Genomic DNA, 57,671 nt, shown 5'->3' with positions numbered 1-57,671 from the left:
GTGACGGCTATAAATTCACCGAAGGTCCGGTTGCTGATGCACATGGAAACGTCTTTTTCACAGATCAGCCTAATAATAAAATTATCCGCTGGGATGCTGAAACCGGCGCATTCAGTACCTTTTCAGATAATTCTGGCCGAGCAAATGGTATGTATTTTGACAAAAAAGGAAACCTTGTCGCCTGTTCCGATGAAGAGAACCAGGTTTGGTCTTTTGATAAAAAAGGAAAAGCTACCGTGCTTGTTAAAGATTATGATGGAAAACTTTTGAATGGTCCAAACGATCTCTGGATCGATCCCAAAGGTGGTATTTATATGACAGATCCGCTCTATCCAAGAGATTACTGGAAACGAGATCCAAAAATGCAGCAGGACGGAGAACATGTTTATTATCTTTCTCCCGACGGGAAAAAACTGGTTCGGGTTGATGATCAGCTTAAAAAGCCCAACGGAATTATTGGAACTGCCGACGGGAAAAAATTATATGTAGCAGATATTGGTGCAGGAAAAACATACTTGTACGATATCAACAAAGATGGATCGTTATCAAACAAAACCTTGTTTGTATCAAAAGGATCCGACGGGATGATTCTTGACAATGAAGGAAATTTATACATTACCGGAAATGGTGTAACTGTTTTTAATAACAAAGGAGAAGAAATCGCTCATTTCCCGGTTCATAAAGGCTGGACAGCCAATTTATGTTTTGGTGGAAAAAATCGCGATTTGCTTTTTATTACAGCAGAGACCGCCGTTTATGGAATTAAAATGAGAGTAAAAGGAATAAAATAGAATTTAAATCAGACGATAACCCACACAACAAATATGATTTTGGAAAATAACAGCACAGATACTTTAACTGAAATAAATCCATTATTATCAGCATATAACACGCCGTTCCAAGTTCCACCATTCGACAAAGTAAGACCTGAGCATTTTATGCCGGCGTTTGAGGAAGGTATGAAACAGAATGAAAAAAGTATTCTTGAAATAACGAATCAGGATAGTGCTCCTACTTTTGAAAATACAATAGAAAGACTGGAAACCGCTGATAAATTGTTAACCAAAATCAGCAGCGTATTTTTCAATCTGGCTTCGGCAAATACTTCGCCTGAAATTGAGAAAATTTCTCAGGTTATCGCTCCAAGATTATCACAACACAGCGATGACATTTTTTTGAATGCGGATTTATTCAAAAGAGTAAAAACTTTGAATGATCAGCAAGACAACCTTGACCTGACGCAGGAGCAAAAGCGTTTATTGGAAAAAACATATAAGGCATTTGTCAGAAGCGGCGCCAATCTGGATGCTGAACAGCAAATCAGAATGCGGGAAATCAATAAGCAGCTTTCCATTTCAACGGTACAGTTTGGACAAAACCTGTTAGCAGAAACCAACAAATTTGAACTTTTGGTGGATAATGAAAACGATCTTGCAGGACTACCTTCATCGCTTATTGCTTCTGCTGCACATTCAGCGCTGGAATCAGGGCATGAAGGAAAATGGAGATTTACACTTCACAATCCGAGCGTGATGCCTTTTTTACAATATGCTGAAAACCGTCAGCTGCGTGAGCAAATGTATAAGGCATATATCAACCGCTGCAATCATAACGATGAGCTCGATAATAAAGAAATTGTCTCCAACATTTCAGCTTTACGCGCCGAACGTGCACAATTGCTTGGTTATAAAACTCATGCGGACTTTGTTCTGGAAGAAAGCATGGCCAAAACACCCGATCAGGTTTATGAATTACTGGACGGATTGTGGAAATCTGCTTTGCCGGTAGCTAAAAATGAAGCCCTTGAAATGCAGAAAGTCATGAACAAGGAAGGCAATGGCGGCGAACTGGAAGCCTGGGACTGGGCATATTACGCAGATAAGGTACGCAAGGAAAAATACAATTATAACGCAGAAGAATTGCGCCCGTACTTCCAGCTGGAAAAGGTTCGGGATGGCATATTTTATGTTTGCCAAAAACTTTACGGTCTGACTTTTAATGAAATTCTGGATATTCCGAAGTATCATCCTGATGTAATCGCTTATGAAGTTAAAGAAGCTGACGGGACACATGTTGGCATTTTTTATATGGATTTTTATTCAAGAAATTCAAAAAGAGGCGGCGCATGGATGACTTCATATCGTAAACAATCAGCATTAATAACGCCAGTCTCCCCTATTGTTGCCAATGTGTGTAATTTTCCAAAACCTACGGGAAGTGAGCCTGTACTGCTAACGCCTGATGAAGTGGAAACATTTTTCCATGAATTTGGTCATGCCTTGCACGGATTATTATCGCAGGTTAAGTATGAAACACTTTCCGGCACATCCGTTCCGCGCGATTTTGTTGAACTTCCTTCCCAGATTATGGAACATTGGGCTTTTGAGCCGGAGGTACTGAATTTCTATGCAAAACATTATCAAACCGAAGAAGTTATCCCGGTGGAATTGATTGAAAAAATGGAAAAAGCATCGAAATTCAATCAGGGATTTGGTACGGTTGAATACCTGGCTGCATCCTTTCTGGATCTGAGTTACCATACACTCTCTGCGGGAGAAAAAGTGGATACTACTTCTTTTGAAAAGGAAAAAATGGAAGATCTTGGTTTGATCAGGCAAATTGCGCCGAGATACCGCAGCACTTATTTCCAGCATATTTTTTCTGGTGGTTATTCTGCCGGTTATTATAGTTACATATGGTCGGAAGTTTTAGATAGCGATGCTTTTGCCGCATTTAAGGAAAAAGGAAACATTTTCGACCAGGAAATGGCCACTTCTTTCCGGAAAAATATTCTTTCCAAAGGCGGTACCGAAGAACCGATGACTTTGTATAAAGCTTTCCGTGGCAGAGAACCGGAAGTTAAATATTTACTGGAAAACCGCGGCCTTAACAAGGCCTCATAAGTTTATCACAAACAATAATTACCAGGGTGCAGACTTAAACTTCTGCACCTTTTTTGTTGTATTTTTTCCCTGATTACAGATTGCTCCGGCATTTAAAATACCATTTTCACTATTTTAAAATTATACTATATTCACCAATAGGACGTTACAAAATGAATCATATCTCTACCTATGCGTATAATTTGTACTTTAATTTTCCTTCTGGTATCATTCATCGTTAACGCACAGGAACGAGTTACAATCAGCGGATTCGTGAGAGAAAAGGGAAGCCAGGAATCGCTGCCAGGTGTGAATGTATACATTCCGGATACACCATTTGGCGCAGTTACGAATACCTATGGGTTTTATTCGCTCACAATTCCTCCAATGGATTCCGCCAGGATTATTTATTCGTTTGTTGGTTATGAAAATGTTGAAAAAAAAGTCCTCCTAAATAAAAACCTGGAAATTAATGTTCTCCTTGAAACGATAAATCAGCTTGAAGAAGTTGTCGTTTCAGCTCGTCGGGAAGAAGATTATATCAGCCATTCGGCTCAGATGAGCCAGATAGAAATTCCTATTTCCCAAATCAAAAAGATTCCTGCTTTTTTTGGAGAAAAGGATGTTTTGAAAGTTCTTCAACTAATGCCTGGTGTTCAGAAAGGTACAGAAGGGCAAACAGGTTTGTATGTTCGCGGCGGCGGGCCTGATCAAAACCTGATCATTCTGGACGATGCGGTTGTTTATAATGCCAATCACCTTTTTGGCTTTTTCTCCATTTTCAATAGTGATGCGCTTAAAAGCGTGGAGCTTACCAAAGGTGGATTTCCTGCACGCTATGGCGGCAGGCTTTCATCGGTTTTGGAAATGAATATGAAAGAAGGGAATAAAGAAGCTTTGCATGGAGAAGGTGGAATCGGCATTATTTCATCACGACTAACGCTGGAAGGACCTATTTCAAAAGGGAAATCATCCTTTTTAATTTCTGGCAGAAGAACTTATATTGATTTTCTGGCAAAACCACTCATCGCCCGCAGTCAGCGCGGAGAAACCGAGCAGGTAAAACCTGGCTATTATTTTTATGATCTTAATGCAAAAATAAATTACGATCTAGGGCAGAAAGATAAAGTGTACCTCAGCGGATATTTCGGTCACGATAAATTTTACGCAAATCAAACTGATCCAAATAATGAGTCCCGCGCAGGGCTTGACTGGGGAAACAGAACGGCGACCTTACGCTGGAATCATTTGCTGAATCAAAAATTGTTTGTAAACACCTCATTTATTTACAGCAACTTTGAATTTGGTGTCAGCAATTATGATAAAGATATTAATACCGACGGCACCGTACGGGATGAGTATAGTTTGAAATATACATCACAAATTCGTGACTGGGGTATAAAAACCGATCTTGATTTTTATCCTTCACCAAAACATGCCGTAAAATTTGGAGCTCAGGCCACTTTTCACAGGTTTGTTCCTTCCGCCCTTGCTATTGCAGGTTCTCTGATTGACGCTTCCCTGGAAAGATCTGTCACGCCGGTTAATACATTGGAAGCCGGAATTTATGTTGAAGATACCTGGCAGGCAACTGATGCTTTAAAAATGAATGCAGGTTTTCGGGTTAGTTCTTTCCAGACAAAATCAAAAACCTACATCAGACCAGAACCACGTTTTTCGGGTGCATTACGCTTAGCTCAGGATTTCTCGCTGAAAGCTTCTTATGCTCAAATGAACCAGTATGTTCATTTACTTTCCAATACCGGGTTAGGTTTACCAACGGATTTATGGGTACCCACAACGGACCGGGTAGCACCACAGCAATCGAAACAAGTTGCGATTGGTTTGGCAAAAGATCTGGAAAAACCTGCTGTGACACTTACGCTGGAAGGTTATTACAAAAAAATGAACCACATTCTGAACTACAAAGAAGGAGCTTCTTTTTTGAGTGTGAGTGGAGAAAATGCCAATGAACTCAGTTGGGAAGATAACGTGACTGCCGGAAAGGGATGGTCATATGGTGCTGAATTTCTGGTTCACAAAAAAGCCGGAAGATTTTCAGGATGGATTGGCTACACATTATCCTGGACCAAATGGCAATTTCCCGAACTGAATTTTGGAAAAACATTTTACCCCCGTTATGACCGTCGACATGATTTATCCGTGGTCGGGATTTATGAATTGAACCCACGAATCACCATGTCTGCAACCTGGGTTTATGGCACGGGAAATGCTTTGACGCTGCCACTCGCCAGTTATACAGGAGTTACCGATAATATTTTCAGTCGCACGGTAGCAAGCGGAAGTAAGCCAACCGTTACGTGGAGTGGCGATCAGGTGAATGAATACGGAGCCAAAAACAGTTTTCGGGCAGAGGCTTTTCACAGGCTGGATCTTGCTATACAATTTCATAAGAAAAAGAAAACGCATGAGCGCACCTGGGAATTTGGGTTGTATAATGCTTACAACAGAAGAAATCCTTTTTTCTATGATATTTCAGAAGAAACGCTGGCAAATGGCAATAAGAAAACGTCGTTAAAACGTTACTCGCTGTTTCCAGTTCTGCCATCCATAAGTTATAATTTTAAGTTTTAAGAAATCATGAAAATCAATTTTTTCCTATTTCTGATTATCATCACAGCACTTTTTTCCTGTGATACCCTTGTGACGGATGTGTCTCCGGATGATGTGCAGGGAATAAGTTCCAAACTTGTAGTCCAATCATTTATTTCACCGCAAGCCAGCAGGATTTATGTTGTTGTTACGGAATCCATTCCGCTATTCGGAGAATCCAACTCAGAAAATTCGGTTATCAAAAATGCCATTGTCAAAATATCAGGCGGGGGAAAAGAAGTCATTTTACCTTATGACTCCGCAAGTCAGCTATATAGTATCGAAAAGGCCGCTTTTCCCATTGTTGCATCTCAAACCTACAAGCTGTCTGTTTCAGATCCTACACGTTCTGTGGACGCCACTTGCGCGGTTCCAGCCAATCAGGTGACGATAAAATCTTATGTTATTGACACAGCCTATATAACCAGACGAAACGGGCGTCCTGATACTGCACTTACCGTAAATGCTGTTTGGCAGGATATAGCTGGAGAAGCTAATTTTTACAGAGTTCGTGCCAATATGGATGTGGAATATTCTATCCTGGAAGGAACCAGTCCGGATAATTTTCAGGAAAAACGTGTCAGAAACAGATTCAGCTTTAATTGGAATGATGACAGCGGCAGAAATGAGTTTCAAAGTGATGTAAATCTGGATGGAACTTCGTTCACATCTCCGCTTGGCAGAAGTTTCCTCCCCACTACTCTTTTGTACACTTCGGCAGACGGCACCAAATATTATGCAAAACAAAAACCACGGTTGATTGCCCTCGTTATAGAAGTTAATAATACAGAAAAGTCATATTACGATTATCACAAATCGCTCAAACTGGCTGATCAGTCGGATAATCCTTTTTCTGAACCTTCCCTGGTTTACAATAATATCAATGGCGGATTAGGCTGTTTTGCGGCTTACAACAACAAGCAAATCATTTATCGGCCCAAATAAATCGTTGATCAATTCGTATACTTTTTTTATATTGATTAGCTTTATCGTATCAAACAGACAACTTTGTTTATTATTCACAACCCGATTATGAAACATCATCCGGTCTTACCAAAGGAACGTATTTTGGAGACAGCACTCAAGCTGTTTCATGAGCAGGGATATAATACCACGGGAATCAACCAGATCATCAGTGAGGCCGGGGTGGCCAAGGCAAGTCTATATCTACATTTCAAATCAAAAGAAGATTTAGGAGTTGAATATTTAAAAGCGCGTCATGCCATCTGGTATGAGCAGCTTTTGTCATTTACTAATGAATCAAAAAAGGAAAAAAAGAAAATACTGGCAACGTTTGATTTTTTGATTGATATCAATGAAAAAGAAAATTTCCGCGGATGCAGTTTTCTGAATATGCTTTCTGAGATTCAGCCGGATGAATCCAAATTATTGGCTGTAATTCAGGATTATAAACAAGAGCTAAGAAATTTTTTTGCGGACACTATGGAAAATCCAAAGGATAATTTAAGTGATACGGTTTATCTATTGTTCGAGGCTGCCATGCAGGAAAGTCAATTATTTAAAAGTCAGTGGCCGGTTGAAAAAGCGAAGAAAATAGTTTCTGATTTATATAAGCTTAAATATTTTAAGTGAAGTTTTTCTCTCCTGTTTTATGTTACACATTCTTCTTTACTGAGGTTAAAGTGCCTCATTTTGTTTTTAACAAAACCGAACACCACATTCTGCATCAGGATCAGTACAAAATATTTTATTTTTTTGAAAAATCTGTATATCAATTCCTTGATAAAACTGACACGACATTTTGTCTTAACCTGCATCGGAAAGCAGACTGATTTTAGAGATACTTCCAGTTTGAAAAAATTTACGGCATAGTTTTTTAGCTTGTTCATTAGAAAAGCGAATATTAATTCTCTTTCAATAGCACGTTGTCAAATTGCAATACTTCATCCTGAAAATAAAAATTATTTAAAGCATAATCTCAACAGATTACACTTCTTCATCAAATTAACGTGGATGTTGTTACTCCAGAAATGGCTAACAACATCCTTTTTTATGAAATGTGGACAACAACGTATATATGTTGGTCAAACATGCATAGTTTTTACATATCCGGTGCTTTAAGCTATCATCGAGTTTATGCTAATGTTATGAAACGAAACTATTTAACCCCTGATGAAATCTCTACCATTCTTAATCCCGTCCATTTTGCTGTCTGTCATATTTTTAACAGGATGCAAAAAGGAAAGTGAAAGTAATTATACCGGTTTGAGCGGAAAATTTGTCAACGAAACTTTCCTTAAACAAGCAGCTGATTCCATTCCTGGTTTGATTCCGGTATATTGTTATGAACTCAATTTCACCAGTAAAGACAGTGTAGATATTTTATATGGTTTTGAGCAATCCAGACTTGCTTATAAAAAAGATGGTAAAAAATATTTACTCGTTCATGCTCTTCAGGAAAAAGATATGTCTTTTACCGTTAATGACGATAAAACGATAACACTTGTAGATAGTGCATGGAATGGAGTAACACGCAACTCTACTTTTAAAGAATCAACACTTTCAACAGAACAGAAATGGGATTTTGAAAATTATCTCAATCAGCAGATGATTGCAGGAGAATATGCTCTCTTCAAAGCAGATAAACAAGCTGAAAAAAAAGTAAACTTTAACGCAGATGGTTCCGTAACAGGACTGGAAAATTTTAAGCGTTATAATCTCTGTTACAGCGGAGATTGCGTAGGCGAAATATATCCCATCTCCAACAGTATCACTTTTAGTAACGAGAAAAAGGAAGTATTCACTTATGCTTTCAAAACCGATAAAACCAGAAAAAAGCTTGGCATTTATCAGATTGAAGGACCCGTTAAGGATATCAAAGGAGAAAGAGCAATCAAAGAATTAGCTTTTGATTTGAGAAGATAAAATATTTGAAAAGAATTTTAAAAGGAAAAAGCCACCTCTTTTGAAGTGGCTTTACCTCATTTGAACCTTATATTTACAAAGAAGAACCTACAAGTTTTAGGATACTTCCAAGAGAACTGCTTGAAGCCGTTGCTGCCAATTTTCCTGCTAATCCTTTTTTATCCAAATTGCCGGCCGCTTTTGTAGCCTCTCCCAATACACCGCTTAACTCGTTTTGAGTACCTGAACCTAATATTGAGGAGCCGGCTTTGATCAAACCAAGGCTGCTGGTTACGCTTGATGCTTTTCCTAACAAACCAGAATCTCCTTTTCCTAAAAGGCTGCTTATTCTGTTTGCGCCAACCAGCATTTTCACTGCGCTAACGGCCTTTCCTAAAACGCCACTTTGTAATTTCCCTGTTGACGCCAGAGGAATCAGGGATTTTAAATCTCCTACTTTGCTCAAAAGTTTGTCTTTCAAATCTCCGCCAGAACTTTTTGCCTCCGTTTCCAATGCCGTTGTTCCGGCTGTTAAAGCTTCTGCTGTTCCGGCTGTATCTCCTTTTGCGGAAAGTGTAACTGCTTTATCAAGCTGTGCTTCTGCCGATAATGCCTGGGCAAATGATGCGGTAACCGAGAAGGCTACTAAAAATAAAGTAACTAATGATAAAATGTAATTCTTCATAACTTGTGTTTATTAATGTGATGAACTTGTGACGGAATACTATTGAAAAAGACACTCAATTCCAGCGAAAAAAAAGATTTAATTTTCAACCAAAACAAAAGAAACCGGACTGCCTACTTTCTTCTGACAATACTGATGATTTCTTTTGGACTTCTGTCAAGAAAAATAGCATACCAGTTACCTGAGTTCATTAATCTGTATCTCGGCGACTCACTTTGGGCATTGATGATTTTCCTGATGACAGGTTTTATTCTCAATAAGGTCTCAACCTTTCAGGCAATGATTATTGCCATTTCTTTTTGTTATCTGATTGAACTAAGCCAGTTATACCATGCCGATTGGATTGATAATATTAGAAGTACCACACTAGGTGGGCTTGTTCTTGGATATGGTTTTTTATGGAGTGATATTCTGGCTTATTCTATTGGCGTTGGATTTGGAGCAATATTTGAAAAACTGGTATTGAAGCCTTAACGATCGAAATTCATTATCCGCGAAATTCTTTCCGCCGTTATCATATGGATTGTGGCGATGGCACTCATTTGACATTATTAAGCTGAGTTACAATAACCGCTTTCTCATTTCTTCAAGATGGGCGTCGGTGAAATCAAGATGTGTTACAAAACGAACCAGGTTTTTGCCAAAAGTCACAGCCAGTATTCCTGATTTTGCAAGTTCCCGAACATAGTCAGGTGCTGAAATATTTGCTGATAAACGGATAATTACAATATTGGTATCAACAGGATAAATTTCTTCAACTTCGGATTTGTTAACAAAAATATCCCGGATAGAACGTGCACGAATATGATCTTCATTCAAGCGATCCACATGATTATCAAGCGCGTGCATTCCGGCTGCTGCTAAAAATCCCGCTTGTCGCCAGCCTCCGCCCATTACTTTTCGGAAGCGTTTTGCTTTGGTAATTACTTCTTTTGTTCCAAGTAAAAGTGAGCCGACCGGACAGCCAAGTCCTTTGGAAAGACAAATGCTGATACTATCAAACACCTGTCCGTACTGCTTCGGACTTTCACCAGTTTCAATTAAAGCATTAAAAAGTCTGGCACCATCAAGATGAAAAGCCAGTCCGTGTTTATCGCAAACCTTCTTGATGGCTGCAATTTCTTTAAAATCATAGTAACTACCACCACCTTTATTCATCGTATTTTCCAAGGAAACCATCCGGCTTACGGTCGCGTGAATATCACCTTCTGGACTTATTGCATCTATTACCTGCGAAGCATTTATTCTACCTCTGTCGCCATCAAGCAACTTTACAGAAGAAAAAGAATTGAGCATAATACCGCCGCCTTCGTAAAGATAAATATGGGAAAGTTTGTCACAAATAACATCGCTTCCCGGCTGCGTGTGTGCACGAATTGCCAGTTGATTTGTCATTGTTCCGGAAGCACAAAACAACGCTGCTTCCATTCCAAATAAATTGGCAGCCTTGTCCTGCAATGCATTTACAGTCGGATCGTCGCCCATAACATCATCTCCGACCGGAGCTGACCACATGGCTTCCTGCATTTCTTTGGTTGGTCGGGTAACGGTATCGCTGCGAAGATCTATTGTCATTTTAAATTCCAAAAACTAAAAGTAATTCAATATAAAGCTTGTAACTGCAAGACTTATTTCAATGATTTCGCTGAATATAGGAAATCAATCTGGTAAAATAATTTCCTTCACGAACAGAATTATTTGTTATTTCGAGTCACTCTATTTTATCTTTTCTTTTGAATATTAATTCTGGAATTCAGCCTATTAATATTAACATAATCGGCTCGATGAATAATCCCTGATTAACTTGACCAAACTATTCCGCTCAACAATGAATCTGTAATTCTAGCCAAATGACATGCCCTTGGGTAGTAAAACAAAGAAAATGACTTTTGATATTGACTTCGAGTAAATTATTCCCGACCAATTCCTTCAAAATCCAAATGAAAAAACTGCTTCTCCTTCTAATATTATTCATTTCCCTTACATCCTTCGCTCAACAAGGCGTGATCAAGGAAAGCCTGAAAGTCAAAAGTAAACTGATGGGCAAGGATATTAAGTATAGCATCTATCTGCCGGCAGACTATGACAAAACAAACCGCAGCTATCCTGTATTGTATCTGCTGCACGGTTATTCTGATGATGAAACAGGATGGACGCAATTTGGCGCAGCGCAGGAAATTGCTGACAAAACAATAAATAGCGGCGATGCACCGGCCATGATCATCGTAATGCCGGATGCACAGGTAACCTGGTATATGAATACTTTTGACGGAAAAGGCAGATATGAAGATTTCTTTACGGAAGAATTTATCCCATACATTGATGCCAATTACCATACAAGACCAAAAAAAGAATTCAGAACAATAGCCGGACTTTCGATGGGTGGTTTTGGAACATTACTGCTGGCTACCAAACATCCCGAATTATTTTCCTCCGCTTCTGCCCTAAGTGCCGCCGTCAGAACTGATGAAGATATGATTGCAATGCCGGATGAAAGATGGGAAAGCAGATATGCCACTATTTACGGTCTAAATCTGAAAGGCAAGGCAAGATTGACTGACTTTTACTATAAAAATTCTGTCCTGAAAATCTTTGAAACTGAAAGTCTGGAAAAATTAAAAACAGTACGTTATTACATCGATTGCGGTGATGACGATGCGTTGGTAAAAGGCAACATGATTTTGCATGCCCAATTGATGGAAAAGGGAATTCCTCATGAATTTCGGGTACGTGATGGTGCACATACATGGACTTACTGGCGAACGGCATTACCGGAAGTTTTGAAATTTACCGGACAAAGTTTTCGACGTTGAAATTTAAAGACAGGCGCAGAACGGCTTGATATTTGTAGAAAGAGGCAGAATATCGCATTCCGCTTAAAGGTTTAGCATACCGAAATAAACTGATTTTACATGAAGGATAATTTCTCAAACCATTCGAAACAATATTCAGTTTTTCGTCCCACATATCCGGACGAAGCGATTGAATTTATTATAGATCTGGTAGCTGATAAGGCAAATGCCTGGGATTGCGGCACTGGAAATGGTCAATTGGCCGCTAAACTTTCACCCTATTTCCAACATATTTACGCAACCGATATCAGTGAAAACCAGATTGCAAATGCTGTTAAAAAAGACAATATTACCTATGAAGTTGTAAGTGCTGAAAATGTAAATTTTGAGGAGAATCTCTTTGATCTTATCACTGTTGCTCAGGCAATTCACTGGTTTGATTTTTATAAATTTTATGAAAAAGTTTACAAGACTTTAAAGCCTGATGGTTTAATTGCAGTCATTGGTTATAATTTGATGACGATCGATGAAGAATCCGACAAGATTATTCGTCATTTTTATTCTGATATTTTAGGTGACAAATATTGGGACAAAGAGCGAAAGTATCTTGACGAACAATATCAGACGATCCCCTTCCCGTTTCAGGAAATCCAGACTCCTTCATTTTCTCAAAAAGTAAAATGGAATCTGGATGAATTGATCGGTTATTTAAATACCTGGTCGGCTGTTCAGCATTTTATCAAGGCAAACGGAACAAATCCGGTAGATGATGTCAGAAAGGAATTTGAAAAAATTTGGGGCAAAGAGAAACAAAAGGAGGTAACATTTCCAACACTTTTGAGAATCGGACAACTAAAATAGGAGAAAAGCAATAAGAATCTTTTCAGATTACAATTTTGAACCTATTTTTTATACTTTTCCAGGTTGGCATGATTTTAGGGGTTGCTATACGTATCAACGATAAACCTAAAATCGAAGTTATGAAAACGATCCTATCAATAGTATTTTGCGCCGTTATCTTATCGGCTTGCAATAGCAGTTCGAATAACGATGCCGCATTAAGAGAAAAACAAAGAACAGTAGATTCCATGCAGGCTGTAATAACAAAACAGGCTGTTATTGATTCTATGCGAAATGTAGCTGCCGAAAAAGAAGAAAAAAATAAAATTGAGGAGGAGAATAGACAGGCAGTTGCCAACAGCAATGTAGTTCAGCAAGCTCCACAGGCTACTCCGAAAAAGAAAAAGTGGAATAATGCTGCAAAAGGTGCAGCCATTGGTGCAGGAACAGGTGCCATTGCAGGTGCTATCATTGGTAAACATGACCGTGCAAAAGGTGCGCTGGTTGGAAGTTTAGTTGGTGGTGGTGTCGGAGTTGGAACAGGACTTGTTGCTGACGGTGTTAAAAAGAAGAAAAATAAAGGGAATTAAGAGTTTATTGAATTTCGATTCAATGTATATATATTTAGAATTGAACGGCTTCCTGACTTTTTGTTGGGAGGCCGTTTTATTTTAAACTTCTTCACGTAAATACCGTTAATTCCACATAATCCCACGTAATCCCGACGTAAACCCACGTAAACCCAGGGCGATGCCCCGGGCTAAAATATGACGCCTTTTCAGGGCTGGGTTTGTTTTAACCGCGCATTTCTTCCATTAATTTTTGGAGGATGCCTACGGTTTTTTCGGTTTGTTCTCTGCTAGGTGTGGTATCCCAATTGCCTACGATTCCGTTGCCGCCAATATAAATTCCGTCTTTGCGGGAAATAAAACTCGCACCCTGTGTGTAAAGTTTGTAATTGGCTTCGCTTTGCGGAATCAGACAGGAAAGTTGCCCGGATATTGGTGTTAATTCCTGATCGTTAAAAACCGGTTTTGCTCCCAATCCCATGCAGTTCACAACAACGCGTTCAGGTAACGCATCAATATCTTCCAGTTTTTTTATTTCCTGAATTTTTACTTTCCCGCCAAAAATCAGAAAATCATTTAGATGATGCCGCAGGTAGGACGGAATATTAAACATTAAATTAGATCTTCTGGAAACGAAATTTGCTTTGAACGGATGTTCTTTTGATGTTAATCTCACCCTTTCTGGTAGCAGACCATGTATTTCAAACTCTTCTCCTCCAGCGCCAGGCGCATAGACCGGCTCTTTGTCAAAAACGCTATATTCCTCTGCCCAGCAGGCAATGTCATCCATCCCTAAAAGAAACTGAAAACGACGGAATGAAAATCGGGTTGCATCTTCCCAGATTGTTTTAAATTCAGGTTTCGCAACATTTACATCACAAACTCTGGAAGCCGGCGACCAGGTTCCAGTAGCCAGATTGCTTGTAATATTGGGCGGGACATCTTTTGTGTAAATCGTTACCTCACAACCACTTTCCTGCAACAAACGTGCTGTTGCAATACCAACCGCTCCACAGCCAAGCAACGCAACTTTTTTCTCGTTCGTCGCCAAAACCAATTTTCTGGCAATATTTCCAGTGCCCCAGGAAAGTGACCAGCCACTTCCACCATGTCCGTAATTGTGAACAATCGTTTTGTTTCCCAATTGTTCTGTCTCAATACGCGGACCTGATGCACGGAAAGGTCTTAAACCTACCGTTTCTTTTACAATCCGGTCCATTGACAAACGGAGCTTGGGAATCTGGTGATAACCTTTACTGATGTGATAATGTTTATCCGGATATTGAATTTGTGGTTTTGGTGCACAGGAAGCCGCAACAGCGCCCAAAGCTAAACTAGCCGGAACTGCTTTTTGAAAAAAATTTCTACGATTCATTTGAAAGGGAGTAATGGACGTATTCAAACGAAAATTAACGAACGCATTACTCGATTACAAATTTAATATTGCATTAAACTATTTAATCAAAATTATATTCCTGTAATAAATAAATCGATGCAATTTTAAATAAGCATTATACAAAATTATCATTTTCCGTATTGCCTAATCTTTTGATAAGGAAGGCGGCGCATCCGAAGCTGAATTACCCCAGTTCTCATTTGGCTTAACACCCATTTCCAAGACAAGATCACCGCCCTTTGTTAAATCGTCATGTGACAAATAAGTTTTAGTGTATGGTTTCCCGTTTAGTTTTGCCGACTGAATATAAATGGCTTGATCCGACACACCATTTGCCTTGATCTTAAATTTCTTACCATGTGAAAATTCCAGAGAAGTTTCTTCAAAAACAGGTGTTCCCAAAACATAAAAAGGTGTTCCGGGTGTAACAGGATACAATCCGGCCATACTAAAAACCAGCCAAGCCGACATTTGTCCGCCATCTTCATTTCCACTTAATCCGCCAGGAGTTATATCATATTCTTCCCGGATAATATTTCTTACCCATTTCTGTGTTTTCCATGGTTGTCGTGCATAAGCATACAGGTATGAAATCTGGTGATTAGGCTCATTTCCGTGCCAGTAATATCCCTTTTCAAATAATGTGTCCAGCTTATCTACAAACGATTTTTCTCCGCCAACTGCTTTTTTCAACCCCGCAATATCCTGTGGAACAAACCAGGTATACTGCGCCGGCGAACCTTCGGTAATAAAACTGGATCGTTTTGAAAACGGATCAAAATTCTTGATCCAGCTTCCGTCCGCGTAGCGTCCACGGGCATAACCTGTCACAGGATCGATCACATTCTGATAGTTAAAAGCGCGCTTTCGAAGCAAAGCCGCATCTTCCGAATGACCCAATTCTTCTGCCAGAATAAAAAGACAAAAATCATCATAAGCATATTCCAGGGTTCTGGAAACCTGTTCGCGTTTGTGAAAAGCCTGCCATACACTATCTTCCAATGGGACATAATTGTATTTCAGATACGATGTTAGTGCTCTCCGGCCCTTTCCGGCTTCATAACTTTTCGGATCCGAATTTGTATCAAATGCATTTTTCCTCAACAATTTATAACCTGATTCAACATCGAAATTCCTGACATTTTTCACATAAGCATCGGCCATGACAGACATAACATGATCACCGATCATGGCTGCGGTATAGCTGTTCCAGATAGGAAAAATCGGCATCCAGCCCCCCTGTTCACCTTTTTTCACCAATGATTGCATCATGTCTCCCGATTTTTTTGGTTCCAAAAGTGCAAGCAAAGGCATGGAGCCTCGAAATGTATCCCACATACTGTAATCACAGTAATAATCAAATCCGTCCGCTTTTTGCAAAGGTGTTCCGCCTGCAAAAGATGGATATTGTCCGTCAACATCCGAATACAATCTGGGAGAGAGTTTTGTTCTGTAAAGTGCGCTGTAAAAAAGTATTTTATCTTTTTCACTTCCTTTCACCTTCATTTTTCCCAAAGCAGTACTCCATTCATTTTCCGTTGACCGGCGTATGGCGTCAAAACTTTTACCCAACTGCTCTTTTTTCAAATTATTCCGGGCACCTTCAAGACTTGTGAAAGAAGTCCCGATCTGAACGATTACTGATTTTTGATTTGTTCCAAAACCGACATAAGCTCCCAACTTTTCACGCTTCCCTTTTCCCATTTTTGTTCTACCCATCGGGGAAATCAGATCATCTTCCCAAACACCGTATTGTGTAAAAGGTGTATCAAATTTCAAAACAAAATAACCGCTGAATCCGGCCGACTGACCGGCCCCCTGATAAATTTTATGAACCGGATTATAACCTACAACTTCGCCTCGTTCAGGGAAAATTTCAACAAAACCTTCTCCTTCATCGCTATTAGGCTCAATGACGATGAAGTTATCTTTTCCTTCTCCATATGAAAAACGAAGCATTGCGGTTCGGGAGAGGGAAGTAACCTCAGCGGTGATGTTATAATCATCCAGCTTGACACTATAATAAGCCGGTGTTGCAATTTCTGTTTCATGACGAAAACCAGAAGCCCGTTTTTCCGGATTCACAATAAGCTCTCCTGAAATGGGCATCACGGTTAGCGTTCCGTAATCCTGCACACAGGAACCATTCAGCCAATGCGTACCACGGAAACCCTGAAAATGTGTATCTGCATAATAATAAGGCGCAATACATTTTGTTTCCGTTGATTTTGTCTGCGGCGTCCACTGCGTCATTCCGTGTGGCGTTCCAACCGCCGGCATCGTTTGTCCTTTTAATTCACTCCCGGCCTCACTGTGTTTTGCAGCACTTTCCGTGGCTGCCGGAGCCGTACCGATGCGTGTTTCAACATATTGAACAGGTAACTTTTGCGCATAGGAATTTTGAAAGATTAGTAAAAATCCCAAACAGATACATGCCGACAATTTGCGCAAACAAGAATTAAAAAACATAAAAAAGGTGAGTGTTGAAAATTGAATGATGCTTTGAGCAATCAAGTCGAAAGTTGGATTACTAACTTCTCTATTAATAACTAACTTTACAGCCAAAGCTACTGCTAAGACGATTAAATATATTTCTGCCCTTATGAATTTACATGTTATAGATACTGGTTATTTCAAGCTTGATGGCGGTGCCATGTTTGGCGTGGTTCCCAAAACGTTGTGGAACCGGCACAATCCGGCAGATGAGAAAAATCTTTGCAACTGGGCTATGCGGTGTTTATTGATTGAAGACGGCAATAAATTAATCCTGGTTGATACCGGCCTTGGAGATAAACAAGACGAAAAATTTTTCGGATTTTATGATCTAAACGGAGATGCTACTTTAATAGATTCTATAAAAAAAGCAGGTTTTTCAACCGAAGATGTTACGGACGTTGTACTAACTCACTTACATTTTGACCACGTCGGCGGTGCTGTTAAATACAGTGCGGATAAATCGCTTTTGATACCCACTTTTCCCAAAGCCACTTACTGGTCAAACGAAGCACACTGGCAATGGGCAACGAACCCAAACCCGAGAGAAAAAGCGTCGTTTTTGAAGGAAAATATTTTACCCATTAAAGAATCCGGACAATTAAAATATATCGAAAAAGGGAATTCACCTTTCTCAAATATAGACTTCATTCACGTTGACGGGCATACTGAACAAATGATGCTGCCTTTTATTACATACAAAGATCAAAAGATCATTTACGCAGCAGATTTAATCCCGTCATCCTACCATTTACCGTTACCATGGGTTATGAGTTATGACGTCAGACCGTTAATCACAATGGTTGAAAAAGAAACAATACTTCAAAAAGCAGCAGACGAAAAGTGTATTCTTCTCTTTGAACACGATCCAACTTACGAAGCAGCGATAGTTGAGCAAACAGAAAAGGGAATCAAAATTTTGGAACGAGGGGATTTGAGGAATTTTCTTTAGAACAAAAAAATAACTCCCCTAACTCCGCGCAAAACGTCTTTCACTCTGCGTTTAAACAAAAAATGAAAAAGATTGCATTAGTTTTATCAGGCGGCGGAGCCCGTGGAATATCTCATATTGGAGCGATTAAGGCACTGGAAGAACGTGGCTTAAAACCGGATATCATCAGTGGAACAAGCGCCGGTTCTTTCATTGGTGCGTTGATTGCTTACGGATATACCGCTGACGAAATTTTTGACATTATCCTTAAAACCCGGTTCAGTTCTTACTTGCGGTTCGGATTCAGTTTTGGCGGATTACTAAAAATTGACAGGGTTGAAGAAATAATCAAAAAATATATCCCTGAAAATACCTTTGAAGCTCTAAAAATTCCTCTTGTCGTGACGGCAACAGATCTTCATGCGGGACAGGAAGTTACCTTCAGAAGCGGAAATCTGGGAAAAGTAATTTTGGCTTCATGCTGTCTGCCAGGTGTTTTTAAACCTTACAATCTGGATGGAAGGGAATTGATTGACGGTGCCATTTTCAATAATTTACCGGTAGCTCCAATCGAAAAAGAAGCCGATTACATCATAGGAATTCACTGTAACCCGCTTCTTTTTGACAAGCCATTTTCACATATGCATCAAATCGCAGTGCGAAGTATCAGAATGGCCATGCGTCATAAAGCCAAAGCAAGTCTGGATCGTTGCGATCTTCTTATTGAAGCACCTGAACTTGGTACTTTTAATACTTTTGATTTTACAAAAGCACGGAAGTTGTATGATATCGGATATAGATATACAAAAGCGCTGCTGACTGAAAAGGAAATTGACTTTAACCGATTAGATGTCAGGGATTAGCTTTTAGCCAGTCCGAAAATACTTATCGGCTTACCACTTTCTTATCGGTTATGACCAAATTTTGATTGACAGCCGACAGCTTTCCAACCACCCAATTTCCAACTTTTCCGCCCTGGATCCAGCCATTTTCAACGGCGTCCATAAAATGAATTCCGCCGTAAAATCTGGATAATCCGGATTCTTTTGCAGCATCATTAAATGATTTGAATTTTCTTGCTTTCAATCCGAAACGTTCTTCTACGGTATCGGTATAAGCAAAATTATCGCCCAAATAATGTGTTAAGATAACAGCAGCGGCAGAAGAAACTACCGAGTGACCACTCAGATATTCCGGAAATGGCGGGGTTTGTAAAAACGGTTTCCAGTTTGGATCAATATATTTGCGGATCACAGTTTCCGGACGAATCCGGTTGCTTCTATACTTTTCGTCCCAACATGCCATAAATGCATCCATCAGTCCAACGGCTACGGAAGTGGTAATCAAAAGTGTTTTGGGGAAATCTGTTTTGGCTTGTTTACATGCAATATCCGTAATACCAATCCAATGAGCGCCGGGAGAAATTTTCTTCATTCCAACCAATAAATGCCCTTTATTTTCCAAAGCAAAAGGATTGCAATCCCAGAAGGCCGCGGTAACTTTTGCATCACCTTCCTGTTTTACATTATAATTGGCAAGCATCAGTTTAAAGAAATCAGAATTCTTGTCTTCTGAAAAAGGAGTTGGCGGAGCAGGACGAAATTGCGATGAAGTATCCAGCGTAAACGGACGAACAGTCTTGAAATACGGCTCAACCGGTGGAAAATATCCGGGAGGCGTTGGATACCAATTCCCCTTTCCTTCCATGGGCGCATAACGTGGAAAATTGCTGATACGATTATATCTGTCCGCTTTCGCATACTTCAAGATCTGTTTGCTGATTCCCAATCCATATTCTTTTGAACCCGCAATTATTTCCTCACTAAAACCCAATGTTTTACATGAATCCAATAAATGATCCTGAAATTTTTGAAGCATCAAACCACCTGATGGCTGCATCTTCTTTGCCGTTTCCAACATCGCCATCACGGCACTCAGCTGGTAAGAATACTTTGTTACGCCTTCCGGTTTTTTAATCTCTGGAAAGCCATTCAAAACGCCGTGCATTGTTTTATATGATGAATCATTTTGAGCCACAACTTCATAACCGGCCAGACAAGCGTAAGAATAAAAACGTGCTCCAAGGGGCGGATTGGTAACATCATGCACCATAACGTCGGTCATTTGACTGGTAACCTGGCCAATGATGGAGCCATTCAATTCTGGTAATTTTTCATCTATTTTATTACACCCTGTCAAAAAACCAATCAACAAGAGTGGAAGGAGGAACTGAATTTTCATTTCTTAACAAATTTGTATGCCTTTATTTCCTGCTGATTGATTCCGAACAACAATGTATTTCCAATAGGAAGCACACTTCGCACATCGCCCTTCAATGCAAAACCAGATTTACTTTGTGGTATATATTGGAAATTTCCATTATCATCACCTTTTAATAAAATCCCGTAATTGGCATCATATTTTCCAAAGCGCAAACGGGCCCGACTGCTATTGCCGCATAACAATAAATCCTTTTTACCATCCTGATCAAAATCCACCGCAGTAATGGTATAAACTGGTGAAGACTGCACTTCCAATGGCAATGATTTTTCCTTCAATTTCCCTGATCCATTACTTTCAAAATATGCCGTTTTTAAAAAGTTGGAAGTCAAATGTGATGCATCTTTCAATTCTTCCGGCGTGAAAATGTCAGTAACCGTTGCGTCTGCATAAGTTTTATAATCCTGGAAACGCGTCCGCATAATACTCATCTGATCCAGCATTTCATCACGCGTTACATATGGATAACTTTTCCCCTGGATATAAAATGACATGATCGGATCCATCGAACCGTTGTCGTCAAAATCTTTGTAAACCATTTCCACAGGCTCTGCATCACTGGCTTTACATTGTGTATTTAAACCGATATTACCGACTACAAAATCAGGTTTCCCGTCACCATTTATATCGTCAACCAGGATTTTGTTCCACCAGCCGCTGTATGTTTTTTCAAAATAATCAGTTGTTTTATTGTTCAGTTTCCCGACATTATTAACCAGAACAGTTATCGGCATCCACTCTCCAACCAAAACAAGATCCGGCTTTTTATCCCCATTCATATCCGTCCAGGCTGCATCCGTAACCATACCGATTCTTTCCAGTTCGGGAGCGATTTTCGTAGTCTGATCCGTAAACTGACCTTTACCATTATTGATCAGAATATAACTTCTCGGCGCTTCCGGATATCTGCCCGGAATAACTCTTCCACCTACAAAAAGATCCTGTTTCCCATCACCATTAAAATCAGCCACTCTGACACAACTTTTACTGAAAAGCATTTGCGGCAAGGCGTCTGTTTTCTTTGTGAAATTCCCCTTTCCGTCATTGATATAAAGTCTGTCTTGAAGCAAAACGTCCTCCGGCATGAAGTTGGCATAACCACCGCTCGTTACATACAAATCAAGAAATCCGTCGCCATTTGCATCAAAAAATGCAGCATCAGTATCTTCACTTTGTTTATCCGTTTCAAAAGCAGCCACTGGTTTGGATACAAAAGCCCCGCTTTTTTGTTGAAGAAATAATTTACCTGCTTCACCATATCCACCTCCTATGTATACGTCTTCCAGCTTATCACCATTTACATCTCCTTTTGTCAGACTTGGATTGGAAAACGACATGGCATTCACCATAAGCGGCTGGCGTTTGAAATCGTTGATCTTGTTAACCGGATTTTTGTAGGCAATAGGCGAAGAAACGGCATTGAAAATCGGAGTTTCGGACTTTGGAATTACGGTTTTACCTTTGGCATTTTTCTCAGATAAAGTAAGTAACTGATCCGCTTTTGGATTGATCAGTTTTTCCTGTTTTCCACTTAGCCAAGTAATTTTTAAAGAATCAATCGCAGCTGAATTTCCAAGTCCAAAATGCAAAACCGGCGACACGCTTGACTGGTATCCACGCGTTGGCATTTGTTCCAGATATTGCTGTTGTCCTTTTTGGTAAATGGTAACTTTTGCACCAGTGCCCAGCGTGTTTTTTTCTTCACCAGCCAGTTTTAGTTTCAGGTAGTGATTTTTCAATTGTTTGCTGCCTTCATTCTGATAAATAAAAGCGGGAAGATTGATATTGTTTACCACCAGATCCAGATCTCCGTCATTATCCAAATCTGCATAAGCTGCTCCTCCGCTGTTTGAAACCTGACCTAGCCCCCAGTTGGTTGCTACATTTCTGAATGTTAAATCTTTATTATTTTGAAATAAATAATTGGTCATGTTGGACGACGGCATCTTGTAAACCAATTCCAGAATATCTTCACGGCGCACCTGACCTTCTTTTCTCTTCAAATGGTCTCCCATGAATTTTACAAAATCCATGTTCGTAAAATCACGCAGGTTTCCGTTTGTGATGAAAAGATCTTTCCAGCCATCATTATCATAATCTGCAAAAAGCGGCGCCCAGCTCCAATCTGTGTTGGAAACACCAGACAATTGTCCGATTTCCGAAAACATTGGGGTTACAGATTTTCCGGCAGAAGAACCAGTTATTCCCTCATTCAGTTGCAGCATATTCCGCATATACTGATGATGAAAACCCATTTTTACGTTGAAATCAAACAATTCATAATTGTCAAGACCAACAAGAAGTTTTTGTCTGCGGTTATCTTCCGGCAACATATCCAGTGTGAAAATATCCGGAAAACCGTCATTATTAAAATCCGCAATTTCATTTCCCATGGAAGAATGGGAAGTATGCCCAATGCCTGATTCGATGACATCTGTAAATGTTCCGTTTTTGTTATTGATATATAAAAAATCAGGAACAGAATAATCATTGGAAACATACATATCAAGCCAGCCATCCATGTTTACGTCAGAAATACCAATTCCTAATCCATAACTGAGTGCAGAACTTTGAATACCGGCTTTTATAGTGACATCTTCAAATACAGGTTCTTGTCCTGTTTTCATATTATTCCGATACAATCTGGCACCTGCGGAAGGATCTTCTTTTTTTAGAATTTGTGCCGTTGAAGATTCATCTAAAATTGGTAGCGCTTTGGGATTATGATTTAACAAAAACATGTCGAGATCACCGTCCCGGTCATAATCAAAAAATGCGGCTTGTGTGCTAGTGCTTGAATTTGCCAATCCGTACTGTTCCGCTTTTTCTTCAAATTGCGGAATACCTGAAGCATTTGGCCCTTTATTAATAAATAACTGATTTTTCAATTTGTCAGGAGAAACCGTTCCGGAGTAACAAACGTAAATATCCAGTAAACCATCGCCATTTACATCGGCCATCGTAACGCCGGTTTTCCATGGGCTTTCACGTCCGGCTACATTTGCCGCTGCTGTAATATCTTCAAACTGCATGTTCCCTTTATTAAGGTACAATTTGTTTGAAACCATATTTCCGGTAAAATAAATATCATCCAGCCCGTCGCCGTTCACATCGCCAACGGCTACTCCGCCACCATTGTAAAAATATTCATACATCAGCACGTTGGTATTCAAACCTTCGGTTAATGTATTTTGAAAATCAACTTTTGTTTTTTCGGCAGGCAGTAAGGTAAAAAGAGGAGTTCCGGAAACTTCGGCTTTATTCTCTGATGATTTTTCTGATTTATTACATCCAATCAGAATGAAAATAACGAAAAGGAAGGCGGCCGGTAGAAAGCCAATTTTTAGTTTCATGATAGAAACAGAAAATAGATGATGTTATAGAAAAAAGAAACTATGCCTGCATGAAGCAGACATAGTTTCCAGTAAAATTAAACAGTATGATAAATTAAATTATACTGATTCATTATTTAATATCAAGTCCTTTGATTATTTATCGTAACCAGGATTTTGAACTAACAATTTGTTACGGTTACTTTCATCACGGCCAAACGGACGGAAGTACATTTTATCCAGCCACTGACGGTTCTCATGCTGCGTATCTTCAACTGGTGAATATGTATAATTATATACTGATTCATCATGTTTGTAAGGTTCAGTCATTGTTTTACCCGCTTTAAATTTACCGAGTACGTTTATGAAAGTAAGTTTTCTTCCCAATGTTGAAGGTGCGATCATCCAACGTCTGGCATCATAGTAACGCTGCTCTTCGTAAGCCATCTCGATTCTTTTTTCCAAACGGTAAGCCGCAGTAAGGTCAGCCCCGCTTGCTTTGACTGCCGGCATACCCGCACGGAAGCGGATTCTGTTCAGCCATAATAAAGCATCTGCTTCATTACCTGTTTCGATTGAAGCTTCAATAAAGTTGAAAACAGCCTCAGTGTAACGGAAGAATGGCCATGGTATGTTCTGACGATCTGTATTATCTACTAAATTTGGATTCGGGTCAATGAATTTACGCATGTAATAACCTGTACGGCTACCATTCCAGTCTTCGATAGAACTACTGCGGGTATCCAATCCTTTTCTGTTAAATACAGCACCTTTGCTATCCGCAAGATCATAAGTACCAGTCTGAATCTGGTTTGCAGGGTCAACGTTACCAGAAATTTTATCACGAGGTTTCCAGGGGGCACCGTCATACATAATACTTGCATAGAAACGTGGATCACGGTTTACATAAGGATTAGCCGCTTGTACCGGGTTAGTCCAGTGAAAAGTAGTACCATCCATCATTTGGTAATCATCTACTAACAAACCGATTGGTGTATTTCCCGCCCAGTTGTGGTATCCGTTAGGACCGTTGTTCAAACCTGTCTGACGTGCACCTTCACTTTTTCCAGGAGTAAACTGACGTGCAAGTATCAAATCAACTGCCGCCGAAGCATCCAGTGTTTTATCTGCACTTCCACCACCCATAGCAAGTGAAATGTAGTTCAATCTTCCTTCTTCTGCTGAAACCGGCGCTGTAAGGTTTAATTTATAACCAGTACCAGCGTCAACTACTGCTTTTGCAGCAGCAAGGGCAGCCGCCCAACGTGCTTTACGATCACCGCTAACATAACCTAAAAACTCAGGGTTTGAGTAACCGGCAATTACTGTTGATTTTGCTTTTGCCGTAGGAATATCATGCAAATCGCTCGCCGCATTAAGAAGAACGCGGGATTTCAAAGCTAATGCAGCCAATTTGGTCGCACGTCCGGATTGCAATGTTTTTCCATCCAGATAAACAGCTGCGCTGTCAGCATCTTTCACGATAAATTTAACGCACTCATCATAAGTATTTCTTGCCACCGTGTAGTCCTCACCAAGACCATAAACTTTTGTGACTAGCGGAACAGCACCGTAAACGCGCAAAAGCTGGTTATAGTAATATGCACGTAAGAAATGTGTTTCTCCTTTTAGGCGATCCTTCAATGTCTGGTCACTAAAAGATGTACTCGAATAAAGGTTTTGAAGAGCAATGTTACAGGCGCGGATACGTGTATACATTGGGCTCCATCTGTAAGTATCATCTTCCCATCCAAGGTTAGAAGGGCTTAAACTACCTTCATTAATTGTATTGATGTTTCTTCCTGTATGCGTAAATACAGCTTCATCAGTCAGGGATGCCAGCATTTGTTCTGAGAAACCACCTTGCTGTAAACCGTTGTATATTTCGGTAACAAATGCTTCAGACAATGCACCATCTTTCCAGACAAGATCCGCACTGATTTCAGTTAACGGAGTTGTGTCGAGGAAATCTGTATCACAAGATACCAGACCAGCGGTACCCAGTAAGCCAAAAAGTAAAATATTCTTGTAATTGAATTTCATAATTTAATATTCGTTAGAATGATACGCGAACACCCATGTTAATAATTTTGGACTGAGGATAGTACTGTCCATTGCCGCTGGTAGATTCCGGATCCCAGATCTTGATCTTGTCCCAAGTAAGCAGGTTCAAGGCATTAGCATACACGCGGAACGTACCTACACCTATTTTTTTACCAATTTCAGTTGGAAGATTCCAGCCGATTTCAATGTTTTTCAAACGCAGGTAGTTATTGCTTTTCAGGAAATATGTGTTTGCACCTGCATTGTCTGTGTTTGTGTAGTAAGTATTGTTACGGTTAGCCAAACGAGGATCAGTTTCACTTGGGTGATCGATTGTCCAACGATGGTCGTAAGCATATTTCAGGTAGTTACCAATATCACCTGATTCTGTTTGTCCGATATACTGAAGACCACCTGTTGCTCCCTGAAATAAGATAGCAAGGTCAAACGCTTTGTAACCCAGGTTAATAGTAGCACCACCAGTGAAAGTAGGACGCTGAGTTTTATTCTGACGCACTTTATCATCTGCACTGATCTTACCATCGCCGTTAACATCCTTGAACTTCATATCACCAGGGCGAATAGATCCTGTAATAGGGCTGTAATCAAGTTTGTTTGCATCGATAGCGGCCTGATCTTTGAAAACGCCGTCATACTGGTAAGCAAGGAATGCCTGATATTGTCTTCCGGTAGTTGTCTGGTATGAAGGGATACCAGGAGTTTCATCCCAGAATGTAATTTTGTTTTTAGCATATCCACCATTTACTCCGAAAGCATAAGTGAAGTTACCAACATTTCCATCGTAGTTCACTTTAAATTCCCATCCTCTGTTTTTCATTTTACCCAGGTTCACAGGAGGAAGTTTTCCATCGATACCGGCAGATGACGGTGTAGAACCTGTTTGCTGAATAAGGATTTTAGAACGAACATTATAGAAGTAGTCAAATTCAAAGCTAACCTTTCCTTTCAACAAGGAACCTTCCAAACCAATGTTTGAGTTGTTTGCAACCTCCCAGGTAAAGTTGTTGTTTGCTACACGTGCTTCATACAATGATTTAACTACGTTGTTGTCCAGAATGTAAGAGTTGAAAGACATGGTCGACAAATACTGATATTCAGCCAATGTAGAACTGTTTGGCAAATAGGCTTCTGCTCCCATTTGTCCCCATGAACCTCTAAGTTTTACGTTATCAAGGAATTTGATATTGTTTTTCCAGAAATCTTCTTCTGACATTCTCCAACCGGCAGAAACCCCTGGGAAGAACCCGAAACGTCCGCTTTTTGGGAAGATGTAAGAACCATCCACACGCCACAGGAATTCAGCAAGATATTTTTCTTTATAGTTGTATCCTGCACGTCCGAAATAACTCAAACGAGCACGCTGATAGAGATCCGTATTGTTGTAAGTTGTTCCGTTTACGGTTACCGATCCTGAGTTACCAATATTTTGTTCAAGGTTACCACCCGCATAAAGCTGATCAGCCACCGGAGAAATAAAGTAACGACGGTAAGCAAAGAAACCATCTGCATCCACTTTCTCATGTTGTACACCAGCCATGATGTTGAATGCGTGTGCTCCAAACGTTTTGTCATAATTAACCTGACCTGTCAAAAGCACTGACAATTCCTGAGAGGAAGTTTCTGTCAAACGAGGATCGTTGAAAGTAGAACGAATAGAACCTGTCAACAAAGGAGAAACTCCGTCTGCTTCGTAAGATTTCTTATCCCAATAGTAAAGTGTCCAAGGTTTCTGGAATGATTTCTGACGACCGAATTTCTTATCAATCGCAGCAGAACCTGTCACTTTTAAACCTGTAACACCAGGAATAAGTACTTCAACCGATCCGTTTGTTTGTACGTAATCTCTTTTATCACGGTTATAACCTGTCTGGTTTGTTGTGATAATAGCAGGGTTCTGACCGTTTTCTATATCAGGACCTGGCAAGCCATTAGGCCATAGAGCAATTTCGGTTGGTTTTCCACGCATCAACATACGGAAGATATCACCAGCACCACCGCCATTCGGGAAGAAACGATATTCTTCACGTGCAGCAATACCTAATGTAGCCGACACATATTTGTTGATTTTTGCGTCAAGATTTAAACGAAGGTTATATTGCTTATAACCAGTCGCAGAGTGTTTGTAAATACCATCCTGGTTGATATAACCCAAAGAAGCAAGATATTTAACGTTTTCACTACCACCAATCAGCTGTAAGTTATGACGTTGCTGAGGAGACCATGGTTTGATAACATCCTTATACCAGTCTGTATTCGGATGAATCAAAGGGTCAGATCCGTCTTTAAATTTCTGAATATCAGTTGGTGTAAAAACAGCATTAACTACATCGCCTTTTACAGTTTTGTAACTTCCGTTGGTATTGAAACCTGTAAGTGCGCTATTCCATTCAGCTGTTGGAACGTTGTCATAAATCTGCAATTCGTTACGAATAGTAGCGTACTCACCTGCATCCGACATTTTCGGTGTACGCGTAGGACGTGCTAGACCGAAATTGTAATCGTATGAAAGCTGTGGTTTACCAGATTTTCCACGTTTCGTTGTAATCAGGATAACCCCGTTACCCGCACGTGATCCATAAATCGCTGCCGCAGCATCTTTAAGTACAGAAATACTCTCAATATCAGCAGGGTTGATACGATCCAAACCACCACTACGGTTAGGAACACCATCCACTACGATAAGGGCATCACTGTTACCCAATGAGTTAGTACCACGGATACGGATGGCAGAACCATCATAACCAGGTTCACCACTCGACTGAACTGCCGATACACCAGGAAGACGTCCGCCTAGTGTATTGGAAAGGTTTGCCGAAGGTGCTTTTTCAAGTTCTGTACCTTTAACAGCTGTAACAGAACCAGTTAAAGTAGCCTTTTTAGCCGTACCATAACCAACGACCACAACTTCGTTAAGAGATTTAACGTCTGTTACCAGCGTAACATCCAGAGAAGATTTGTTGTTAAGGGCAATTTCTTGTGTCAGGTAACCAATAAAAGAAAAAACAAGCGTAGCATTTCCTCCCGGAACACTCACAGTGTAATTACCCTCAATATCGGTAACAGATCCTGCCGTGGTTCCTTTCACCACAACACTTACACCCGGCAATCCCTGGCCTAGATCATCTTTTACTTTACCTTTTACAGTGGACTGAGCAAAGGCTCCAAGTGCCACACCAAAGGCAAGAAAGAGAGAAAGAATATATCGTCCCTTGAAACGACATCTACTTTGAGTATTAATTCCCATAGATTAATTGATAAAATAATAATTAGTTGGTAAAATCTTAAGACTTGTATCCTTTAACGGACGCGCCAATGCGAAGAATCATCGCGGAAACCTAGTGTCGAAAACACACAATTCGTAGTAAAAAAAAAGTAAATTTTTAGCATTCAGTAAGGGTTAAATGTGACAAAAAAAATAATTTCATAATGTTAAAAATAGCAGCTTGTGATAACAATGAATTACAAAACTCTTTATCTACATTAATATATCAAATAAGTCCACGAATCTTCATTTTACTCATTTGGATGTACAAAAAGATATTAAATTTATCACAAAAAAAAGCACTCTTTATTTATGAATATGTATTCTTTGAAAATAACAATAATAATGACCCTAAATTGTTAAAATTATTAAAAAATGGAAGCGGAGGATAAAGACTTTTAAACTCATTTTTTCCCTGAGTCATGAAGCATTATTCTTAATACTGTTCTTAAAAATCAATTAATGAAAAATAGATAATTTCCGCTTTTAATATTGATTTTCGTATTAAAAATAATTTCCAGGCTATTGACTTTTCTTGATTATCTTCGTGAATTCCTCCGGTATTTTTGTTACCAGATCATTCGTAATTTTTATTGTACAATGAAATTTCCAAGCATCAGCATACTGGTTTTAGTTACCATCTTTACCTACTCCTGCAAAAAATCTTCTCCCCCCGAAGAATACAATGCAAAAGCATCTGACCCGAAAATTTTCCACGCAACCACTACACAGCTGACGGATGTAATCATCCACGATATTTTCAAACCGCCTGTGGCAAGCAGGATTTATAGTTATTCATTTCTGGCAGCTTACGAAGCGCTTGTTCCCGGATATCCGGAATTTCAGTCACTGGCGGGACAGATCAATAAATTCACTGCATCGCCAAAACCTGAGCCAGGAGCTGCCTATTGTTTTCCGCTTGCAAGTATTAAAGCCTTTACGGTTGTTGGCCGCACGCTCACATTTTCCGGCAATTTGTGGGATGATTACGAAAAGGGCCTTTTTCAAAAATATGAAGAAATGGGCATCCCGGAAGATGTCTACAAACGGTCCATCGCATATGGTGATACGGTTGCCAAACACGTTCTGGCTCATGCATCAAAAGATCATTACAAGGAGATACGTGGATTTCGCTATACTGTAACCAATGAGCCTGGCACCTGGGTACCGACTCCCCCTGCCTATGCCGATGCATGTGAACCTATGTGGAATACCGTGAGAACTTTTGCGCTGGATTCGGTGACACAATTTCGCTGCCCACCACCAGCTAAATATGACCTTAACAAGAACAGCCCCTTCATGAAGCTGGCGATGGAGGTTTATAATATAGGAAAAAACCTTACCGAAGAACAAAAAGCGACAGCCTATTTTTGGGATGACAATGCCTTTGTAACCAATGTGGTTGGGCATGCCATGTTTGCCAATAAAAAAATGACTCCCGCAGGACACTGGCTTGCAATTATCAAAAACGTTACGTCAGAAAAAAAATTAAATCTGATGCAGGTTAATGAAGCATATACTTTGGGAGCACTGTCTCTTTTTGACGCTTTTGTTTCGTGTTGGGATGAAAAATACCGGAGCGTACGTATACGTCCGGAAACTGTTATTAACAACAACTGGGACCCTAACTGGCGTCCGTTTTTGGAAACGCCTGCTTTCCCTGAATATGTAAGCGGACATAGTACCATTTCTGCGGCTTGCGGGACAGTTCTAACCAAATTAATTGGAGATAATGTTGCGTTTACAGATACAACGGAGAAGAAATACGGTCACGGCGTAAAGTCTTTCAAATCTTTTAAAGATGCTTATGTGGACGCTTCAATCAGCCGTGTTTATGGTGGGATTCATTACCGTGATGGTGTGGAAGAAGGGACGAATTTGGGAGAGAAAATTGGCCAGAATGTTCTGAACCGGGTGATTACGAGGAAGTCGGGGAAAGTTGTTGCGGCGGCTAAGTAAGAAATCGGATCTAAATAAAATGGCATTGATTGAATAGTATGGCTTTCTTTAGACTTTGGCCACAGAGAGTCGCTTCTTAACCAAAAATATATTGAGTAGCTAGGCTAAAGCCGGAGACATTTTGGCATTGAAAAACCCAAGGTTAAAACCTTGGGTTAATTTTTGCCTTATATAAAATTGAGTCCAAGTCAAACACCCTTTTTCTTGAGAGAAAATTTCCGAAATCAACCTTTCACATGATCCGCATTAAAGTGCAAACCAATATTTTCCCGTCTTGCCATCGCCATTTTTATAATCAGGTAAGAAACAGAAATCATATTTCTTAACTCACAAATCGCAACGGAAACTTTGGATTGGCGATATAATTCTTCATGTTCGTGGTGCAATAATTCCAGACGGTCATAGGCACGTTTCATACGGCGATCGGTGCGGACAATACCCACGTAATTTGACATGATACTATTCAATTCCCGGGTCATTTCTGTTACCAAAACATTTTCTTCCGGGTGTGTTGTACCAGAATCATCCCATTCAGGAATATTATCAGGAACAACGGCTTTGTCAAAACTTTCCAGCGTGCTTTCATAAGCGCGGTGACCGAAAACTACTGCTTCCAATAATGAATTTGAAGCCAGACGATTTGCGCCATGCAATCCTGTGCAAGAGCACTCTCCTACTGCATACAGGAAATTAATATTTGTTTTACCCCACTCATTAACCCGGACTCCACCACACATATAGTGCTGAGCCGGAACCACCGGAATCATTTCAGTTCTTACATCAATACCTGCATCCAGACAATACTGCGTAATATTTGGGAAATGTTCGAGGAATTTTTCATAATCACAATGACGGACATCCAGGTATACATGATCAACCCCGTTTTTCTTCATTTCTGAGTCAATAGCGCGGGCTACGATATCACGGGGAGCGAGTGAAAGACGGTCATCATACAATTCCATGAAAGTACTTCCGTCCGCACGTTTCAAAATTCCTCCAAAACCACGTACGGCCTCTGAAATAAGGAACGACGGTTTTTTACCGGGAAGATAAAAACTGGTCGGGTGAAACTGGATAAACTCCATATTATCACAAATCCCTTTGGCACGATAAGCCATTGCGATACCATCACCGGTGGCGATAGTTGGATTTGTTGTACTTTGATAAATATTGCCAATTCCACCGGTGGCCAACATTGTTGTTTTCGCCAAAAACTTTTCAACCTGTCCGGAGCGGCGGTTTAAAACATAAGCGCCGAAACATTTAATATCTTCACGGTAACGGTAAACAGTTTCTCCCAAATGATGCTGCGTGATCAATTCCACGGCATAATAATGGGTGAAAACTTCAATATTCTTATGACGTTTTACTTCTTCTAAAAGTGCACGCTCAATTTCTGCTCCGGTAATGTCTTTAAAATGCAAAATCCGATGGTCAGAATGTCCGCCTTCCTTGGCAAGATCATAATTCCCTTCCGGTTCTTTGTCAAAACGGGTTCCGTAATCAATCAATTCCTGAATACGTTCCGGCGCTTCTTTTACAACAATTTCAACAACATCAGGCTTGTTAATTCCATCACCCGCATCCATGGTATCATGGATATGCTTTTCAAACGAATCCGATTTATCCCAAACGACCGCAATACCACCCTGGGCATATTTTGTATTCGTTTCATCCGCCTGAACCTTGGTAATGACGGCAATAGAAACGTGCTCCTGCGTATTTTCAAAGTGTCGTGCCAGTTTTGCAGCATAACTAAGTCCGGCAATACCGGAACCGATGATCAGGAAATCGAACTGGGGCATAGGATAATGGTAAACGTGTTTCAATAATTTGACTGACAAGATATGAGATTTCTGATAAAGACTGTGCCATAACAAAAAATCTCAACTCATCATCTATAAGTCCGGAATTAAATCCCTTTACTCAGTTCAAGCATCCGGTTAACCGATTCAAACGCTTTCACGCGAATATCTTCCGGCACAAAAATCTCCGGCTGCTCATAATAAAGTGCGTTATAAACTTTTTCCAGCGTGTTCATTTTCATATATGGACACTCTGAACATGCGCAGGTATTATTGTCAGATCCTGGCGCCGGAATCAGCTTTTTATTCGGAACTGCCTGCTTCATTTTATGAAGAATACCAGCTTCTGTCGCTACAATGAATTTGTCATGATTTGATTCCTGGACGAATTTCAAAAGTCCGGTCGTTGAACTTACAAAATCAGCCTGCAACAGAATATCTTCCTTACATTCCGGATGTGCGATCAACAAGGCATCAGGATTTTCTTTACGAAGTTCAGCCAGTTTTTCACGGGAAATATCAATATGAACTATACACGCACCATCCCACAAAACCATTTCACGACCTGTTTTCTGCGCCACATATCTTCCCAGATTTGCATCCGGAGCAAAGATAATTTTCTGGTCTTTTGGTAAACTGTTTACAATTTGTAAAGCATTGGAAGACGTACAAACGATATCCGTAAGTGCTTTAATTTCAGCAGAACAGTTGATGTAACTGATCACGATATGATCAGGATATTGCGCTTTAAATTCCGCAAATTTATCAGCCGGAGCAGAATCTGCAAGAGAACAACCAGCATTTAAATCAGGAATGACTACTTTTTTATTCGGACTTAAAACTTTCGCTGTTTCGCCCATAAAATGTACGCCACAGAATACGATCATGTCTGCTTCCGTAGCCGCAGCCTGTTGTGATAATCCTAAACTATCGCCTATATAATCTGCCAGATCCTGAATTTCCGCACTTACATAATAGTGTGCTAAAATGACTGCATTTTTTTCCTTTTTCAATCGGGTAATTTCGGCAATCAAATCAATATCTTCTGCAATCGTTTCGGTAACATATCCGTAACGCGCTACTTGTTCTTCAATGGTTGTCATTATGGTGAATAATTGGCTTTTTGTTGATTGTTAAAAATCCAGACCGAATTACGAGAATATACTTTTCAAAACCAAAGAAAGCAGGTGGTCCTACTATGCTGAAAAAAATCTTCAAACGGCTTTTTCTTATCAAAATAGTAACACGTTTTTATCTGTTCTGGTTTAGTAAAAAACAAAAAACTTCTTCCCGGAGCAAAGGAAGAAGTTTTCATTTATTGCTGTAACAAATTATTTGCTGATCTTTTCAAGCAAAGCAGAAAGTTCATCAGGAACTGTGATCATCGCATCATGTCCTGTATTCAATGAATAATGTTTCCAGTTTTTATCATTTTTCACACGATCAGAAAAGGTTTTGAGTACTGGCATTTGTGGATTTGTACAAGCGATATAAACCAGCGGCAAATGGTTTCCGTATGGATTTTTCAAAACCAGACGTTGTGTAAATGTTTTATAAGGCTGAGGAGTTAACCGCTCTTTTACCCATTTGATATCCGCCGGATTTGTTACGCCAAAAGCTTCAACAGGAAAAGAAGGGACGCTAAGACCATTACTGCTTTTAGAAGCATTTTCAGAATATTCCTGCGCTTCTTTCGGATGAACAGAAAGAGCACTTTCGCCATTTTCAACAATCATGGCATCCAGAAATATCAGTTTATTAAGTCGATCAGGAATTCGATCCGCAACACCTGCGATCACCGTTCCTGCATAACTATGACCAACCAGAATCACATTGTGAAGATCTTCCATGACAATTAAATTGACAATATCTTCAATATGCGTATCCAGATTGATGTCTTTGTTTAATGTATTCTGATGTTCCCCAAGTCCGCTTAATGTGGGTGTATAAACAATAGCTCCAACTGCCCGAAGATTTTTACTTACTTTCTGCCAACACCAACCTCCATGCCATGCGCCATGAACTAAAATATATACAGGATTTTTTTGAGCCGATTGAGCGTTAGAGGTAACGGAACTCAGTATCAGTACCGACAGGAATAAATGAGCAATTACAGATTTAATTTTTATTGATTTCATAAGAGTTAGATTTTTCTGCAAAGTTCGCTCATCAGTATTCAGTCGTCAATAACTCACCCGAAAGTGAGTTTAAAACAAAAGCATATTATGTCAAGTGAAATAAAAGAAAGCTCCACCAACGCCCAGAACCTGAAGGTTCTGGCTTCTTCCTGTGAGGTCAATGAAATCCTGACGAACATCAGTCCGCGATGGAAAATGCAGATTTTGTACAGTGTGTCAAAAGGCGTACAACAATTCAGCCGATTGAAAGAAGCATTTCCTTCTTTATCAGATCAGGTTTTAGGAAAAAGATTGGGAGAATTGACGGAAGAAAATATGGTCAGCAAAATGGTTTTAACTAATAAAGCGCCAACTCAGGTTATTTATGAAGTTACTGAAAAAGGAAAAGAATTATTAGCCATCATTCTTGATTTGCATATATGGGGACAAAAATACCGGGAAATTGAAAACAAGAATATATGCTCACTGGTTAACCCTGAATTACAATTAAACGAAGAAACCGCCTCGTGAATAAACACAAGACGGTTTCAGTATATCTTTTGGCCAGATCACTTAAATCCTGACCAACTAAACTAATCACCAAAGCTATTAAAGTATCCAACGGAAGAAAGTATACAAACTTCCTGACAAGATCATGGTTACAGGCAGAGTCAAAACCCAGGCGATAACAATGTTACGAATCGTACTGGCTTGTAAGTTTTTAACACCTTTACTCGCAACCATTGATCCTGCAATACCGGAAGAAAGTACGTGTGTGGTACTAACCGGAAGTCCTAGATAAGAGGAAACTCCGATTGTACTCGCTGCAACTAATTCCGCAGATGCACCCTGTGCATAAGTCAAATGCTGCTTACCGATTTTCTCACCGATCGTTACAACAATTCTTTTCCAGCCCACCATCGTTCCCAAACCAAGAGAAAGCGAAATCATTAAAATAACCCAATCAGGAGCGTAATCGATAAATCTTCTAACTCCTTTTTCACTGCTCGCTTGTCCTTTCAAAAATGCTGTGTCAGCAGAATTAAGGTTAGCATCGCCATGATCAAGAATCGTTTTTGTATTTCTGCTGATCAAAAGAAGTGACTTACGGGCATTCATACGAACTTCTTTTGGAAGTTTTCCGTCTACCAGAGGTTTGTTCACTTGAATGGTTAGTGTGGATATTTCGTTTTTAATGGTGTGCCAGCTTACGCGATCCGAAGCGGATAATCCAAGGGTATCAATTCTGTTTACTGTCTTTTCAATTTTGGCAAGATCACCTTTCATTTCAAGCGGATTAATGCTATTGTCCAGTGCAAAATGTGCAGGCACAATTCCGATCAGAATAAGCATGACAAGCCCAACTCCTTTTTGTCCGTCATTTGATCCGTGAAAAAAGCTGACAAGCGTACAGGTTGTAATCAAAATTGCTCTAATCCACAATGGCGGCGCAGTATTTTTCTTAGGCTCGCTGAAAACGATATCACGTAAAGGTTTTGATAATGCACGGCGAATTACAAACATAATAATGATTGCCAATGCAAAACCGAAAATCGGAGAAGTAAGCAAAGAAGTAAATAGTTCTTCCGCTTTTGACCAGTTTACACCGGCACCATGCGTATTTTCCGGCATGAAAGTGAATGCCAGACCAACACCAAGAATAGAACCAATCAATGTATGCGAACTTGAACTTGGCAGACCAAACCACCAGGTACCTAAATTCCAGATAATCGCGCTGAAAAGCAGCGAAAATACCATCGCGACACTGTGATATACATTCTGATCAATTAACAATTCGACGGGAAGAAGATTTACAATTCCCATCGCAACGGCGATTCCACCAAAAAATACACCCAAAAAGTTACAGAAACCAGACCACATTACGGCGATATTTGGTTTCAGAGAGTTGGTGTAAATTACGGTTGCTACGGCATTAGCCGTATCGTGGAAACCGTTTACAAATTCAAAGGCACATGCCGCTAAGAGACTGAAAGCGAGAAGGAGGAAAATGTCGGTTTCAAGACCAAACATAAGAAGTGTATAAGTTTACTTTTATAAAACTCACTTTAATGATAGTTGCAGAATAAATAGTTCGGCAGGTCCACCAGTAGGTAAGAACATGATTTCGAGGCAAAACTACTGATTCTTTACAAGTGCAATGTTAAGAAATTGTTAAGTAAATTCATATAAACATTAACAAAGCACTTTTCTTTCGGAAAGTCGGATCAATAAAAGTTATAACCCTTCCAAAGAGCAGTAAAGTCAGTAAAAAACAGAAAAAGGCTTTTTAGTTTTCCTTATTGGCAAGTTGTCCGCAGGCTGCATCAATATCTTTTCCACGGCTGCGACGCACATGTACAGAAACACCTCTGTCTTCCAGAAAAGCTGCAAATTTATCCAGACGATCCGCTTCCGTATTTTTGAAATCAGCTTCTGCAATCGGGTTATACTCGATGATATTCACCCTTGCCGGAACACGTTTTGTGAATTCCCAAAGCTCTTTTGCATCCTGTAAGGTATCATTGAAATTGTTGAAAACAATGTATTCAAAAGTGATACGGTTACCGGTTTTTTTGTAGAAATAATTTAAAGCCTCGGCAAGATTATCCAGAGAATTGGATTCGTTGATAGGCATAATGCGGTTACGTTTTTCATCGTTGGCCGCGTGTAGGGAAAGTGCTAACCGGAAACGAACCTCATCGTCACCGAGTTTTTTAATCATTTTGGCAATACCCGCAGTAGAAACCGTGATCCGCTTCGGCGACATATTCAGTCCTTCCGGCGAAGTAATATGTTCAATGGATTTCAAAACCGCCGCGTAATTAAGCAAAGGCTCACCCATTCCCATATAAACAATGTTGGTCAGCGGTGCTTTAAAACTGGCTTCAGCCTGGCGCGCAATGGCAACAACCTGATCATAAATTTCAGCCGCATCCAGATTTCTCTTACGCTCCATATAACCCGTCGCGCAGAATTTGCAGGTAAGCGAACATCCAACCTGGCTGCTCACACAGGCTGTCATACGGTCGGCGGCAGGAATTAACACACCTTCCACCAAATGTCCGTCAAATAATTTGAAAGCAGATTTTACAGTACCGTCATTGCTTTGCTGTTGTTTGGCAACAGTCATGGAATTGATTACGAAATGTTCATCGATCAATTGTCTGGTAGCTAACGAAAGGTTGGTCATTTCGGCAAAAGATGATGCCGATTTTTTCCAGATCCATTCATAAATTTGTTTTGCACGGAAAGCTTTTTCTCCATGTTCAGCCATCCAGTTTTTCAACTGATCAACACTTAATTTCCTTATATCCTGCTTTTCTTGTACTTCAACCATTATTTCTATAACTATTTGTCACCGGTTTTGTTGATGGCAACCTTAATTTTTGCAAAGGTACTGAATATCAATTACTAAAAGAATTTTAAGAAAACGGATTCAATACTTCTGCATGAAAAAACTTAACACCGTTTCCTGAAAAATCATTCGTTTTCCCTATACGATTTCTTTTTCCGGATTTCGGGTTCTTCTTCTGCCTCGTCCTCATCTTTATCATCCCTTTTATCTTTATCAAGATATTCAGATTTCCAGTCCTTGATAAGCTCGCTGCCTTCGGGCATTAAGCCTAGTGCTTTGGTGATCACATTTGGAGCAACGGGAATAATCAGCGGATAAATAAATGTATCAGCTGTGCGATGTTCGGGTATTTTCACACCGATCATATTAACCAGCCAGAAAAATACGCTGATCCCGAAAACCCAGGTAAAAATACCGACCATCGCACCGGCAAAACTATCGAAGGTCCCTAATATCGAATAGCGTAAGGAACGTCGAATCCGGTAACCAAATTGATTCAACAAAAATATTGTTGGAAAAAAGACGGCAGAGAAACCTATATATGGTAAAATCTTTTTTGCTGTGCCGTCGCCAAAATAAGGAGTGAGAACTTCCATTCCCAGTCCAAGAAATTTAAATCCGAGGATCATGGCTACCACAAGTCCTGCAATCCCGATAATCTCGATCAGCAGTCCCTTCCGGTAACCATGTATTGCACCCCAAAGTAATGGAATCAGGATAAGAATATCCAATAACTTCATGCGAGCAAACTCTTTACTAATGTAGAAACAACACGGCCATCCGCTTGTCCGGCCAGTTCTTTCGTTGCGGCGCCCATTACCTTACCCATATCCGACGGGCCAGTTGCGCCAACACGGGCGATAATTTCTTTCAATTTAACCGTAACTTCTTCTTCCGTCAATTGTTTTGGCAAAAACTGCTCAATGATCGCAAGTTCAGCTTCTTCTTTTTCCAAAAGGTCAGGACGGTTTTGTGCTTTGTAGATATCCGCTGATTCTCTGCGTTGTTTCGCCGCTTTTGTAAGTAATTTTAATTCGTCGTCAGCAGACAATTCGTCAGCTGCTCCGCCTTTGGTTTCTTCCAACAGGATCAACGATTTAATTGCACGCAAAGCACGCAATGTATCCTGATCTTTTGCTCTCATGGCATCTTTTATACCGGATTCAACCTGAGTTTTTAGTGACATATGTTTAATGAATGAATTTTGAATGAATTTGATAATATAATGAATGAATGAGTTAATTTAGAATGATCAAATATTAAATTTGTCATCAAAGGCACAAAGTTACACGAATGATAGAATTTTGAATAATAGAATGTGAAGTGATGCCATTTGTTGCTTATCTATCATTCACTCATTCAAAATTCTATCATTCGTGTATTCTATCATTCAAAATTCTGTCATTCAAAATTAAAAATTCCACCATGACTCGTCTCAGCGTAAACATTAACAAAATTGCTACACTCCGGAATTCGCGCGGAGGCGATAATCCTAATGTTCTTAAAGTTGCCCTGGATTGCGAGCGATTTGGCGCACAGGGAATTACAGTCCATCCACGTCCGGATGAACGCCATATCCGCTACCAGGATGTTTATGACCTGAAAGAAGTTGTAACAACAGAATTCAATATTGAAGGCAACCCATCCGAACGGAAATTTATAGACCTTGTGCTGGCTACAAAACCTGATCAGGTCACGCTTGTTCCTGATGCTTTGGGTGCGATAACTTCAAATGCTGGCTGGGATACGATCGCCAACAGATATTTACTGACAGAATTAATCCAGGAATTTAAAGCGGCCAATATCCGTGTTTCCGTTTTTGTTGATCCTGATCCGGTAATGGTGGAAGGCGCAAAAATCTGCGGCGCGGATCGTGTTGAATTATATACAGAACCGTATGCTGCCTATTATTTTGAAAACAGACAAAAAGCGGTTAAACCATTTGTTAAGGCTGCCGAAAAAGCAAAGGAAGTTGGTTTGGGATTAAATGCAGGACACGATCTTAGTCTGGATAATCTTCGCTTTTTGAAACAATGCATTCCATGGATGGACGAAGTTTCAATTGGTCACGCACTTATTTCTGACGCGCTATATCTTGGACTGGAAAATACGATTCAGATGTATTTGCGGGAATTGGAATTGTGATTCCGGTTTTTAGCAATTTAATAAATTAAAAAAGTTATCCTTTGAACGCCCTGGAAATCAGCTTTCGAAAAGCTGACTTCCAGGGCCGAATCAGAAATATTTTCTTATCCGGGGAATTATTTACCTCCAAAAGTTTCGGCAATTTTCATTGCCACACCCATATCGCCATCAATTTTCAGCTTGCCGGTCATAAGCGCCATCATAGCATTCAAATCTCCGTCCATTAATTTCAATGCATTTTTTGCAGAAATCTCCAATGTACAGTCAGCGTTCAGATCATCATTTGTAACCGTGTTTGGCACAGCCTTAGCGTTTATAAAAACACTTCCCTCATCAGTTTTGAATTTAACTGTTGCATCCAATCCACTATCTGTACCCAGCATGCTGGTAACGCGGTCAGTCAGAATTTGAAGACTCATATTATTTGGCTTTCTGTTTTGATGTAAAATTACATTTATACTAATAAAATTGTAAAAGTATGTACCCTAAGAAGAATATTCAAATGCTTTTGGTGTTTTCATCTAAATAGGCAAATTTTACGCCCTGTTTTTGACAATCGTCATTACGAACTTTTTATCATTATCAATGAATCCAATCGTCCGCCCCACAGTGCTTACTGTGCTTTGCATATTTACTTTCCTCAATTCAATGTCAGGTTTATGGGTCCAGTCTGAACGCCTTTGGAATCCGGGAGTTGCTGCTTATCAAATGCATGAAATGCTGGAAGCCGCAAGGGACCGGATCGAAAAACAATCTTCCGAAGCTGATGCCAAGATTATGGATCCGATCATACAATCTGTAATTGACAGTACCACAAGGGAAGTCATGCAGAAAGGAGCCTTTGTCATGATTATTTTTGAATCGCTTTCTTTATATGCTGCCTACTTAATGTGGAATTTAAAGAAACGCGGATTCTATTTATATCTCGCCGGAATAGCTGTGGCATTTTTCGGGTCTCTTCTGGTAGTCGGAGGCTGGTTAGGCGTTTTCACGGCAATTGCAGGCGTACTTCTAAGTTCAATAATGTGCATTGTCTATGCATTTAATCTGAAACACCTTCACTGAAAAAAGTTCAGAATTGTCCCGGATTTTAGTGTTATGTTTGTAATTATCAGTTATCAATTATAAATCCCCCTTGGATTCCACGCAGAAAAGATTTTATTTTGCGGGTCTAATTTGAAAATAGAAATGGCTTTAATTAACAAAATCAGAGAGAAATCCGGAATTGCTGTCACAGTAATTGCAATCAGTTTGATCTTATTTATGGTAGGCGGCGACCTTCTTGGCCCCAATTCCATATTAGGAGGAAACAACAACCAAACTGTCGGCGAGATCGCAGGTAAGGAAATCAATATCAAGGACTTTCAGAGTCGGGTAGATGGATTTCGTCAGAATTATGAGGCTCAATCAGGCCGTAGTTTGAATGAAAATGAACTTGCTTCATTGCGTGATCAGGCATGGAATCAATTTGTGGTTGACATCGCCTACAAAAAACAATTTGACAAATTAGGATTGTCCGTTTCGGATGATGAATTAGTTGATATGGTTCAGGGAAATCACATCAGCCCTTCAATTCTTCAGGCCTTTTCTGATCCGACATCTGGCCGTTTTGACAAAAACGCGGTTGTTAATTACCTGAAAAACTTAAAGACATTACCTGTTGAGCAACAAAAATCATGGACTAATTTCGAGACAAGTCTTCGTGAAGAACGCATTCGCAGCAAATACGAAAACCTTTTGAAATTATCTACCTACATTCCTAAGGCGCAGGCTGAGAAAGAATATGTAGCTCAAAATACAAAAGCAACAACACGTTATTTATATGTTCCTTACTTTTCTATTGTAGATACTACAATTAAAGTAACGGATTCTCAGCTTGAAAGCTACCTGAGCGCTCACCGCTCTGAATATAAGGGAACAGATACACGTTCAATTGAATACGTAAGTTTCCCGGTTCAGCCTGCAAAAGACGACAGTACTGCGCTTTATAATGAAATTAAAGAATTGGCTCGTGGTCTTGCAACAGCACCAAATGACTCTGCTTATGCAAAAATGAATTCTGATGTTGCTCTTCCAATGAATATGTCATTGGCGACAATGTCTGATCAGTTGAAAGAAGCTTCAAAAACTTTCGTTGTTGGTGGCGTTTACGGACCATACCGTGAAGGAAATACTTATTTCATTTACAAATATGACGGAACACGTACTGATACGGTATCATCTGCAAAAGCAAGCCATATTTTGATCAGAGCTGAAAATCAGTCGGATTCAGCGAAAGCAGCTGCGCGCGTTCGTGCAGAAGGTATTTTGGCTCAGATTCGTGCCGGTGCAAACTTCGAAGCTTTGGCTGCAACATCAAGCGCGGATCCGGGTTCGGCACAACGTGGTGGTGATCTTGGATATTTCCAGAACAATGGCGCAATGGTTAAGCCTTTCGAAGAAGCAGTTTTCTCTGCAAGCTCAACAGGCTTAATTCCTAAATTGATCGAAAGCCAGTTTGGTTTCCACATTATTAAAGTAACTGCAACTAAAAACAATACACTTTACCGTATTGCTGCTATTGGAAAAAACATTGCTCCAAGCCAGGCAACACGTGACGAAGCTTACCGCAAAGCAGATGAATTCGCGAATTCAGTGAAAACAAAAGCACAGTTTGACGAAGCAATTAAAAAAAATAAGGCACTTGTAGTTGCAACGGCAAATCGTATTCCAGAAAGCGCTACAAATATCAACGCCATTCAAAATGGTCGTGAAGTGGTTCGTTGGGCGTTTAAAGATGATACAAAAATTGATGCTGTTTCTCAGGTTTTTGAAACAGAAGAACAATATATCGTAGCCGTGCTGACAGGCAAATCTGATCAGGATAATGTTAAAGTGGACGATTTCCGTGATGAACTTACAACGAAAGTTCGTAACGAATTGAAAGCTGAACAAATCACAGCGAAACTTAAAGGTGCAACAGGCGATCTTGAAACAATTGCTAAAAAATACGGAGCCGGTGCACTTATTGAAACCGCAAACGATATTTCTCTTGCAACAGGTTTCCTGACAAGCGCAGGTTTTGATCCGATTGCATTAGGAAAAGTATTTGGTTTGAAACCTGGTCAGAAAACAGGTGTATTCACTGGTGAAAACGGCGTGTTTATCATGGAATTGATCAATAAAACCGAAGCTCCTAAAATCGCAGATTTCACACAAAACAAAACACAGCTGACTCAATCTCTGGAAAGCCGTTCTTCATATCTGGTCAACGAAGCAATTCGTGAAAATGCCAAAATTGTTGACCGTCGCGCAAAATTCTTCTGATAGAAAAAGCAGTTTAAAATACGAAAAAAGGGCAGCGAAAATATTTCGCTGCCCTTTTTTCGTTTAAGATTCCATTTTTTCAAAAATAAGTGATAGTATTGCAGTAAAAATTGTCAATAGTACACTTAATAAAAAAACAGGCGGAGGATAGTAATAAACAGTTTGCGAAAGCTTTACTTTTTATCGTTTTTTTACACCCATTGCCTAAACCTTAGTATCTAAAAAACCATTAACAAAAACCACAATGAGCATATTACTCGGTGATCAGGAGTATTTTAAAGGAATTGGAAAAATTGCGTATGAGGGACCGGAATCAGATAATCCGTTAGCCTATCGCTGGTATGACGAAAATCGTATTATTGCTGGTAAAAGCATGAAGGAACATCTTCGCTTTGCAGTAGCTTACTGGCATACATTCTGTGGAAATGGCGGCGATCCTTTCGGCGGACAAACATTATTTTACCCATGGGATACAAAAGCAGACGCTGTTGACCGCGCTAAAGACAAAGCAGATGCTGCATTTGAATTAATCACAAAACTTGGATTGCCTTATTATTGTTTTCATGATGTTGACGTTGTGGATTACACCAACGACGTTCGTGACAACGAAAAACGTCTTCAGACTTTAACTCAATATCTTGCGCAAAAGCAAAAAGATTCAGGGGTTAAATTACTTTGGGGAACTGCCAATTTATTCAGTCACCACCGTTACATGAATGGTGCTGCTACCAATCCTGATTTTGATGTGCTGGCGCATGCAGGTGCACAGATCAAAACTGCTTTGGATGCAACGATCACCTTGGGCGGAGAAAATTATGTATTCTGGGGAGGTCGCGAAGGGTATATGACCCTTTTGAATACAGATATGAAACGTGAGCAGGAACATTTCGCTCAAATGTTGAAAATAGCTGTGTCTTATGCACGTTCCCAAGGCTTCAAAGGTAAATTCTTTATCGAACCAAAACCTTGTGAGCCTACCAAACATCAGTATGATTACGATGCTGCAACAGTAATCGGTTTCCTTCGTCAGCATGATCTTCTTGGAGATTTTGCCTTGAACCTTGAAGTTAACCACGCAACTTTGGCTGGTCACACTTTCGAACACGAATTGCAGGTTGCTGCGGACGCAGGAATTTTGGGTTCTATCGATGCAAATCGTGGTGATTACCAAAACGGATGGGATACAGATCAATTCCCTAATGACATTGCTGAGTGGACAAAAGCTTTGCTTGTAATTTTACAAGCTGGCGGTTTGAGCGGTGGCGGTATCAACTTTGATGCAAAACGCCGTCGTAACTCTACAGACGTCGCTGATGTATTCCATGCGCATATCGGTGGTGTTGATGTTGTTGCAAGAGCGCTTGTAATTGCTGACAAAATCAGACAAAATGGAGAGTATGACAAAATCCGTACGGATCGTTACGCAAGTTTTGATTCAGGAAAAGGTGCCGAATTTGAAGGTGGCAAACTTGGTTTGGCCGACCTTTTCGAACTTGCAGCAAGCAAAGGCGAACCAGCTACTTTGTCAGGAAGACAGGAATATCTTGAAAATCTGATTAATCGTTTTATTTAGTTAATAGAAATATTTCTAAAAATATAAATCCAAAAGTCGCTGATGCATATCTGTGGCTTTTGGATTTTTGTTTGTCAGATCATAAAATAATTTAAGAGACAATGCTCTTTTAAAATTTATATTTTACTTGGCTTGTCTCATCACGCCAATGAACCATTCTATCAGGAATTGAAAAATTTCTATTATACCGTTAAATAAATTTATTCAGCATTTACAATCCGACAATTATAATTATTAAAAACCATATACTTAATTGCACTATGTTAAGTCACCAGATTTTAATGATACCAAGTTAATTCAGTTTCAAATCAATTATTTTCACACAACAACCATTTATGAACTAAACCAACTTTTAAATCGGCCTCTTCAATCAGAATCATACTATAACCGATTGAAGAAATTTACGGGCCTTGCCTTTTACTCAACATCTCTTCATTATTTGCCCGCTTATCTTAATTGATAAACTTTTGGGCTCTCTCTCAACGCTACGGGAATTTTTGTCAATTCTTCAATTGGCAGTTTTACTTCAACTACTCAACGTGTTAATTATTTTCTGAGTTTGATCAGTGTCAAGGCCACGCTGTCTTTCATTTCAAACGAGGAAACTGATAAACATTGCTTTAAGCAGTTTTGATGACTTCTTATCAAACCAAATTTCCTTGTATGCTAAATTCTTTTCTTAACAACCTTTCATCCGGTCATACAGCACGGCGCACACACTATGTCCCTGTTTCACACAAGATGCTGTATTTCGTAGGCCGGACTGGTCAAAATTTTTCTTTAAAGCACAATACCGCTCCTACCTGATCTATGGAAAACAACACTAAACCTTAAAGGACTAGCATCTGCTATTGAAAATTTCCAGAATACCCGTCAGTCAGATATTTACAACTGTTGTAGGGAATGATGAAATTCCGTATCCGCTCCTTCCGCACCGTTCGCTACGTTAACAAGAGCTATACAGGATAGCCGCTTTCGGAAACAAGATTTTACTGAATGCAGGTACCTATCTGGCAATTGCGAAATAGTAACATATGAACCCTTCGTGGAAAAATAAGAATGTACTTCGCTGGGCGATTGTTGTTCCAACCCATAAAATCCGGCTGACGGTGAAAATCTTTACCGTTTAAAAATGATCGATAAAGATGAAACCTTTGCTTACAGCCGCATTGTAAGTCTAAACTTTGGATTTATTGAAACCATTTCAGTTTTCCCAAATCCGGCCACCGATCTGTTACAAATAAATATGAAAGATTGGAATAAAGTCAAAACAGTAAAACTGGTTGATTTAAATGGCAACACGGTTTACTCTTCAACCAAAAGTGGTTTAACCAAAATAATCGATGTTAAATCGCTTATCCAGGGAATGTATGTAATGGAAATATCCGGAGAAAACGGAAAAATCAGTGCAAACAAAATTGTGATCAGCAAATAAAAACCAGTAACCAAAAAGAGCTGCCGGAAAATTTTCCGGCAGCTCTTTTCTTAAATAATGCTACTATTAATATCCGGTATTCTGTTTCAAATTGGTATTATTTCTGATCTCAACCGTTGGAATCGGGAATAAAAGTTCTCTCGCCGTAACGACCGGACCGTAAGAAAATTTATATCCTACATAATTGTCGAACTGTTTTGTTGCAAGGTTAAATCCTTTACGCAGACGAGCCATATCAAACCAGGTAACATTTTCAAAACACAATTCATACCAGCGTTCTTTCAAAACTTCTGTTCTGAACTGGTCTTTTGACAATCCTGAAAGTGCTGGCAATTGCGCTCTTAATCTTGTTGCGTTAAGTGCGTCATATGCTTTTGTACTTGGTGTTCCTACTTCGTTTGATGCTTCCGCGTACATCAATAATACATCTGCATAACGAATCACCGGCCAGTTCAAATCACTATTTGCGGTCGAGGTTTGAGCTGCAACATCGAAATGCTTATAGATAAAATATCCACCCAGATTCACTTCCAGATTTCTGTCCGCCTGATTTGTAAATTTTGTAAAAAAGAACTGTTTTTCTTTGATACGTAAATCAGCCGGATCATAAGATTTTATGAAATCAATATTGGCATAAATTCCACCCGTTTCATCCGAATAAGCCGAGATATTTTTGTTATACGGAATAATAAATCCCTGCCAGGTTCCCGGAAGAATCTGAGTTCTGAACTGAATCATAAAAATATTTTCATCAATATTTTTCTTCGTCGGGTCATGAAGAGCATCATATGAGCCAAACAATTTAAATTGTTTGGAATCAATAACTTCTTCTGCTTTTTTGGCTGCCAAAGCATAATATTCACTCCCTTTTTGCAAAGGATAACCAGCCATTGTCAGATAAACTTTTGCCATAAGCGATTTTACAGCTCCAAGACTTACCTTTCCGGAAGCATCCGTCCAGGGCAAACCGGCAGCTTCTGCTGTTGTCAGATCATCAACAATCAGTTTATAAATTTCCTCTGGATTTGCCTGTGTAGGTCTCAACTGAGTTGATTCAAGCGAAACCGGCTCAGTGATCAAAGGAATGTTGCCAAATATCTGCACCAGATTGAAATAATACCATGCTCTTAGAAAATGCGCCTCGCCTAATAATTTTTTAGACTCAGTGGCGTCCATTGCAATGGTAGGAATTTTGTTAATCGAGAGATTCGCATTAGCAATTCCTTTATAATAGGCTGCCCAGTAATCTCTTCCATAACCATTGTCGGAAGTATTTCTCAAATCTTTTACAAAATAACTGTTCACAGCCTGGCCCAAATCCGTTGACGCCAATCCGGTTGCAAATTCAGTCATTGTCCAGTCTGCTCCACCAAAACCGCTGTTCATGATAGGATCGCGCATGGAAAGATAAATTGCGTTTACAGAACTTCTTGCATGTTCAGGTTTGGTAAAATAATTTTCTACCGTAAAATTACTTGGATCCGATTCGTCCAGAAAATCAGAGCAGGCCGTAAAGGTCAGTGCGCCGGCAACTAATGCCAATAATCTATATTTAGATAATATCTTCATTGTTTCTTCTTTAAAAAGTCTACATTAAACTATAATCCGATATTAAGGCCGAGCATAAATATCCGTGGCTTAGGATAATCGTACAATGTCAAACCCTGATCGAAAGGCGCACTTGAATTGGAAACTTCCGGGTCATATCCTTTATATTTTGTGGCTACAAAAAAGTTCTGAACAGAGCCATAGATTCTCAGACGATCCAGTTTTAATTTGGATGCAACAGTTGCCGGAAAACTGTAAGCTAATAAAAGGTTACGTCCACGGATAAATGATCCGTCTGTTACTTTATGACTATCATTATTGGTAGTATAGTAAGCACTGATCGGTCTGATTTGTGCAATTGGCGTATTCTGATTTGTTTCCGTCCAGGCATTCAGTACCGTCTTGTAACTGTTAGCAATACCTTGTCTGTCTTCTGCCGAGTGAATACTTCTGTCCAGAACATCATTGCCATACATGTATTGCAAATCCACAGTCAACGAAAATCCGTTGTATTGAAAAGTGTTCAGGAACGTACCAAATCCGTCAGGAATACCTTTTCCGATAATCGTTCTGTCGTTGTCATTGATCGTGCCGTCATTGTTCAAATCCTTATATTTAATATCACCAGGTAACATTCCATATTTTTTTGCTTCATCCACTTCATTGCTTCCCCATGTTCCCTGATTAACACGACCAAAGAAAGAACCAACAGGCTCACCAACCCGGATCACGCCGTTACCGGAATAGATATCACTTCCGCCGGACAGTGCCAGTACTTTATTTTTATTGATTGATATATTAAAAGTTGTAGACCAGGAAAAATCGCCCGCTTTGATATTTGTAGAGTTTATAGCAAATTCAATCCCTTTATTTTCCATACTTCCGATGTTAGAGAAAATGCTTGCATAACCGCTGCTAAGTGGTAATGGAGCATCCAATAACATATCGTTTACTTTTCTGTGGTATACATCGAGTTCAAAATTTAAGCGGTTTGAGAATAAACCTAGTTCCAAACCAGCGTCAAACTGCCGGGTTTTTTCCCATTGTAAATTGGCATTTGACATACGATCTATACCAATACCGATGTTACGCGTTCCGTCGAAAATCACGTTATAATTGGCCATACCGGCTAGTGCCCGGTAAGCCGGAATTTCTGAATTACCAGTGGCCCCAAAACTGGTCCGGATTTTCAGATTTGAAATGGAAGGAATATTCTTCATGAAATTTTCCTCTGTCACACGCCATGCAACGGCAGCCGATGGGAAAAATGCATAACGATTTTCAGTACCGAATTTGGAAGAACCGTCCAAACGTCCGGTAAACGTTACCAAATACTTATTAAGTAAACTATAATTCAAACGGGCAAAATAAGAATTTAATCCATAAGCCTGCGCATTTGAAGACGGCGCCTGAGGACTGGATCCACCACCAAGGTTGTTAAACTGAAAGTAAGTATCACTGAATCCTTGTGTAATAGCACGATCTTCAAAACGATCTACGTGTTGCCAAGATAAACCGGCAAGTGCAGTCAAGGAGTGAATTTTAGCGAATTCTTTGTTGTAAGTCAGATAATTTTCGAATTGCCATGAGTTATACCGGTTGTTACGAACAGAAGCTTCTCCGTTATCCGAAATATATTGCATTCCTTTTGCAGCAAAATAATCGTTTCTCTGATTGATTACATTAGTACCGATTGTTGATTTGAATTCGAGTCCGGCCGCCAGACGGATTGTCGCATACATATTTGCGAGCATCGTTTGCGTCCGAAGATAATACAAACGGTCTGCCGCTATACGCAAAGGGTTATCCCCGCCTTCCATACCCGGATAATCCCGGTTGCTTGCCCAGGTTCCGTCTGCATACCTAACCGGGATAATCGGCAGTTCTTCCAAAACCTGACGCATCATAGTAATACCGCCCCCATCAAGCTGGTCAACCTGTTTTTCGTTCTGATCAGTGTAGCCAAGGGTACCTCCAACTTTCAGCCAGCTTTTAATTTGTGTATCAAATACGAAGCGGCCTGAAAATCTTTTCTGCCACGAACCACGCGCAATACCATCCTGATTGCGATAGTTCAGAAAAGCACCATAACTTCCTTTTTCATTCCCGTTGGTAATGCCCAGCTGATGGTTTTGGGCGAAGGCTTTTTGAAATGATTCCGCCTGCCAATCCGTATCATAAAGCGGATTTCCCTGCGAATCAAATAATTTCGGATTTGTTCGTTTGGTTTTTGGATCGGTATATTTTGTACCCGTTGCCCATCCTACCGGATCATATTTTGCCGCATTGGCGTAGGCCAGATCTTCAACAGCCAGAAATTCTTTTGAATTCAGTACCGCAAGTTTTTTTGGTGCGATACCAATGCTGAAATCAGTGTCATAAGTTATTCTTCCGCCACCAGGAGTTCCGCGTTTGGTAGTAACCAGAATAACTCCATTGGCTCCACGTGCTCCATAAATGGCTGTGGAAGATGCATCTTTCAAAACTTCAATGGAGGCAATATCATTTGGATTAATATAGTCAATCGGTGTACTTCCATTTTGAAGATCGACAGCATTAAGTATCACACCGTCAATAACATATAATGGATTATTTGATACACTCAAAGAACTCGCACCACGAATACGAATATTTGCCCTACCACCAGGCCGACCTGAGTTTGATGAAACATTGACACCGGTAACCCGACCGGAAAGTCCCTGATTTAGCGAGGACGCGGGACGTTCCTGCAAAGCTTCTGCTTTTACTGTACCAACTGCGCCGGTTAAATCAGACTTTTTTACGGCACCATAACCAACTACAATAACTTCATCCAGGGCATTTTCGTCAGGAAGTAAATTCAGAGAAATTTTAGACTGGCTTCCTACCGTTATTTCCTGCGATTTGTAACCTACAAAACTGAAAACCAATACAGCTTTTTCATCCGGAACATCGAGTTGAAATTCTCCTTCGCCATTGGTTGAAGTACCGCGCTGAGTTCCTTTTACAATAACGCTTACGCCAGGTAACCCAGAGCCTTTTTCATCAATGACTTTTCCATTAATCGTTTTATCGACTGCCGCAACGATCGGGTGACTGTTTAAGGTATTGATAAGATTTGTACTATTTCCTTCGGAAAGCGCACCTGATTCTTTTCTTTCTTCAGGCGCCGTTACACTTGTTTTAACCGGCTCTTTACCTTCAATAATGACGTAGGTGTTCTTCCTGGTCTTTTTAAATTTTAACCCGTTTTGGGAAAGAATCAATTCCAGATTTTTTTCAAGTGGTTTTGTCAGATCTATTTGGCCGGAAATAATATTAAGCTGTCCTACCAGACGATCTTCGAAAACAATTTCGACGCCGTAATGCCGCTGTAAATCCAGCAAGGCATTTTTTAATTTCATTTCCTGCCTGACTGCCTTAAACTGGCTTGCCGGCATAGAGGCAAATGCAACGGTCTGGCTTTGAGCTGCCTGCGAAAATTGTGTCGCAAAGGCAAGCCCAATTCCCACCCAGTGCTTACGTGATAGTGTTAATTGCATATTGAAAGGGAGTTAGAAATAGTTAATTTTCAGTTATTAAAATAGAGTTACCGGCAGTCTCAACTCTGAGATCAAGCACTTCGGATATCGTTTTGAGCAATTCATCCGCACTCTCGGTTTTGAAGTTTCCCGTAATCGTGCGGCGCGCTATTTTTTCGTTTGCTATAATGATTTTTCTACCAAAATTTTCATTAATCATAGCACTGATTTCCATCACCGAAGTGGCGTTAAATATGAATCGTTGTTCCTTCCACGCACTATTATTTTTTATATCCGTTTCAGATGTCAGTTTAAGTTCTCCCGTTTTTTCCAGGGTTACCAAATCGCCCGGTTTCATCAATAATTGCTGCTTTTCATTTCCCTGGGCATAATCAATTCTTATCTTTCCACGACTAAGCGCGACTTTTGTGCCGCGCGGGCGGGCAAAAACCGAAAACTGGGTACCCAAAACTTCAACCTGAAAAGTATCAGACGTTTTTACCACAAAGCGCTTATGATCAATGGTATGACTAACTGAAAATTCCGCTTCGCCATCAAGAATTACATTTCTGACATCGCCGTAAAATCCAAATCGGGGAATTTTCAGGCGTGAATTTGCATTCAGTGCAACACTGCTGCCATCTTCCAGATAGATTTGCGTTGTCTTCCCATATCCAGTTTCAAAGGTTTTATACAGAAGCAGATCTCTTGAAAGCCAACCCCAGCAAACCAGCAATAATACCGAAGCAGCTATCAGCCAGTACTTTTGGATTTGTAGGGGATTAAAAGAAATGTCAGAAGACGACTCATTTTCTGACTCCGTATTAAGATCCTGATTATCTTGATTTATTCTTTCCAAAAGCCGATTCATAGCCTTTTCCTGATCAGGAATAAATTGAGGAGAACGTGTTTCCCATTCTAAAAGCCATTGGTGGAAAACCTCTGTATTTTCCGTATTTTTCAACCAGTCCTCAGCAAGTTGTCTTTCAAGTGGATTTGCCCGTCCGGACAAATACTCAAAAAGAATATGTTTCAAAGATTCTTCCATGATGTGTTATTTTCAATTCAAGAGATGGGCCTACAATCCTCAGACAGGCTGGATGCTAAAAGTATCGATGAGCAAAAAAAGGCACGGCAAGATCCATTCACCATTTAATGCAATTCGCAGATGTTTGAGTGCTTTTGAAATATGTACCTCAACCGTTTTCGGAGAAATGCTTAATTCCTGAGCAATTTCATGGTATTTTTTGCTTTCAAAACGGCTCATCAGAAATACTCTTCGGCATTGCATCGGCAGCTCTCCAATAACCTCATTTACTTTAAGAAACAGATGATTATAATGTATTTCAGCATCAGGCTGCTGTTGTTGAAGTGATATGGTATTTTCAGTATTAAGTTCAATAGAATCTGTTTTGCCAAATTCACGGCGCAAATGAGTAAAACATTCATTACGGACCGCACGGAATAGATAACTTGTATAAGATGAGCTGATATGTTCGTAAGATTTTGTCCGGTAAAATTGAAAAAATACTTCACTTACCAGATCTTCCGCAATTTGTTTTGAATAGACAAAACGGACAGCGTGACTACATAGCGGCTTATAAAATCTTCTGAACAGAAGCTCCAACCCTTTCGAAGGATTTTCTTCAAAAGTCATTTTTAAAAATAATGCAGAATCTATCTCCTGTGAACGAGGTTTGTCTTCCTGAGAAGGCGACAGAAAAACGTTTTCTGTCTTAGGTTCTTCATGTAGCAAAGGATCGCGCATAGAGTCTTTTGTTTTGTAATAATTAGAAGACTTTTTTGCACTAAAATTCCCTTAGTATGATAAGAAAATAATTGGAAAAATTTATATTAAAAAGAGAAGTTCCAATTTCGAATTGGGAAAATCGGGAATTTGACTGTGACTTTTTTGTTTTAAAAAGTCTAATAGCTAAACCCAAATCAAGATTTTAGATGAAATTCAAAAGTAAAATCGGTATATTAATAGCAGGAACACTGCTAGCGTTGGCAGGTATAAATCTTATCGTGGATTCAACAACAACAAAGAATTTAGGGGCTGTCCTGACACTCACAGGGGTTTTCACCAATATTGTTGTCCTATTGATTCTGATTAAAAATGAGAATATGATGAGTGACCTTTAAAGAATTCAGAAAAAAAGCTGATTTTGGGAGACTCAGCTTTTGCGTTTTGAATATCTACATCAACGAGTTTCTATAATTTTTCTATTTCATTTTTTGACAAACCTGTTAACTCCTGGATTAAGGAAATTTCCATTCCTTTTTTCTTCATGGCCAACGCGATTTGTTTTTGACTTTCTTCTTTACCTTCCCTCAAAGCTGCCGCTCTTTCCTGTTTAACAGCATAATCCATGCCATTATAGTTATCCCATTTAATTTTCAAACTTTCGTCGTAGGCCATTTTTTCTTTTCCCGTTAGATTGCTGACTTCTGCAATGTTAAACAATTTGCTAAAAACTGGTTTACGTAAAAATACAGGAATTTTATCTAACCTGCTCATATTCTTCAACAAAAACAGCCAGTTATCCAGTTCAGAATGTAGTTCGTTTCCCTTTTTCAAAAATTTAGGAATTTCGATAAAAACGAAACCAAGCTTATCATAGAAAATTTCAAAAGTATCTGATTTCATTAATTGAACTCTGTGCAGATATTGTTCACTATGGGTTTCGTCAAAACTGAAATCCATAAGGCCAATCAGATAAACCGGTTTCAAATGGTAATTCCACTTTGGTCCTCCTTTGGGTGCTTGTTGCGTTATCAGAGAAGAGGTATAATACAGCGAGCGGTCTTTAAAATATTCCTGGCGAATACGCTGCATTTCAATAATAAATTGTTCTCCATTTGAACCAGTGCAAAGCAGATCAAAAATCACTTTTCTATTTTCGTCGGAGTGACCAAAGTGTTCCGTTTGATTATAAGTCAAATCTACAATTTGCTTTTCTTCCCCCATAATCTGGTTTAGAAAATCTATCAGTAAATCTTTATTGGGCTCGGAACCAAATAAGCGTTTGAAGCCAAAGTCAGTAAAAGGGTCGATAAATCGCCCTATGGGTAGCATTTCCATATTTTAGTGTGTGTAATTTTTACAAACATACAAAAAAGGGAGTCAAGTTTTGTAGACCTGACTCCCTCCGGAATATCTAAACTAAACTCTTACAAATTCTTAGCTTTCATTTGTTTCACTGCATAATCCACAGCGCGCGCTGAGAACGCCATATATGTTAGTGATGGGTTCTGCGTTGACGTTGAAGTCATAGACGCACCATCGGTCACAAAAACGTTCTTTGCTGCGTGCATCTGATTCCATTTGTTAAGGATTGATGTTTTTGGATCTTTACCCATACGCACACCACCCATTTCGTGAATGTCATTACCTGGATTTCTATGTCCGTCGTTTGCACGTATGTTTTTGAAACCGGCATTGGTAAACATTTCTGTAACCTGCTCAATATAATCCTTGATCATCTTTTCATCATTATCGTCATAGCCGATATTGATTTTCAACTGAGGTATTCCCCAAGCATCTTTCTGATCTTTGTCCAAAGCCACATAACTGCTTTCTTTTGGAATTGTTTCACCCATCATGTGTGAACCAACACTCCAGTTACCATATTTTTTATTCAGCAAACTTGTCTTCAAAGATTCACCAATATCGTTGCGATCAGAATAAGTCATTCTGTCCGCTCCGAAACCAGCCGCGTAACCTCTTAAAAAGTCGGTTTCCTGTTTATAAACATTTCTAAAACGAGGAATATAACCACTGTTCGGACGACGCCCGTCCGTTGTGGAATCCAGAAATCCTTCATATTCACCGGAAATCGATGCACGGTAATTGTGGAAAGCCACATATTTACCCAAAACACCACTGTCATTTCCCAATCCATTAGGGAAACGTGACGAAATTGAATTCATCAAAATCAGGTTAGTATTCAGCGCTGCTGCATTAACAAAAATGATGTTGGCGTAAAATTCCATCATCTCTTTCGTATTCGCATCAATCACCCGAACGCCCGTTACTTTTTGTTTTTTGTCGTCATAAATAACAGAATGAACAACGGAATGAGGACGCAAGGTCATATTTCCGGTTTTCATTGCCCACGGAATAGTTGAAGCGTTACTACTAAAATACCCTCCAAACGGACACCCTCTTTCACAAATAGTTCGCGACTGGCATTGTGCACGTCCCTGATCCAAGTGAATTTGCTTAGGATCAGTGATGTGCGCAGCACGGCCGATGATAATGTGACGATCTTTATACTGTTTGGCAACTGATTCTTTAAAATATTTTTCGACACAATTCAAATCATGCGGTCTCAAAAATTCGCCATCAGGAAGTGTATCAATTCCATCTTTATTTCCTGTAATACCAGCAAATTTTTCAACATGACTATACCAGGGCGCTATATCGTTATAGCCAATAGGCCATTCTACTGCGAATTTATCTCTTGCTGGTCCGTCAAAATCAAACTGGCTCCAACGCTGGGTTTGCCTTGCCCATAGTAAAGATTTCCCTCCAACCTGATAGCCGCGAATCCAGTCAAAAGGTTTTTCCTGAACATAAGGATGTTCATTGTCCTTAACAAAAAAATGCTGCGATGATTCCTTGAAATTGTAACATCTGCTCACAATCGGATTTGCGTCCGTTACTTCTTTTGGCAGGCGTTCTCTATGATCAAATTCCCAAGGTTCCATGTTTGTAGTCGGGTAATCCACGATATGTTTGACATCCCTTCCGCGTTCAAGAACAAGCGTTTTAAGTCCTCTTTCAGTAAGCTCCTTTGCCGACCATCCTCCACTAATCCCTGAACCAATAACGATTGCGTCATAGGTACGGGCTTTTTCACTGTCAATATTAAAATTCGCCATTTTGGTATTTTCTGATTCTTTTTCTAATCTCTGAGTTCTTAGTTATCTGCTATTAGGATACAACTATCCTTTAACAACAGGAACGCAACCATGATATCTTCCGGGAATAAATTCGAAATGTGTCAGGTTTGTCATTACATATTCAGATGACATATACCCCTGGATCGTCAGATTTTTCAATAATCCAAAGAAACTTTTTGTTTCTGAATCACTGCTTTTTTCCAATTCCTGTAAAAGTTGCAGCTGCTGCGTTTTGCTTGCATCCGTAAAAGATTTTCCAAAACTTTTATTGCTTTGTGCATCCAGACCAGCCAATCCTTTATCAAAGGCGTCCTGCGTTTTTTTATCATAACAATCCGTCACCATACGCTGCACAAATATTGCTACGCCCAATTCTCCGGCACCGGGTGTATCCGTTGCAGGAATGATTGCATCCACCGCACCTTTTAAAATTTCAGCCTGACCAGCTCCGGAAAATTTCACCTTTCCAAGCGATGAATCATTCCATCCCGACGCCCATGCAGGCAAACTCACGATCGCTCCCATGGCTGCGGCCATACCTTTTAGCGCTACCCGTCTTTCCATTTTATTATTTTTCAATGATTAATAAATCTAAAAATATTGAGTCCTTGTCACGAATTATATTGTAAGTTTTTTTGCTGTCGGCTTTCGGCAGTCGGCAATCGTCTAAATTTTCGTTGCTGCATTAATCTGACAGCTGAAAGCCGATGGCCGATAGCACTACAAAGAATTCGTGATAGTGTCTATTGAGTCCTTTATTTTTCTAAAAAATCCAGATCACGTCCATGTGTTTCAGGAATAGTTAAAATCGAATAAAAGCCTAGTACAAAACAAATTAGCCCAACCAGGGCTCCTGAATCGATAACCGAAAAAGAGCCTTTAAAGGTTGCGAACAAAGTTGTCATCACGACCACCATACCGCGTACCATATTCGGGACGGTTGTTGCGGCTGTCGCTCTTAAATTAGTACCAAATTGTTCTGCTCCTATGGTAACAAACATTGCCCAATATCCGAT

At 39.8% G+C, this 57,671-nt stretch carries 45 protein-coding genes (2 of these 45 only partly in view); 21 read left to right on the top strand and 24 right to left on the bottom strand.

Features of this window, described 5'->3' with window-relative positions; all coding sequences use genetic code 11:
* The 6 genes from IEE83_RS02490 to IEE83_RS02465 all read left to right on the top strand — a co-directional run.
* Positions 1-791, top strand: partial view of an SMP-30/gluconolactonase/LRE family protein gene (locus IEE83_RS02490; protein WP_228101648.1) — the 3' portion only. Its footprint begins 130 nt before the window's first position; only the last 791 of its 921 coding nucleotides appear in the window; the start codon falls outside the window, past its left edge; its stop codon occupies positions 789-791.
* Positions 792-824: 33 nt separating this feature from the next.
* Entirely contained in the window at positions 825-2,903 is a 2,079-nt protein-coding gene (locus tag IEE83_RS02485) for a M3 family metallopeptidase (protein ID WP_194119048.1), read from the top strand.
* Between the two features lie 171 nt (positions 2,904-3,074).
* A complete protein-coding gene (locus IEE83_RS02480) occupies positions 3,075-5,477 on the top strand; it encodes a TonB-dependent receptor (protein WP_194119047.1) in 2,403 nt (800 codons plus the stop codon).
* Between the two features lie 6 nt (positions 5,478-5,483).
* Complete coding sequence (locus IEE83_RS02475) at positions 5,484-6,440, top strand: DUF4249 domain-containing protein (protein WP_194119046.1); 957 nt, start codon at positions 5,484-5,486, stop codon at positions 6,438-6,440.
* Positions 6,441-6,527: 87 nt separating this feature from the next.
* A complete protein-coding gene (locus IEE83_RS02470; RefSeq protein WP_194119045.1) occupies positions 6,528-7,088 on the top strand; it encodes a TetR/AcrR family transcriptional regulator in 561 nt (186 codons plus the stop codon).
* Between the two features lie 540 nt (positions 7,089-7,628).
* Positions 7,629-8,381: a hypothetical protein gene (locus IEE83_RS02465; protein WP_194119044.1), complete on the top strand. Its 753-nt coding sequence runs from the start codon at positions 7,629-7,631 to the stop codon at positions 8,379-8,381.
* 73 nt (positions 8,382-8,454) lie between these two features.
* On the opposite strand, the gene IEE83_RS02460 is transcribed toward IEE83_RS02465, so the two are convergent.
* Positions 8,455-9,045, bottom strand: a complete 591-nt coding sequence (locus IEE83_RS02460; RefSeq protein WP_194119043.1) for a hypothetical protein — start codon at positions 9,043-9,045, stop codon at positions 8,455-8,457.
* A 42-nt stretch (positions 9,046-9,087) separates the two neighbouring features.
* Between IEE83_RS02460 and IEE83_RS02455 the strand changes: the two genes are divergently transcribed.
* Positions 9,088-9,519, top strand: a complete 432-nt coding sequence (locus IEE83_RS02455) for a ribosomal maturation YjgA family protein (RefSeq protein ID WP_228101647.1) — start codon at positions 9,088-9,090, stop codon at positions 9,517-9,519.
* A gap of 87 nt (positions 9,520-9,606) precedes the next feature.
* Here IEE83_RS02455 and IEE83_RS02450 read toward each other — a convergent pair whose 3' ends face one another.
* Entirely contained in the window at positions 9,607-10,620 is a 1,014-nt protein-coding gene (locus tag IEE83_RS02450; RefSeq protein ID WP_194119042.1) for a threonine aldolase family protein, read from the bottom strand.
* A 365-nt stretch (positions 10,621-10,985) separates the two neighbouring features.
* Here IEE83_RS02450 and IEE83_RS02445 point away from each other — a divergent pair, with 365 nt between their 5' ends.
* The 3 genes from IEE83_RS02445 to IEE83_RS02435 all read left to right on the top strand — a co-directional run bounded on the left by IEE83_RS02445 (position 10,986) and on the right by IEE83_RS02435 (position 13,267).
* Positions 10,986-11,858 carry an alpha/beta hydrolase gene (locus tag IEE83_RS02445; RefSeq protein WP_194119041.1) on the top strand — a complete coding sequence of 291 codons (873 nt, stop codon included), beginning with the start codon at positions 10,986-10,988 and terminating at the stop codon, positions 11,856-11,858.
* A 99-nt stretch (positions 11,859-11,957) separates the two neighbouring features.
* Positions 11,958-12,698, top strand: a complete 741-nt coding sequence (locus tag IEE83_RS02440) for a class I SAM-dependent methyltransferase (RefSeq protein WP_194119040.1) — start codon at positions 11,958-11,960, stop codon at positions 12,696-12,698.
* A 119-nt stretch (positions 12,699-12,817) separates the two neighbouring features.
* Positions 12,818-13,267, top strand: a complete 450-nt coding sequence (locus IEE83_RS02435) for a YMGG-like glycine zipper-containing protein (protein WP_194119039.1) — start codon at positions 12,818-12,820, stop codon at positions 13,265-13,267.
* A 205-nt stretch (positions 13,268-13,472) separates the two neighbouring features.
* Here IEE83_RS02435 and IEE83_RS02430 read toward each other — a convergent pair whose 3' ends face one another.
* A complete protein-coding gene (locus IEE83_RS02430) occupies positions 13,473-14,621 on the bottom strand; it encodes an FAD-dependent oxidoreductase (RefSeq protein WP_194119038.1) in 1,149 nt (382 codons plus the stop codon).
* A 165-nt stretch (positions 14,622-14,786) separates the two neighbouring features.
* Positions 14,787-17,111, bottom strand: a complete 2,325-nt coding sequence (locus IEE83_RS02425; protein ID WP_194119037.1) for a GH92 family glycosyl hydrolase — start codon at positions 17,109-17,111, stop codon at positions 14,787-14,789.
* Between the two features lie 133 nt (positions 17,112-17,244).
* On the opposite strand from IEE83_RS02425, the gene IEE83_RS02420 reads away from it, so the two are divergent.
* Together IEE83_RS02420 and IEE83_RS02415 are read left to right on the top strand one after the other, a co-directional pair.
* On the top strand, positions 17,245-18,087 hold the full coding sequence (locus tag IEE83_RS02420) for an MBL fold metallo-hydrolase (RefSeq protein ID WP_194119036.1): 843 nt from the start codon (positions 17,245-17,247) through the stop codon (positions 18,085-18,087).
* A 62-nt stretch (positions 18,088-18,149) separates the two neighbouring features.
* Positions 18,150-18,929 (top strand): patatin-like phospholipase family protein, encoded by a 780-nt coding sequence (locus IEE83_RS02415; RefSeq protein WP_194119035.1) that lies wholly within the window; start codon positions 18,150-18,152, stop codon positions 18,927-18,929.
* 22 nt (positions 18,930-18,951) lie between these two features.
* On the opposite strand, the gene IEE83_RS02410 is transcribed toward IEE83_RS02415, so the two are convergent.
* The 4 genes from IEE83_RS02410 to IEE83_RS02395 all read right to left on the bottom strand — a co-directional run bounded on the left by IEE83_RS02410 (position 18,952) and on the right by IEE83_RS02395 (position 28,986).
* A complete protein-coding gene (locus IEE83_RS02410; RefSeq protein WP_194119034.1) occupies positions 18,952-20,307 on the bottom strand; it encodes a vanadium-dependent haloperoxidase in 1,356 nt (451 codons plus the stop codon).
* Complete coding sequence (locus IEE83_RS02405) at positions 20,304-23,699, bottom strand: VCBS repeat-containing protein (protein ID WP_194119033.1); 3,396 nt, start codon at positions 23,697-23,699, stop codon at positions 20,304-20,306. The genes IEE83_RS02410 and IEE83_RS02405 overlap by 4 nt, the downstream gene beginning before the upstream one ends.
* 135 nt (positions 23,700-23,834) lie before the next feature.
* Positions 23,835-25,721 (bottom strand): RagB/SusD family nutrient uptake outer membrane protein, encoded by a 1,887-nt coding sequence (locus IEE83_RS02400; protein ID WP_194119032.1) that lies wholly within the window; start codon positions 25,719-25,721, stop codon positions 23,835-23,837.
* A 13-nt stretch (positions 25,722-25,734) separates the two neighbouring features.
* Positions 25,735-28,986 (bottom strand): SusC/RagA family TonB-linked outer membrane protein, encoded by a 3,252-nt coding sequence (locus IEE83_RS02395; RefSeq protein ID WP_194119031.1) that lies wholly within the window; start codon positions 28,984-28,986, stop codon positions 25,735-25,737.
* Between the two features lie 182 nt (positions 28,987-29,168).
* On the opposite strand from IEE83_RS02395, the gene IEE83_RS02390 reads away from it, so the two are divergent.
* On the top strand, positions 29,169-29,396 hold the full coding sequence (locus IEE83_RS02390) for a hypothetical protein (RefSeq protein WP_194119030.1): 228 nt from the start codon (positions 29,169-29,171) through the stop codon (positions 29,394-29,396).
* A gap of 208 nt (positions 29,397-29,604) precedes the next feature.
* Complete coding sequence (locus IEE83_RS02385; RefSeq protein ID WP_194119029.1) at positions 29,605-30,963, top strand: vanadium-dependent haloperoxidase; 1,359 nt, start codon at positions 29,605-29,607, stop codon at positions 30,961-30,963.
* Positions 30,964-31,187: 224 nt separating this feature from the next.
* Here the strand turns inward: IEE83_RS02385 and nadB are convergent, their stop codons facing one another.
* The 3 genes from nadB to IEE83_RS02370 all read right to left on the bottom strand — a co-directional run bounded on the left by nadB (position 31,188) and on the right by IEE83_RS02370 (position 34,906).
* Positions 31,188-32,768 carry an L-aspartate oxidase gene (gene nadB / locus IEE83_RS02380; protein WP_194119028.1) on the bottom strand — a complete coding sequence of 527 codons (1,581 nt, stop codon included), beginning with the start codon at positions 32,766-32,768 and terminating at the stop codon, positions 31,188-31,190.
* A gap of 107 nt (positions 32,769-32,875) precedes the next feature.
* Entirely contained in the window at positions 32,876-33,871 is a 996-nt protein-coding gene (gene nadA, locus IEE83_RS02375) for a quinolinate synthase NadA (protein WP_194119027.1), read from the bottom strand.
* A 228-nt stretch (positions 33,872-34,099) separates the two neighbouring features.
* Positions 34,100-34,906, bottom strand: coding sequence for an alpha/beta fold hydrolase (locus tag IEE83_RS02370; RefSeq protein ID WP_194119026.1), 807 nt, complete (start codon positions 34,904-34,906; stop codon positions 34,100-34,102).
* A gap of 87 nt (positions 34,907-34,993) precedes the next feature.
* On the opposite strand from IEE83_RS02370, the gene IEE83_RS02365 reads away from it, so the two are divergent.
* Entirely contained in the window at positions 34,994-35,416 is a 423-nt protein-coding gene (locus tag IEE83_RS02365; protein WP_194119025.1) for a winged helix-turn-helix transcriptional regulator, read from the top strand.
* A 78-nt stretch (positions 35,417-35,494) separates the two neighbouring features.
* Here the strand turns inward: IEE83_RS02365 and IEE83_RS02360 are convergent, their stop codons facing one another.
* From IEE83_RS02360 to IEE83_RS02345, 4 genes are all read right to left on the bottom strand, one after another.
* Positions 35,495-36,916 carry an inorganic phosphate transporter gene (locus tag IEE83_RS02360; protein WP_194119024.1) on the bottom strand — a complete coding sequence of 474 codons (1,422 nt, stop codon included), beginning with the start codon at positions 36,914-36,916 and terminating at the stop codon, positions 35,495-35,497.
* 256 nt (positions 36,917-37,172) lie between these two features.
* Positions 37,173-38,222: a dual-specificity RNA methyltransferase RlmN gene (rlmN, locus tag IEE83_RS02355; protein ID WP_194119023.1), complete on the bottom strand. Its 1,050-nt coding sequence runs from the start codon at positions 38,220-38,222 to the stop codon at positions 37,173-37,175.
* Between the two features lie 143 nt (positions 38,223-38,365).
* Entirely contained in the window at positions 38,366-38,980 is a 615-nt protein-coding gene (locus IEE83_RS02350; protein ID WP_194119022.1) for a CvpA family protein, read from the bottom strand.
* Positions 38,977-39,426 (bottom strand): GatB/YqeY domain-containing protein, encoded by a 450-nt coding sequence (locus IEE83_RS02345; protein WP_194119021.1) that lies wholly within the window; start codon positions 39,424-39,426, stop codon positions 38,977-38,979. The genes IEE83_RS02350 and IEE83_RS02345 overlap by 4 nt, the downstream gene beginning before the upstream one ends.
* Before the next feature lie 239 nt (positions 39,427-39,665).
* On the opposite strand from IEE83_RS02345, the gene IEE83_RS02340 reads away from it, so the two are divergent.
* The gene (locus IEE83_RS02340; protein WP_194119020.1) at positions 39,666-40,385 is read left to right on the top strand and encodes a pyridoxine 5'-phosphate synthase; all 720 of its coding nucleotides are present in this window, start codon (positions 39,666-39,668) and stop codon (positions 40,383-40,385) included.
* A gap of 116 nt (positions 40,386-40,501) precedes the next feature.
* Here IEE83_RS02340 and IEE83_RS02335 read toward each other — a convergent pair whose 3' ends face one another.
* Positions 40,502-40,804 carry an SCP2 sterol-binding domain-containing protein gene (locus tag IEE83_RS02335; RefSeq protein ID WP_194119019.1) on the bottom strand — a complete coding sequence of 101 codons (303 nt, stop codon included), beginning with the start codon at positions 40,802-40,804 and terminating at the stop codon, positions 40,502-40,504.
* Positions 40,805-41,033: 229 nt separating this feature from the next.
* Between IEE83_RS02335 and IEE83_RS02330 the strand changes: the two genes are divergently transcribed.
* The 4 genes from IEE83_RS02330 to IEE83_RS02315 all read left to right on the top strand — a co-directional run bounded on the left by IEE83_RS02330 (position 41,034) and on the right by IEE83_RS02315 (position 46,699).
* Positions 41,034-41,450, top strand: coding sequence for a hypothetical protein (locus IEE83_RS02330; protein WP_228101646.1), 417 nt, complete (start codon positions 41,034-41,036; stop codon positions 41,448-41,450).
* A 123-nt stretch (positions 41,451-41,573) separates the two neighbouring features.
* A complete protein-coding gene (locus IEE83_RS02325) occupies positions 41,574-43,691 on the top strand; it encodes a peptidylprolyl isomerase (RefSeq protein ID WP_194119017.1) in 2,118 nt (705 codons plus the stop codon).
* Between the two features lie 244 nt (positions 43,692-43,935).
* Positions 43,936-45,264, top strand: coding sequence for a xylose isomerase (xylA, locus tag IEE83_RS02320; protein ID WP_194119016.1), 1,329 nt, complete (start codon positions 43,936-43,938; stop codon positions 45,262-45,264).
* A gap of 1,132 nt (positions 45,265-46,396) precedes the next feature.
* Positions 46,397-46,699 carry a T9SS type A sorting domain-containing protein gene (locus tag IEE83_RS02315; RefSeq protein WP_194119015.1) on the top strand — a complete coding sequence of 101 codons (303 nt, stop codon included), beginning with the start codon at positions 46,397-46,399 and terminating at the stop codon, positions 46,697-46,699.
* A gap of 66 nt (positions 46,700-46,765) precedes the next feature.
* Here IEE83_RS02315 and IEE83_RS02310 read toward each other — a convergent pair whose 3' ends face one another.
* Genes IEE83_RS02310 through IEE83_RS02295 form a run of 4 tightly spaced genes read right to left on the bottom strand, consistent with a single transcriptional unit; the run spans position 46,766 to position 53,515 of the window.
* Positions 46,766-48,268 (bottom strand): RagB/SusD family nutrient uptake outer membrane protein, encoded by a 1,503-nt coding sequence (locus tag IEE83_RS02310; RefSeq protein WP_194119014.1) that lies wholly within the window; start codon positions 48,266-48,268, stop codon positions 46,766-46,768.
* Positions 48,269-48,297: 29 nt separating this feature from the next.
* Positions 48,298-51,768, bottom strand: coding sequence for a SusC/RagA family TonB-linked outer membrane protein (locus tag IEE83_RS02305; protein ID WP_194119013.1), 3,471 nt, complete (start codon positions 51,766-51,768; stop codon positions 48,298-48,300).
* 22 nt (positions 51,769-51,790) lie between these two features.
* Positions 51,791-52,795: a FecR family protein gene (locus IEE83_RS02300; RefSeq protein WP_194119012.1), complete on the bottom strand. Its 1,005-nt coding sequence runs from the start codon at positions 52,793-52,795 to the stop codon at positions 51,791-51,793.
* Positions 52,796-52,834: 39 nt separating this feature from the next.
* Complete coding sequence (locus IEE83_RS02295) at positions 52,835-53,515, bottom strand: RNA polymerase sigma-70 factor (protein ID WP_194119011.1); 681 nt, start codon at positions 53,513-53,515, stop codon at positions 52,835-52,837.
* A gap of 188 nt (positions 53,516-53,703) precedes the next feature.
* Here IEE83_RS02295 and IEE83_RS02290 point away from each other — a divergent pair, with 188 nt between their 5' ends.
* Positions 53,704-53,892, top strand: coding sequence for a hypothetical protein (locus tag IEE83_RS02290; protein ID WP_194119010.1), 189 nt, complete (start codon positions 53,704-53,706; stop codon positions 53,890-53,892).
* A gap of 70 nt (positions 53,893-53,962) precedes the next feature.
* Here the strand turns inward: IEE83_RS02290 and IEE83_RS02285 are convergent, their stop codons facing one another.
* The 4 genes from IEE83_RS02285 to IEE83_RS02270 form a co-directional block, all read right to left on the bottom strand.
* Positions 53,963-54,832 (bottom strand): Rpn family recombination-promoting nuclease/putative transposase, encoded by an 870-nt coding sequence (locus IEE83_RS02285; protein ID WP_228101645.1) that lies wholly within the window; start codon positions 54,830-54,832, stop codon positions 53,963-53,965.
* A gap of 89 nt (positions 54,833-54,921) precedes the next feature.
* A complete protein-coding gene (locus IEE83_RS02280) occupies positions 54,922-56,634 on the bottom strand; it encodes a GMC oxidoreductase (protein WP_194119009.1) in 1,713 nt (570 codons plus the stop codon).
* Positions 56,635-56,697: 63 nt separating this feature from the next.
* Positions 56,698-57,219: a gluconate 2-dehydrogenase subunit 3 family protein gene (locus IEE83_RS02275; RefSeq protein WP_228101644.1), complete on the bottom strand. Its 522-nt coding sequence runs from the start codon at positions 57,217-57,219 to the stop codon at positions 56,698-56,700.
* A gap of 191 nt (positions 57,220-57,410) precedes the next feature.
* A protein-coding gene (locus IEE83_RS02270; protein ID WP_194119008.1) for an MFS transporter crosses the window boundary here: on the bottom strand, positions 57,411-57,671 show its end. It continues 981 nt past the right edge of the window; 261 of the gene's 1,242 nt are visible here — the last part of the coding sequence; its start codon lies off the right edge, out of view; its stop codon occupies positions 57,411-57,413.

Origin of the sequence: Dyadobacter subterraneus, assembly GCF_015221875.1 — a bacterium.
GTDB lineage: Bacteria > Bacteroidota > Bacteroidia > Cytophagales > Spirosomataceae > Dyadobacter > Dyadobacter subterraneus.
This window is presented reverse-complemented; position numbering and strand designations above follow the sequence as displayed.

What these genes read in the sequence shown, in the direction of transcription:
- IEE83_RS02415 (WP_194119035.1), top strand. Translation starts at nt 18,150, where the DNA reads ATGAAAAAGATTGCATTAGTTTTATCAGGCGGCGGAGCCCGTGGAATA.
- IEE83_RS02295 (WP_194119011.1), bottom strand. Translation starts at nt 53,515, where the DNA reads ATGCGCGATCCTTTGCTACATGAAGAACCTAAGACAGAAAACGTTTTT.
- nadA (WP_194119027.1), bottom strand. Translation starts at nt 33,871, where the DNA reads ATGACAACCATTGAAGAACAAGTAGCGCGTTACGGATATGTTACCGAA.
- IEE83_RS02335 (WP_194119019.1), bottom strand. Translation starts at nt 40,804, where the DNA reads ATGAGTCTTCAAATTCTGACTGACCGCGTTACCAGCATGCTGGGTACA.
- IEE83_RS02315 (WP_194119015.1), top strand. Translation starts at nt 46,397, where the DNA reads ATGATCGATAAAGATGAAACCTTTGCTTACAGCCGCATTGTAAGTCTA.
- IEE83_RS02360 (WP_194119024.1), bottom strand. Translation starts at nt 36,916, where the DNA reads ATGTTTGGTCTTGAAACCGACATTTTCCTCCTTCTCGCTTTCAGTCTC.
- IEE83_RS02470 (WP_194119045.1), top strand. Translation starts at nt 6,528, where the DNA reads ATGAAACATCATCCGGTCTTACCAAAGGAACGTATTTTGGAGACAGCA.
- IEE83_RS02325 (WP_194119017.1), top strand. Translation starts at nt 41,574, where the DNA reads ATGGCTTTAATTAACAAAATCAGAGAGAAATCCGGAATTGCTGTCACA.
- IEE83_RS02440 (WP_194119040.1), top strand. Translation starts at nt 11,958, where the DNA reads ATGAAGGATAATTTCTCAAACCATTCGAAACAATATTCAGTTTTTCGT.
- IEE83_RS02420 (WP_194119036.1), top strand. Translation starts at nt 17,245, where the DNA reads ATGAATTTACATGTTATAGATACTGGTTATTTCAAGCTTGATGGCGGT.
- IEE83_RS02395 (WP_194119031.1), bottom strand. Translation starts at nt 28,986, where the DNA reads ATGGGAATTAATACTCAAAGTAGATGTCGTTTCAAGGGACGATATATT.
- IEE83_RS02365 (WP_194119025.1), top strand. Translation starts at nt 34,994, where the DNA reads ATGTCAAGTGAAATAAAAGAAAGCTCCACCAACGCCCAGAACCTGAAG.
- IEE83_RS02430 (WP_194119038.1), bottom strand. Translation starts at nt 14,621, where the DNA reads ATGAATCGTAGAAATTTTTTTCAAAAAGCAGTTCCGGCTAGTTTAGCT.
- IEE83_RS02330 (WP_228101646.1), top strand. Translation starts at nt 41,034, where the DNA reads ATGTCAGGTTTATGGGTCCAGTCTGAACGCCTTTGGAATCCGGGAGTT.
- IEE83_RS02300 (WP_194119012.1), bottom strand. Translation starts at nt 52,795, where the DNA reads ATGGAAGAATCTTTGAAACATATTCTTTTTGAGTATTTGTCCGGACGG.
- IEE83_RS02435 (WP_194119039.1), top strand. Translation starts at nt 12,818, where the DNA reads ATGAAAACGATCCTATCAATAGTATTTTGCGCCGTTATCTTATCGGCT.
- IEE83_RS02445 (WP_194119041.1), top strand. Translation starts at nt 10,986, where the DNA reads ATGAAAAAACTGCTTCTCCTTCTAATATTATTCATTTCCCTTACATCC.
- IEE83_RS02285 (WP_228101645.1), bottom strand. Translation starts at nt 54,832, where the DNA reads ATGGAAATGCTACCCATAGGGCGATTTATCGACCCTTTTACTGACTTT.
- IEE83_RS02350 (WP_194119022.1), bottom strand. Translation starts at nt 38,980, where the DNA reads ATGAAGTTATTGGATATTCTTATCCTGATTCCATTACTTTGGGGTGCA.
- IEE83_RS02400 (WP_194119032.1), bottom strand. Translation starts at nt 25,721, where the DNA reads ATGAAATTCAATTACAAGAATATTTTACTTTTTGGCTTACTGGGTACC.
- IEE83_RS02425 (WP_194119037.1), bottom strand. Translation starts at nt 17,111, where the DNA reads ATGTTTTTTAATTCTTGTTTGCGCAAATTGTCGGCATGTATCTGTTTG.
- IEE83_RS02340 (WP_194119020.1), top strand. Translation starts at nt 39,666, where the DNA reads ATGACTCGTCTCAGCGTAAACATTAACAAAATTGCTACACTCCGGAAT.
- IEE83_RS02280 (WP_194119009.1), bottom strand. Translation starts at nt 56,634, where the DNA reads ATGGCGAATTTTAATATTGACAGTGAAAAAGCCCGTACCTATGACGCA.
- xylA (WP_194119016.1), top strand. Translation starts at nt 43,936, where the DNA reads ATGAGCATATTACTCGGTGATCAGGAGTATTTTAAAGGAATTGGAAAA.
- IEE83_RS02460 (WP_194119043.1), bottom strand. Translation starts at nt 9,045, where the DNA reads ATGAAGAATTACATTTTATCATTAGTTACTTTATTTTTAGTAGCCTTC.
- IEE83_RS02485 (WP_194119048.1), top strand. Translation starts at nt 825, where the DNA reads ATGATTTTGGAAAATAACAGCACAGATACTTTAACTGAAATAAATCCA.
- nadB (WP_194119028.1), bottom strand. Translation starts at nt 32,768, where the DNA reads ATGCCCCAGTTCGATTTCCTGATCATCGGTTCCGGTATTGCCGGACTT.
- IEE83_RS02405 (WP_194119033.1), bottom strand. Translation starts at nt 23,699, where the DNA reads ATGAAACTAAAAATTGGCTTTCTACCGGCCGCCTTCCTTTTCGTTATT.
- IEE83_RS02290 (WP_194119010.1), top strand. Translation starts at nt 53,704, where the DNA reads ATGAAATTCAAAAGTAAAATCGGTATATTAATAGCAGGAACACTGCTA.
- IEE83_RS02480 (WP_194119047.1), top strand. Translation starts at nt 3,075, where the DNA reads ATGCGTATAATTTGTACTTTAATTTTCCTTCTGGTATCATTCATCGTT.
- rlmN (WP_194119023.1), bottom strand. Translation starts at nt 38,222, where the DNA reads ATGGTTGAAGTACAAGAAAAGCAGGATATAAGGAAATTAAGTGTTGAT.
- IEE83_RS02345 (WP_194119021.1), bottom strand. Translation starts at nt 39,426, where the DNA reads ATGTCACTAAAAACTCAGGTTGAATCCGGTATAAAAGATGCCATGAGA.
- IEE83_RS02450 (WP_194119042.1), bottom strand. Translation starts at nt 10,620, where the DNA reads ATGACAATAGATCTTCGCAGCGATACCGTTACCCGACCAACCAAAGAA.
- IEE83_RS02305 (WP_194119013.1), bottom strand. Translation starts at nt 51,768, where the DNA reads ATGCAATTAACACTATCACGTAAGCACTGGGTGGGAATTGGGCTTGCC.
- IEE83_RS02310 (WP_194119014.1), bottom strand. Translation starts at nt 48,268, where the DNA reads ATGAAGATATTATCTAAATATAGATTATTGGCATTAGTTGCCGGCGCA.
- IEE83_RS02390 (WP_194119030.1), top strand. Translation starts at nt 29,169, where the DNA reads ATGTTAAAAATAGCAGCTTGTGATAACAATGAATTACAAAACTCTTTA.
- IEE83_RS02385 (WP_194119029.1), top strand. Translation starts at nt 29,605, where the DNA reads ATGAAATTTCCAAGCATCAGCATACTGGTTTTAGTTACCATCTTTACC.
- IEE83_RS02275 (WP_228101644.1), bottom strand. Translation starts at nt 57,219, where the DNA reads ATGGAAAGACGGGTAGCGCTAAAAGGTATGGCCGCAGCCATGGGAGCG.
- IEE83_RS02370 (WP_194119026.1), bottom strand. Translation starts at nt 34,906, where the DNA reads ATGAAATCAATAAAAATTAAATCTGTAATTGCTCATTTATTCCTGTCG.
- IEE83_RS02465 (WP_194119044.1), top strand. Translation starts at nt 7,629, where the DNA reads ATGAAATCTCTACCATTCTTAATCCCGTCCATTTTGCTGTCTGTCATA.
- IEE83_RS02410 (WP_194119034.1), bottom strand. Translation starts at nt 20,307, where the DNA reads ATGAAAATTCAGTTCCTCCTTCCACTCTTGTTGATTGGTTTTTTGACA.
- IEE83_RS02475 (WP_194119046.1), top strand. Translation starts at nt 5,484, where the DNA reads ATGAAAATCAATTTTTTCCTATTTCTGATTATCATCACAGCACTTTTT.